Origin of the sequence: Paenibacillus sp. PK1-4R (assembly GCF_030369595.1) — a bacterium.
Taxonomy (GTDB): domain Bacteria; phylum Bacillota; class Bacilli; order Paenibacillales; family Paenibacillaceae; genus Paenibacillus.
Genome location: NZ_CP126535.1, coordinates 3,459,309 through 3,516,979, shown reverse-complemented (window position 1 = coordinate 3,516,979; position 57,671 = coordinate 3,459,309). Strand labels below are relative to the sequence as shown.

Here is a 57,671-nt window from a genome sequence, read left to right as displayed (position 1 = left end):
CATCAGCCTTTTGGAGATGTACATGGCTCTTGGCGTGCAATGGAGGAGTTGTATCGTGAAGGAAAAGTACGTGCAATCGGAGTGAGTAACTTCCAGCCGGATCGTCTGATCGATTTGATTCTGCAAAACGAAGTAACCCCTGCTGTAAACCAGGTCGAAACTCATCCCTTCAACCAGCAGATCTTAACTGGACAATTCATGAAAGAAAATAATGTTCAGATCGAGTCTTGGGCACCATTTGCTGAAGGAAAAAATGACTTGTTCCAAAATGAGTTACTGGTATCTATAGGTGAAAAGTACAACAAATCGGTTGCTCAAGTGGTTTTGCGTTGGTTGACACAACGTGAAGTCGTTGTTATTCCAAAATCGGTGCGTAAAGAAAGAATTATTGAGAACTTCAATATTTTTGATTTTGAATTAAGCCAAGCAGATATTGAGTCGATTACTGCGCTAGATACCAAACAGAGCCTATTCTTCTCCCATAACGACCCTGAAATGGTGAAATGGATTAGTAATCGTAAGCTGGATATCTAATCCTATCTATCCAATTTAACTATCTATTCCTTCTCTTCACGGAGAGGTCAAAAAATCCGATTCCGGCATCACGGAATCGGATTCTTCATTATTTAGAAGCTAGAGATATAGAGACTAGAAGCTAATTGACAGGACCCAGATTAATCAAGCTGACCTCGGATAATGAGACGGTTGTGTTGCCATCTTGCACACCATCAATGTTACCCAGATCAAATGAAATTCGAGTATTCGCATAACTGGCTTCTGTTGCATCAAATGTAAAACTGAACTCCTGTTCTTCTGGAGTCAAATCAACTCGTGCCCCAAAGAAACCATGCCATTCATAGTTGGCAGCTGCGTCGACCCATCCAATTCCCAATCCCACTTTTCTGGACTTCTCCGCTTTGGCTTTAAACGTCAATTTGTATTCAAAACCTTGCTGTATGCCAAATCCTTCATTGATGACTTGACGATCCCATGCATTCTGTCCTGCATGACCAATCTTGGCATGAAGCTGTTGATTGCTAACTTGCATCTCAAGGTCCGCTGCATTACCGTCCGCATGGGTAAACCAGCCTTCCTTACCTTTGGAGAAGTCTCCATTGGAAATAAGATTAACATGAGCTGGTTGCCCTCCTTGATCTGCATTCGGATTAACTTCATATAACTGAATGTTATGGATGTTAATCGCGTGTTCACCTGTAGATAGTGGATATCCTAATCCAAATGCAAGCATAGCTGCCGAATCTAAGGTATCTCCCATGGTGAAGGTATAACTATACGACTTTTGATCTGCGGTTAATTCCACTTCTTCTTCAAAATACTTCACAAAATCCCCTGCATTCTGAGAAAGAACCGCTTGCATGGATTTAGGACTTGAAGCAGATGCCTCGAAGGTAAGTCGGTATGATTTATTTGCATCCAGTTTGATCTGATCTTGTTGCAACAAAGCATCCCACCAATGTTCACTTGTACCTGGCAAGTTGATCGTTAATCCTTCGCCCTCGTCATGTGAAGCTGTCAGATGATCAGGAATCAGCTCCCAATGATTCAGATCCGTTGCAAGCTGGCTGTTCTGAACTTTGTTTCGTGAAATATCCACCCAGCGTGTATTATAATCTGCTCCTTCAAAATTCACATAATAGGATTTGCCTGCTGCCAAGTTGACCCCTGGGAAATACACGGTTTTGTATGTTTGCCATCCCCCCGTGTCTCCCAGACTCAGTTCGGATTGAGCAACGATTGTCCCTTGTTCATCCTGAATACTGAACCGTACCTCGGAATCACTTTTCCCACTAGCCATTCGGGCAGACAGAACATATTCTCCCTCTTGGGCTACATCGATTTTATATTGCAGCAGATCTCCCTGATCCATGTAACTGACATGTTTTCCACCTTCTGCGGAGTCCTCCAGTTGTAAGCCCTGCATCTCCCAGGCTTCGGTTGCAGGAACATGTGCGTAGCCATTCACAGAAAGAGGTTTTCCGCGTTTTGTCAGTCGAACATTGTCTACATATACCTTACCTTCTGAACTGCCGAATAACAGTTGTAGCTCGGACTGGGCTATGGAGGTCCCATCTCCAATAACAATCTCTCCAGTATATGTCTTCATTTCTTGGCCCAAGGAAAGGTTTTTCCCCTGATGAATCTGCACGGAATGTCCATTGCTGCTGACCAGATCAATATCCATACTTCGCGGAGTATCTGCCTTGGCTTCTAAGGAGAAGCCGTACGTTGTATTCGCTTCCAGCTTCAACTCCGGCTGGTTCACAGACACCTGCTGTGGCTCACCATTCGTTTGAGTAACATCAACAACGAGTTGGCGTTCCATAATTGGGAATTTCAAAAAGTTGTTTACGCTGATCTGAGCCTTTGCACCTTCTTGAATGCTGCTTGACCAGAATCCCAGACGTTCTTTACCTTGATCAAACGTTCCATTGTAAATGAAGTTCCCATCAGGTAACGCGTTGCGTTCAACCGTTAGCGGATCAGCCTCACCCACCTCGATCAGCCTGACATTGGCAAACCAAACGCTTGTATCATCCAGCCCCAGATTGAATTCAAATCTGGCATTGTTATCCGATCCATCCCGCATATTGAAGGTATAGTCATAGGATTGCCAATCTGGCGTGAGTGCAAAGGTGTTATCACCCGAATAATTGGTCCAACTTTTTTCAAATTGGTTCAGTTTGGACATGATTGTACGGTTAGCAGATGCTTTCGCATCAAATTGTATCTTGTACTTTTTGTTTTTCTTGATGTACATCGGCATCTGAGTCAGTTGAACCGAGTAGTTTTCAGTACCCGATGCATCAATGGTAACTTCTGCTGCTTTCCCTTTCTGCTCATCCGTTACAACTTTGACACTGCCAGCTCCATCAGCATTTGTAATGAATTTCCACTGAAGAGGCACTCCATTGTCTGCAGACCCTTCCGAAAAACGATCATTGTAGATTTGATTGCCATCGGCTTGTGGTTCCCGCTGTTGCGCAGGCTCGATGGGATTTGTTGTTACATCAGGCCATGTGTCTAGATTTTTGTAAGAATATACACGCACAAAATCAACATTCATCTTTTCGGAAGTGAAGTTGCTTTCAGGTGAGCCCGGCCAGTCTCCTCCAACCGCCAGATTCAGAATCAGATAGAATGGACGATCAAATGGTGCAGGGAACGTATAATACTCGGGTTGGCCCGCGGCCTTCGTTTGCCAGTTGGTCACTTCATGATGCAGTTTACCGTCTACATAGAAACGAATCATACCCGGCAACCATTCCACCTGGAAATCATGATAATCGTCAGCAAACGTTTCTCCCTCCGGAAGAGTAAGGCTTCCCTGATCATGTCCATGGGAACCATCAGGCTTCACACTATCATAATGCAATGTGCTATATACCTTGTCATTGCTCTCATTGCCACCAATGAGCTCCATAATATCGATCTCTCCAGATGCCGGCCATCCTCCATAATGCGCTTCATCGGTTGGCATCATCCAGATAGCAGGCCACATGCCCTTTTCAATAGGAAGCTTCGCACGTACAACGACTTTACCGTAAGTCCAGTCACCTTTTCCCATGGAGATCAGTTTGCCTGAGCTGTAATCTTTACCGTTTTTCTCTCCTTTTTTCGCTTCAATCTGCAGTACACTTCGATTCTGATCTTTCGTAATCCGAGTGTTGTCCGGGCTGTAATATTGCAACTCATTATTATAAACCAGACCCGTATCCTGCACGGTCCATTTGGAAGCATCAATTGCAGGCCCATTGAACTCATCATTCCAGACCAGTTCCCATTGATCATGCGGAATCGTTGTAGCAGGAACCGGTTTTTCACCCGCAGGATTGCTTGGTGTCGATGGGTTCGATGGTGTCTGCCCGTCTGGAGAAGATGGTGTGGGTGTGCTTGTCACATTTGTTGAACCATCAGGCTGTGACGATGCAGGTTGCTGAACTTCCCCTGTCATGGATGTACGCAGACCTTGTTTTGCTTTCTCTCCATTAATAACAACATCATTCGCATCAACACTTAATTGTTGGATCGTACCTTTGCTATCCACTCGGGTCTGGTTCGCACCTGCGAGAATATTCATGGTATCAATCAGACTATTGGAGGAGATCTCCAGAATGGATTTCTGCTTTACATGCATCTCCTGAATGTTACTTTCTTCTGTGATGGCAACTCTGACGGGTTCCCCACGTTTGTCAACGACTACTCGATTCAGCTTGGAGTTGCTAATGTTGATGGAATGGCTTCCTCCGCCTTTAATGATGACACTTCCTGTAACAGTTACGCCCTGAAGAACAACAGTCCCCTCGCCAATGCCTTCTGCCAGCAGCAGATTTCCGTTGATAACGGTATTTTTCAGCGTGACATCTGTCGAGTTAACAATGAAGTTGCCATCCACCCGGGACTCGTATACACCAGGAGCGTTTTTCACATCTGCAATCATCGCTGACAGTAACTCTGCCGTCTCTGCTCGTGTAATCGGGGCTTTGGGATTTAATTTACCTTGGAAGCCTTTGATGATGTTCTCGTTCACTAGATAGGTAAGCGCTTTCTTAGAATAACTGGAAATATCATCAGCATCCTGAAAGTTCAATGGTTCACTATCTTCGTTCGCAGTCGTAGAAAGTTGAAAAGCTCGATCCACCATAACCGCTGCATCTTGCCGGCTAATCGGTTGTTTCGGTGACAGATGTTCACGGTCTGTGCCTTCAATAATGCCCGAACCATGGGCCCGAACCATCACATCCTGGTACCAATCGTCTGAAGACAGATCAGCAAAAGAAGCCGTTTCCGTATTACCGGTGAAACCAAACGCCCGATCCAGAATCATAACGAATTCAGCTCGGCTAATGACCTGATTGGGCTTAAATGTGCCGTCCGTATAACCTTTCAATAGATTCAAGTCCTGCATATGTGTAACTGCGGATTGTGACCAATGCCCGGTAAGGTCATTATAGGGAAAAGAGGAGTGCAGGCTTTTCGCCTGCACATTTCCTACCTCCGCTTGACCCTGTACACTTTCTGCTCCAGCAGTTGCTGGATAAACGAGAGAAGCCATTAAACTCCATGCCACCATACATGCCAGTCCTTTTCTCATCCTTCTTCCTCCCTCAGCTCAGTTATCCTTGCATTGCATAGCCTATTCCTTGACTGCTCCAATAACGATCCCCTTAACGAAGAAACGTTGTAAAAAAGGGTATACCATCAGGATCGGAAGCGCGCCGATAAAGATCTGTGCTGCGCGTACGGTTCGCTGCGAGATATTCTCCAACATGGAAGGATCGACGTTGATTTTGCTGAGATCTTGCTGAACGATAATGGTCTGTAACAGAGAAGCAAGTGGATAATTTTTAATATCAGACATATAGATCATGCCGTCGAACCAGGAGTTCCACTGATACACCATCGTAAATAAGGACAAGGTTGCGATCGCTGGAAGCGACAGTGGTACGTAGACCAGAATCAACGTTTTGATATGACCTGCTCCATCCAAATAGGCGGCTTCTTCAAGCTCTTTGGGCAGACCACGGAAGAAGTTCATCATGAGAATAACGTTCCACACGGACAGTGCTCCAGGCAGAATAAGTGCCCAGATAGTATTCATCAAGCCTAGCTTCTGGATCAGAATGTAACTTGGAATCAAACCGCCACTGAACAATATGGTGAAAACAAAGAACCATGTATACAACGAACGACCTTTAAAACTGATATCTTCTTTCGATAACGGAAATGCGGTTATGAGCATGATGACCATACCAATGATCGTTGCAATTACAGTCCGTTTAAGTGATACGATCAAGGAGTTGATGAAGTTTGAATTCCCGAATGTTTTCACATATGCGTCCGTTGTGAACCCGATAGGCCAGAAGGTAACCAGGTTTGATGATGCTGGCGCCATACTGCTGAATGAAACAGCCAATATATGAATAATTGGTAAAATGCAGAGTATCGATAATATCCCAAGAAAAGTATAGTTAGCGATGCTGAATATGCGGTATCCTTTTGTTTTATAATACAAGCCCTTTTCTCCTCTCTAGAAAACTCGATAATTGGCCAGTTTGTAAGCCATTCTGTACGATATAACAATCAAAATGGTAGCTACCACTGATTTGAATAACCCCACTGCTGTGGCGAAGCTCATCTTCCCGTTCAGAATCCCGAGTCGATATACAAAGGTGTCAATGATGTCGCCTTTGTCATACACAAGTGGATTGTACAAGTTGAATACCTGATCAAAACCGGCGTTCAGGATATTGCCGATAGAGAGTGTCATCAGTACGATTGTAATCGGCATTAATGCCGGAATCGTAATGTGCAGCGTCTGTTTAAACCGGTTGGCCCCATCCACCTCGGCAGCCTCGTAAAGTGCAGGATTAATTCCTGAGAGAGAAGCCAGAAATACGATCGTACCAAAACCAAATTCTTTCCACACATCACTGAGGATCAGCGTTATTCGGAACCATGTACCGTCTCCCAGGAAGAAGATCGGTTCTCCTCCAAAGGCTACGACAAGCTGGTTGACCATGCCGCCCTGAGGAGACAGGATATCGAGCAGAATCCCCCCGAGAATAACCCATGATAGGAAATGCGGTAAATACACAAGCGTTTGACTCACTCTCTTGAATGCCGTCAAGCGCACTTCATTGAGCAAAATGGCAAACAGGAATGGAGCGAACAGACCTGCGATGATTTTGAAAAATGCAATGACCAGCGTATTCCAGATCACCTGACCTACGTCCGGATATAAAAATAAATATCGAAAATTATCCCAACCAACCCATTTGGATTCAGAAAATCCCAAGTATGGCTTAAAATCCTGAAAAGCAATTACAATGCCGCCCATCGGTATGTACTGAAACACCAGTGCCAGCAATACGGCTGGAACGAGCATCATATGCAAGGTCCAGTTCCGTTGCATATTCCAGCGCTGTTTAACCCTGGTGGAGCGCCGTTTATGCGGCGTTTCTAACGTATGTTCCTTCACTCCTGCATCCCCCATGTTCTAAATTTTGTATTTTACAAGTCATCGTGAACTTGTATATTAAAATTATAGCAATGGAAATTTGTGATCTATATCCTAATATTGCAACAACGATATCAATATTTTAATAAGATTAAGGAGGTTGGACTTTGTTCACACGCTTGAATGTCTTTACCAAAATTACTCTGTTGTTTGTGATGCTGCTTATTCTGGTGCTGTTTCTCTATACATACTCGAACCGGGAAAGCGTGCGTGTTATCGAACACGAGATTCAGAACAATACGATGAATCACCTCTCAACATTTGCTGATTCAGTAGAATCCAACATTTACCAATTGTCGTTGTATGGGATGTCTATTGGGCAAGATTCGAGTATTCAGGAGTATCAACGCCCCGACTACAAGGACATTCCCTATGAACGTGTGAAAGTTGGAAGTGCTATTCTGGAAAAGATGAATCTGTACAACGCAGCAAGCAAATGGCATTCGACCATCACACTATACTTCCCAAGGATGCAAAAAGTGATATCAACGGATTATTATGCTTACATTCCGTACAGGGATGATGAGTTTAAGGAGCCTCTCTCCCAATCCTGGACCTATGCCGACAATCAATTTATCTGGTACACTACCGATCCAACGACAGCGATGGCGAGACCTGGAAAAGCCAGATTGATTACCAAAATCAGTTTTCCAGTTCATCACTTAACTGCACTTCTTAATCAAAACAAATTAAATAATAAAGGTGACCCGTTCATGTTCCATCCCGATTATGGATTAATCAGCAATAGTTCTGGAAAGGAAACCTTGAACGCGATCCTGCCTTCCCTGAAAGAAGCAAAACTGCAGGCCAGCGGTGGATTCAGTACAACGTTGAACAAAACGGAATATTATGTCTCCTATATTCAATCCAAGAGCCTCGGCTGGTATTATGTTGACTATGTGCCTATGCAGCAAATTTTGAAACCGATTACGAGCAGCCGGAATCTCTTTTACGCTTCAATTGCCGTTCTGATCGTGATGAGCGTTGTTGTATTATATACACTCTACCGAAGTGTGCAGCTTCCACTCTTACAGTTAGTGAAAGGGACGAATCGCTTGTCCACCGGGGACTTTTCCGTTCGGCTTCATCATTCTGCACGCAATGAGTTCAGCCTGTTATTTGCACGTTTCAACATCATGGCTCAACGAATTCAAGAACTAATTGAGAATGTATATGAGGAGAAATTACGAAGTCGGGAAGCCACACTCAAACAGTTACAATCGCAGATTAATCCGCATTTTCTATATAACTGTCTGTTCTATATCAAGAACATGGCCCGAATGAAAAATGAAAAGGCCGTGGTAGCCATGGCACTGAATCTGGGAGAGTATTACCGATACATAACCAGGTCCGAAAAGGATCAAGCCACGCTTCGTGAAGAACTGACGATGGTCAAAAATTATTTGGAAATCCAGTCACTTCGTCTGGAACGAATGCATTTTACAATCGACGTGCCCCATGATATTTTAGATAAAACAGTTCCCAGACTAACCCTTCAGCCTATTATTGAGAACGCTATTATTCATGGTCTGGAGCCCAAATCGGTGGATGGTGAGATTAAAATCTATGCGGACTGCGAGGATGATGTGTACACGATTATCGTGGAGGACAGCGGGCTTGGCATGTCTGAGAAACAGCTTGATCATCTGAGGGATAATCTTCTTAAACCGCTGGATGAGAATATGGGATGTGGTACATGGAATGTCCATCAGCGTTTGTCTTTTCTGTACGGTGAAGGATCTGGACTATCCTATGAACAGTCTTCAATGGGTGGAATTAAAGTTAACATCACATGGCACGACAATACAGACAAGTAGGTGAACGACCCATGCTGCAAATATTACTAGTTGACGATGAACGTTCCGTCGTGGAAACGCTGGCAGAGACCATTCCGTGGGAAAGCTGCGGGATCGGTACAGTTCATGAAGCCTTATCCGGTGCAGTAGCGCTGGAAATTATGGACAACCACGATATTGACATTGTAATTACGGATATACGTATGCCCGAAATGTCAGGCATTGCACTAATTACAGCGATTCATGAAAAGTGGCCGCATGTGCAGACAATTCTTTTATCAGGTCATGCCGACTTTGAATATGCGAAACAGGCCATTGCACAGGAAAGCTTTGATTACTTGCTGAAACCTGTTAGTGATGAAGATCTCATCGAATCCGTGCAACGTCTTGTTCATCGAATTAAAGAAAAGTGGGAAACAGCAGCATCTCATCAAAGAGCCTTACACGCCTTTCAGGATCATCTGCCATTGCTTCAATCCACGATGCTGCATGAGTTGCTGACTGGAAAAGTCTATGATCAGAAGACGCTGGCAGACAAGCTTGATCTGCTGGAGCTTCCCTACTCCGTAGGAGAAGATCTCGGCATGCTGATTATTCGTATGGAGAAACATCTATCCGATATGGCACACGGCGACCTTGCTTTAATGGAATATGCGATATGTAATATCATAAGTGAAGTGATGCATAATCATTTTCATATCTGGCACACACGAGACGTGCATGATTACATTGTTGTTCTGGTAAGCATGAAACATTCCACAACGATGAGTTACAGCAGGAGTGAGACGCCTCAGACATTGCTTGAGCAGTATGCTGCCCAGATTCAAACCAATGTTCAGTTATACCTGAAAGGTGCAATCTCCATTTCCGTCTCCAGTTGGGGCAAGTTCCCCCACGAAATTGGAGAACTCTATGAGCGAACGGTCATGTCCATGCGTAAACGGATGGGTCAGGTGCAAGGTTTGTTTGTCACCGCTTCCGATGAAACAGATGCCAATCCTCTACATACGATCAGGTCGCTGTATCAGCCACCAACGTTGATTAGCCTGCTCGAAGCTGGTCGCTTTGAGGATGTCGAACAGAAAATCAAGCACATTTTTGAGGAACTGCTGCATTCCAATGAACATCATGATATTGCGGAGTCAACCTTCGAGGTGTATTTTGCTATTGCGGGTGCGTTTGCGTACATCATTCATAAAAATGGCAAACAAATCTCTTCTTTGATTCCAGCAGAGTCTTATCGTTACTTTCAAGCTCCCAGCTATTCCACTGCTCAGCAGCTACAGGACTGGTCCATGCGTACACTTCATTACATACGAGATGATGCTGAACAAGAGCTTAGAGACAATCACAGCACCATTGTGCGCAGCGTCAAAAGTTTCGTCGACCTTCATCTGGCTGGTGATGTATCACTGCCTGCAATTGCTGACCATGTGCATCTGCATCCAGTGTATTTGTCCAAGGTATACAAGGCGGAGACGGGTGAAGCACTTACTGCCTATGTGTACCGATTAAGAATGGAGAAAGCAGCCTATCATTTGCGAACATCAACCGCCAAAGTGTTTGAGATTGCAGAACTTGTCGGTTACAACAATACCGCATATTTCATTCGAGTCTTCAAGAAATTTTATGATCTTACTCCGCAAGAATATCGGGAAAATCTGCCGGTTTAAGAGAGTACTCAGGCCAGTCTTGACGTTCTGGTAATCTTCTCCGGTTTCCTCTTCTCCATATCAAATACAAAAAGGCATTGCCGGAGATCTTCTCCTGCAATGCCTTTTTGGTGCTTATGTGGCCGCGATGAATCAATTCAGCCAGCCCTGCGTCATCCTATTTTCCGATTTTCACGGAATCATACCACTCGTTAACTTCTTTTGTAATCTGATCTCCACCTGAAGACTTCCACTTTTCAACAAATGAGTCGAATGCATCAACAGAGGTTTTGCCATATACAATTTGAGAGAAGGTATCCTTCTCCATCTTTGTTAAAATGTCATTGTTCATCTGCATCGTCATTGAAGGTGCACCAGTAAACATTTGATTGAACACGATATCCTTTTGATCCAATACAATCTTGGCTGCATCAAGCATAGGTGTCGGTACACCTGATTTGATTTTTTTCTCAAATGGCGTTGTTGGTTCTTCACCACTTGCCAGCTTCGCGAGTGTTGTCATACTCAGATTCGGAATTCGCGCTCCATCAAAAGTCAAAGTGTACTTCTCGGGAGCATAACCGCCCGTAAGACTTGCATCGGTTGATGGTTTCCCATCTACCATAACCCAATCGTATCCTTCCGCAAATCCATGCTCAAACTCATCGCCCTCTTTAGGATTCGCATAGTGATCAAAGAGATAGTTCTGATAGGTGAAAAAGGCTTCCGGATTTTTCATGTCTTTGTTAATCAGAACTACGCCGTTTCCGTTCGACGTACCATGTCTTCCTGCTTGACCGTTTGGACCGGAAGGAATGGGATACGCCTTGTATTCAGCCTCAGGATTGTTTTTCTTCACATCCTCCAGCGGCCAGGATGGCATCCAGTGAGGACCTACCACAATACCTGCTTTTCCGGCAGTAAATTCTTCAGCTGCTTTTGTCTCGTCATACACACCAGCTTCTTCCGGGATATAACCTTTGCTCATCCAGCTCTGTAATTTGGCCAAAGCCTGTTTTGCACCAGGTGTAACGGAACCGTATTCAAGTTTTCCGTCTGCCGTCAGATTCCATTGGTTTGGCATTGTACCATAAGCGCCAAATACCCATCCAGCTTCCGACATCCATGTGTTCAGCCAGTTCTTAAAGCCAATGGTGAGTCCGTAGGTATCTTGTTTCCCATTGCCATCCGGATCTTGATTCGTAAACGTTTCCATAATGACTTCAAGATCATCTATAGTTTTAGGTGCTTCCAGATTGAATTTCTTCATCCAGTCTTCACGGATCCACATGACAGGATCACCATTATAGGAATAGTCCAGAATCGGAATACCGATCTTTTTGCCATCTTGCATGTATGGATACCATACGGAAGGATCTTCGTTTACGGCTGCTTTCCATGTGTCGCTGGCATATTTGTCAAACAACTCACCCGCATCGACAAATTTTCCAGACTCAATCAATTCACGCACCAGATTGAATTCGCCGCGATACGAAATAATGTCCGGCATGTCCGCATTGGAAGCAAGTGACAGGCGCAGTTTCGTCTCAAACGCATTATTGGTAGAAGGAGATATCCACTGGTTTTTCAACTCAATCCCGAGTTTCTCCTTGGCCCATTTTGTATGGACGTTGTTATCCTGATCCTCGCCTGGCTTAAATTTCACGTCTGGACCCCATGGTCGTAAATACGTAATGGATACTGGTGGATCATACTTTCCATCTTTGAGCTCCAACGTTGTCGCTGGTGTACTCGATTCTGTTTTCTTGTCGCTCCCGTTACTACACCCACTCAAGGCTGCAGATAGGGCCAATACACCGATCATGACCAAACTGCCTACTCGTCTCTTTTTACTTGTGTCCAACTTCGTTCCCCCAGTCTATGTAATGTTGCTTACAGGTTAATCATAATGAATGTTTGATATTTATGCCCATACTAATATTGCAACATTTATTGCATTAATTTAGGATATTGGATATTGAATACATATATTGAATAAATACAATACCAGAATATAGAAAAAAGCAGCCGCTAACGGCTGCTTCAGTCTGCTTAATTACTCGTATATTTGACCCAATCGTACTCTGCATAGAGCGGATTGGCCCCGTTATAAGGACCGAGCCAGCTATCTACTCCTGTTCCATTCCAGAGGTTCATCATGATTTTTCCGGGTGTTTTAGGAATATTGCTGGTTGCCGTGTGTTTCAGTACACCATCAACATACCATTTGATATGTCCGGGCTGCCAATCAAATGCATACGTATGGAAACCTTGGGATGCATCAAAACCTAGATTGATAATCTTCTCATGATTACCAACTCCATTGGTGTAATAATTAAACTGCACTTTGGTTGTGTCTTTTCCTAAAAATTCGATATCAATCTCATCCCATTGGGTGCCATGTGCAGGGCCTGTGTATGTGAAAAATGAGGAAACTACACCTGTGTTCTTGGCAGGTTTCATACTGACTTCATACAAGCCGTACCCATACGTATTTGTGGTACGATACTCTCCGCAATCAAACTTGTTCTGTGCAGAGCTGGTCAAACCAAGCTTAAGCTTACCGTCACTTGTGAAATTAACATTGTTAGCCCTCCACGTACAGTTAAACATGCTCCCATTGGAATAACCATCCGCTTTTTGCCACGTACTTGCGTTAAAATAGGTTAGAGGTTCCCAGAACACATAACCCGCGAAAGCGCTTACTGAAAAAAACAAAGAGACGACACCAGTCACCACCAACGTATACCAAGACTTTCTCTTCATCATACACCTCCATGAATAATTCCAACATGTACAAGCAGTATAATAATAGATAGCGCTTACATGGTTGGTATTTCCATTTTATCTGGAAGCAGAGTGGTACACTATAGCAAACTTTAAAGCAGAGATATTCATTTTTTAAGATTCTCGTTTCCGTATCTCATTATGACACGTAAAAACTATGCTACTTTCATACAGGTAAGATTGATTGAATGAAGCGCCTGCCCTTCAGCATAGAAGGAATCAGGCGCTCCATGAAAACCATTTTTACATCTATCTCAACATGTTGTTAATTTATTCACCCTAAAAGTGTTTTATTTCGCACCAGCTCGTACCAGAATTTCTTCAATTTCTTCAAAGCCTTTATTCTTCGCATGACTGAGCGGTGATACGCCATCACGATCCGGTATGTTCACGTCTGCTCCGTGATCAATGAGTAATTGTATCGTCTCCTGCTGCTTAGTATTGCCATCGTTAAGAATGATGGCTTCGAGTAGTGCTGTCCATCCCAATTGATTCACATGGTCCACATCCACCGAAGTTTGAGTCAGTAATTCTTGCACTACATCCACATATCCATGCTCCGAAGCTGGAATAAGTGCCGTCCCTCCATATCGATTCGTTATCGCTGGGTCCGCTCCCGCCTCAATTGTCAGCTTCAAAATATCCAAGTATCCTTCAGCGCCAGCATACAGAAACGGGGTATTTTGCATATCGTCCTGTATATTCACATCTGCCCCCGCTTCAATTAACACTTTAGCCGATGTTAGATCATTATTGTAAGTTGCAATCATTGTAGCGGTTCGTCCACTCTGATCTTGAGCATTGATATTGGCACCTGCTTGAATCATTTGTTCGATGCGTTCAGTATCGCTGTCCTCTACTGCCTTGAACAGCTGTTCATCTGCTGAAGTCATGGCCATTTCCTCCACGTTAGAGTCATTTCTCATTTCAGGCACGCAGCCTTGGACGATCAACATACTGCTTATCAGGACAACGATGATCAGCGATTTACTCATACTGCCTCCCTTACTCCAGTGTCACGGTGACCGAAGAAGCGACACTCCAATCGCCAACTGGGTTTATTGTATACGTAGTACCCGGAGTTAACTTCCCATCATTTGTTAGGTCGAATACACCCGTCGCACCTTTTCGACTTGAATATTTATAAGTGGCCGTCAGAACATCCCCGCTAGGTGAAGTTAACGTTACACTTCGACCAGAGAACAGTTCATCCCCAGGGTCCTGGTCAAGCGTAACTTCAATGGAGGTTTCGCTCACTGCTTGAGCACTTGCAACCACCAACGAATCAAACGATTTCGCTGTAAATGAAGCATTTTCTAGGTTCGCCCAATCCGAAGTAACCGTATATGTGACACCTGATTTCAACGTTTGACCCTCAGGCAAACGGAACTTCGGTTCTTGTTTACCATCTGTGGATTGTGTGAACGGAACATATCTGGCAACGATAGGCTCGCCACCTTCTGGCGTAATTACAACTTGTCTTGCTTGCATGGAAGAGATGATTTGATACGTTTTGCCTCCTGCTTGCTCTTGATCATTCAGCACAAATGCATTAGCTCCTCGACCTCCGCTGTAAGCCGAAATGATATAACCATAATCCACTACACCGTTCACTTGCAGTGCTTCAATCTCGAATGTATCATTCGTTACTTGACTAGCCGTTGTCATGTTTATTTTCGTGCCACTGCCTTCAAAGGAATCAGCGTCTTGCCCTTTGTAAGTCAGGTTGTACACTTCACCAGCATCTTGTACGGACGTTGGAACGATGTAAGTCGCAATCGACCCTGTTTTCAAACGGGGCATATTGGTTAACGTCAATCCGCCACTAAACGCAAAGTCCGTTTGTGCCTTGGCAAAAGCTTCATTCGCTGCTGTCAGCGGTTTGTCAAAAGTTACAATTAACGTAATGGCATTCAGTGATCTAACGCTCTTGATTTGAGCTTGCTCCGAAGGAATAGCTTGGTGTGCGGTTTGTAACAACACTGCTGTTTCGCCACGCGTTGCTGAACCGTTCTCGGAGTAGAACACGCTCATCCAATGGTGAACGGACTTTACATCACGTTGCATTGCTTTAGATACGACTTGTTCGAGTTCAGCATCCGACACTTGAGTCTGCGGATTGAATTGTCCATCGTTAGCTTGCATGATGCCGAGTTCAACAAGCTTTGACGCATATGGCGCATACCATGCATTGGGATTTACATCCGTTAATTCTACGGTTTCTCCCGTCTTGCTCTCCAAATTAAATGTTTTGAAAACCAATGAAGCTAACTCCGCACGGGTAATTGCTCGATGTTCACCCATAGATTGATCTGCATATCCGTTCATGATCCCCAAGCTATTCAGATCCTTGATAGCAGCTTCAATCTGTTGTTGGGTAAGCTGTGTGGTTGTTGCCGCAATGTTAGTAACGTATGTAGCTGCATGTACTTGATTCGCAGTTAGCGGGAACACTGCTGTACCTAATGCAGTTATGGTTAAAAAAGTAGCGATTTTGCGGGTTGTAGAATTCATAGTTGAATTCCTCCTCTATAGGTTGTAGTTGCCTGTATCTATAGAATAGAGGACAAAAAGAAACTCCCAAGGACAAAGTTATTAACAAAATATAAACTGGCTCTAAATTTTCACGAAACTTATGCAGTAAACCGGTAGCCTGCGCCCCAGACGGTCTCAATATACTCCGGATTTTTGGGGTCTGTCTCCAGCTTCCCACGCAGTTTGCGAATATGGACGGTTACCGTTGCAATGTCTCCGGTGGAATCCATGCCCCAGATCCGCTCGAACAGATCAGATTTGCTGAATACACGATTGGGATGACTCGCAAGAAATACAAGTAACTCGAATTCCTTGGTTGTAATCGCCACCTCTTCTCCATTAACAAAAACGCGGCGTGATCCTTTATCAATGTGAAGCCCGCGAATGTGGATTTCATCCTGCTCAGCTGGTTTGTTTTTGCCAAGTAGTCTCTCGTATCGGGTCAAATGAGCCTTTGCTCGTGCAACTAATTCACTTGGGCTGAACGGTTTTGTAATAAAGTCATCAACTCCCAGATTAAATGTCCTGATCTTATCGATTTCTTCCTTTTTCGCGGAAACGACAAGGATGGGCACCTCCTTCACCTCGCGAATGCGCCTGCAACATTCGAAGCCGTCGAGTCCCGGTAGCATCAGATCAACAATGATCAGATTATAGTCCCCCTCCAGTGCCTGTTTCAGGCCTTCATCTCCAGTATGGCAGAGATCCACAGAAAATCCGTTGAGCTCAAAATAATCCCGTTCCAGTTCCGCGATCGTTGTTTCATCTTCAATGATCAAAATGTTTGCCATTACTCATTAGTCCCTCTCTTCATTCAGCCGTTTCAGCTTGATATATATGCTCGTGCCATCATTGGGCTGGCTTTCTGCCCAGATGAAGCCCTCATGTCCATCAATGATTTGGCGGGCTATTGCCAGTCCAAGTCCACTTCCGCCCGTTGAGGAATTGCGGGATTGTTCTGCACGATAAAAGCGTTCAAATATATAAGGCAGTGCCTCTTCGGGTATTCCCCTGCCATTATCTTTAAAGCCCATTGTAATCCATTTCTCATCAGCTTGAAGTGTAATCTCGAACCGTTTGTGTTCATTCTCCATGTATTTGAGTGCATTATCCACCACATTAACAACGGTACGTTTTAACTTCTCCGGATCCACAGCAGCCATGGCGGGACCAGATACCTGGTTAATCCAATCCAGGGCAACACCTTTATCCTCCAGATCATATCTCAGCTCTTCGATGCTATCTTCAAGGAAATCGGCGAGATCAACTGTCTTGAACAGGAAAGGTTCTTGGTTCAAGTCGAGCTTGGAATACAAAAACAGTTCATCCACCAGCTTATCCATGCTAACTGCTTTGGAGTGAATGATATTAACGTAACTCTCCATTTTCTCCGGAGTATTAGCCACTCCGTCACGAATACCCTCAATATACCCTTTGATATTGGTAATCGGCGTACGGAGATCATGCGAAATGTTGGAGATGAGCTCTTTGCGATTCACTTCGTCCTGCTCTCGTAATGCATAGGAGAGCTGTAATTGATTCCGCATGCTCTCAAACGCTTCGCTGAGTTGACCAACCTCGTCATTGGAGTTTAGCTGAAGCTTAAAGGATAGATTGCCATCTTTAATATGTTCGGCTGAACTTCGTAGTTGATTCAATGGCTTAATGAAGCTGCGCGTGATCCAGCGGAACAAGAGTAGATTTGCAATGATGAGGACGCCAATAAGCAGGAATGACATCACAGGTAGCAGTTTGCGAGTAAGCTCCGCAAAGGGGCTTCTCTCGCGAATGACAAAGATACTCCCTCGTTCCCCGTCTGAATACTGAAAATCAAATTTTGCATACGCGTAAAATCGCTCACCAATATTGAAGGTGCTCCGAATCTGGTAATTGTTAAGATCATAGGCAGGAAGTGCTTGCTTCAGCTCTGGCTGGTTGAAGGTCAGCGATTCGAAGATCTGGCTATTCTCCCGTCTGACGTAGAGCCCTGACTTCTCAGCTCGAAGCTTCATATCATATTCACGCAGCAAAACCTTGTTCTGCAGGTCGTCCGGGTCATTTTTGGCCAGGAACTTCATCTCTTGAAAGATCGATTCTCCCTGTTCAGTCAGGGGGTTGATCTGATAATGTACCTTGTATATATCACGGAAACTCTGTAGATCCCCTGTGGCCGCAATCGTATACAGACTTGCCGTAAGCAGGATGAACAGTAGACTTATAACGAGCATGCCCGTGAAAGACAGCAGCATTTTTATTCGAATTGACATGGGTTCCCCTTCTCAAGCAAGCAATTGGATTAGTTAGTGCACATGTTAACACAAGATGGATTCTATTGCCCATATGTAAAAAAGAGCTTTCTTTATCATTATATATGTTGACAGTGATAATCGTTATCAATAATGTTGGAGTAAGGTGCACAACGATTTATCTTAGAATGACCGGCAAACACTTTTGAAATGAGGTACGTAATGTGAAAGTAGACGTTAATCAGTTAGCAGCGCATTTTGCACACATTCCTTTTCAAGTAGAAGGCGTATATCGATATGCTAGAAATCCAGGGGTTCCCCCGGCTGACTATACCGATTCTTTTCCTGGATTTGTATTTCCTCTTACAGGAAAAATACAATTTCAATTTGATGGTACGCCCTATATCTTTTCACCAGGAAAAGTTGTACATGGGGGCGCGAAAATGAAACTGGATCAAACCGTGTTTCATAGAACGGACTGGGAATACATCCTCGTTTTATACCGGATATGTAGTTCGGACCTCGAAGAGACAAGCTTTTCCCATCAGCATTTTGAATTATCAACGGGTCAGTCCCCACGTCTGATCGAATTAATCACGCGTCTTTGGCATGTGTATAATCAGCGTGGAGGTATTTCAAAGTTTCAGACCGAGATGCTGTTTCGCGATGTACTGAATGAGACTTTAATATGTGTTGATCATAGGCAAAATAGTGGTGAATCAGATGTTTTATTCGAACGGGTCTCTACCTATATCCAAGAATACTATGATCAAAGTCTGACTGTCGCATCGCTTGCAGAACAAAATAACGTTAATCGAAATCGACTTTCCTACGTGTTTAGAAGACATGCGGGTATGGGTCCGGCAGAATATGTATTGAAATATCGTATAAACATGGCACAGCAAATGTTATTGGCAAGTGATGCGTCTGTACAACAGATTGCTGAGACCGTTGGCATTACTGACCCCTTTTATTTTAGCAGAGTGTTTAAGAAACAATGTGGTATTTCTCCTACGGAGTATCGTCTGAAGTTCATCAATAATCCATCCTGATTTCAATAGGCATCCATGTTATACAAAATCTTAGATCAGTATACTGAACATATAGGATTAATACACAGGAGGAATGACGATGCACTATCAAGCTATTCAATTGAATGAGGAATTTGCGAAATTAAACGATCTTTGGTCTCCCAAACTTAAAATGAATGACTATCATTTTAAGATCGTTAAGATTGCTGGAGATTTTGAGTGGCATGTTCATGAGGAGACCGATAAGTTATTTTTTGTGCTCGAAGGGGAAATGATAATTGATTTTCGTGATGGGCAAGTGAAGATTTCCAAGGGTGAGATGTATATTGTCCCTAAAGGAGTCGAGATCAAGCCTTCCGCCGAAAAGGAATGTCATATCATGTTGATGGAACCTGGAAGCGAAGTAAACCCTGACGGGACTAAGGCCGAATAAGCGTCAGTTATTGGAACCAGGATGTCAATTTGCAATATCAGAGTCAGAGAGCCGATAACCGCGTAATAGGGTTATCGGCTCTGCGTCTGTACGGCTAGTTCTTTGACATGCATTAATTTACATATATTAATCAGTAGTCTCTCGGTTATGTCACTTGTTGCTGGTCTTCCTGATCAATTCCACACCATCGTATGCCAGGCTTTCCACACTTGCTGCCTTCTGCAGTATGTAATGATCAAAAAAGTTCTTCGCATAGTCTGTAACAATATTTCGCATCTCCATAGCATCCCGTTCACCTCTGAGTTCCTCATTAACACTTGTAAACACGATGTCACAGTAATCCAAATGTGCAACACGATCAACTGAGAAATAACAGGTCTCCATGCTATTGTTAGCGCCAATAATCGCATTCATATTATAGTTAGGTTCACAAAACAGTAGCAAGAAGGGTTTCTTAAGATCGCTGTCAAGAAGTCCAAACGCACCGCTATCCAAGCCAATCCCGCAGGCGAACCGGTCGTCATCCCGGCAAACCATCGCCGTCGTAGGCCCTCCATAAGAATGTCCGACTATACCCATGCCGATGTCAAGCAGCAATCTGCCCTTAAAGATGGAATTCAGCTCTCCAGAGTCCAGTTTGTAAAGATAATCGGCTACATACCTTACATCTTCTGCCTGTGATTCACTATACTCTGTTATCTTGGAAAGTATCGGTAGTGCAAGCACGTTACGGCACATCTCAATGGCAGTTTCATCGTCAGGCCGCATCTCCATCTTACCAGCCAACGCCAGCATCTCCGGATCTTCACCAAACGCTGTAATGACATCCGAAAAATCCTTGGATACATTAAACAGGCGCCCATCTTTACGTTTATACATCGTGCTATTCTGATGGCCGATGCTTACCACAACATACCCCATGCTTGCCAAGTCTGTACAGAGCACTGTACCCCATTCTGGAGAACCGCCTCCACCGCAAACATAGAATAACACTGGATAGCGCTTTTCCTTCCCGGAGAGAGCAAGGTCGTCGTAACACTGGGTCTTGATATCTATAGAGAAAACATCCTTCAACGCAGTGACAAGTGGCTGCTCATTAAACATCTCGTAGACTTCAGGAAACATGTACGTTGATGTAGTTTTACCTTCGCTACTGTCAGACGGATAATACACAAAAGCGGTCAGTTCTCTTTTGGAGTAATCTGATGCCGTGTACTCAAAATCCATCTGGGTTCGACCGACAGTATAGCCGCCAATTGGTTCTGGAAATACGTCATAGGTTTTCATTTTCTTTCCCCCTTGAGATCGTTAACCATTTCAGAATATTTATGATCTTCAAGCAGTCCATGGCCCATAAATTCAGCAAAGTATTTGCTGATCTTATGTTGCAGCTTAGAGTCCTTAATATCGAATTCTCTAAAAAACAAGATTAAATTAAGCTGCATTGACTCAAACATAAAAGAAATCAGGTCGTCGTCAACATCCGGTCGGAGATATCCATCAACCCTCATTCGGCGTAAAATGTCCTTGATCATGGGGAATGACTCGCCCTTTAACACATTCACATATACTTTAAGCAAAATGTCCTCAGGAATATATGAAAATGTTTTAGTCAATTTGATTTCCAACTCATTCAGCGGCTCGGTCACCATGCCATTAACGTTACCAAATAAGCCAGTGAGGAAATAGCTGTAAAGGGAATCTTCATTACTGTTACTAAAATATGCAGCTCTTTTCTGGGTCACATTACGTATTAATTGACAATAAAGGTCATCTTTGTCTTCAAAATATCGATAAAATGTTCCGGGGTGCATGGACAAACTATCCAAAACCATCTTCATAGTTATATCCTCGTAAAGGTTATTAACAAAAAGATGCATAGCGCTATTCGATATTTCCTCGCGCCTTGCTTCATCTAAACGAAAGAAAGAATTTTTTGGCATAGATTACTCCTTAATGTGAAGTGTGAAGTGTGAACTGATTCACACTATACTGATAATAAATTCACAAGTCAAGTCGTATTAATATAGAGTGTTCAGAAACTCATAAAATGATTTATGTGAAATACCCGCCGTTATATTAAGTGTTGCATGTATTCATAGACTCCATTTTCACTATCATTCAGCGGACTGACCGGGAACAGCTTGGAACAAGAAGTGGGTCCCTGATAACAAAAAAAGCCGCTAAAATAGCGACTTTTAATGGTACTCATTTATAACCCGAGATCATCAGCGAGTCCTTCAACTCCTGTGAAGATGGAATCCCCGTAACCCCAGAAGTTGTTGAAATCGATAATGTAGATTTTTTTGTTTTTAACTGCGTTAATGTTTTGTACCTGTTTGTTGGCAAGCAGCTTTTCAATCGTCTGCTCAGGATCAATGCCACCTGCATACCTCGAAATAATCATTGCATCCGGATTAATCTCGATTAACTTCTCCAGACTGAGTGTGCCAGTTTCATTAATAAGCATATTATGCATATTGATTAATGACATTGCACTTTCAATAAACGTATCACCATTTCCGTTGTAGATTCCAATAGTTCCATCACCATTATCCGAAAATGATGCATAGTTAATCGTTTCAGAGCTAGCTCGGGCCGACAAGGCATTCTCGCGTGCTTTAAGCGTCTCAATATATGCCGCTGCATTGGCTTGTACGTTGAATATCTCACCTAATTCAGTAATATCCTGATACAGACTATCTAACGATGCATCAGGAACACTGGTGCTTTGTACGTACGTTTTAATCCCCATATCATTCAAGCTGCTTACTGTACCAACACCCCAGTCCGCATCCTCAAACAATCCACCACGCCCTACAACCAGGTCAGGCGTAGCCCCTATCGTCACTTCCTTACCTACATAGCCTTCAGCAAGCACAGGAATTTGTTTAAACTCGTCAGCAATATCTTCAGGTACACTACCAAACAACGCAGCTACACCTACAAGTTTGTCTGTCAAACCAAGGCGAATCATCAGCTCGGCTGCACCTTGGGTATTGGCAACTACTCGTTCAGGTGCCTTGTCAAACGTTTGATCCTTCTTCACCCATGTGCCGTTCTCTGTTGTATAATTTGAAACGGTTACCGGGTAAGTTGTTTCAGCAGGTGCAGAAGCGTCTGCATCGGTTTGTTCCCCATTTGTTGCTGCATTCGTGGCGCTGCTCTCCGCAGCTTGTTGTGAGTTGCCATTTGCATCTTCGCTGCCACCATTGTTACTTGAACACGCTGCGAGCACCAGGATCATTGCAGTAATTAAACAAAGAAACATCCCTTTTTTAACGGATACCAACATGTAAATAATCTCTCCCTTTTGAATTCTATCTTGTCGTTTAGACCAATATGTAAAATAACTATTGTCAGTATACAGTAAATGTCGAAGCATGTAAATGAGAACAATAATCAATATCATTCGTCTGATGAATTAAAAGAGACCCTCATATGGTGCCTCTTATTTTGGGCTCACAGAAAAACCAAGTTCATCTCCCCTGTACGGGATTGAACTTGGTTCCTCTTTTACTTAACTATTCATTACGTGCCTGGTTAACCTTGGCGATAAGTTCATTAATAATTTCATCAGGTGAACGCTCATTCATCCATTGTTGGCCGAACATTTGGAACACTTTGATCATCGGGAAATCTGCCCAGAATCCCACAAACTCCTCGTTAAGATATACCTTGTCCGTAACGTGCTCGTTCATTTCATTCAGGCAATGCTCCAATTCCTTTTTTGCCACAGGATCACTCATCCACTCACTGAGCAGACTGAATTTGTGGAACGTGATTTCTTCCTTACCAAAGTCACAATGTAGACGTTCCGTAATTCGGAGATCTTTGGACGAGCTGCCAAGTGAAATTTGGAAAAACCCGGTCTCTGCCACCCAACGGTTATACTTGGTGTTGTAATATGAGAAATCTCTCTCTTCCAGTTCAAAAGTAATCTTGCGTTTTTCACCCGGCTCTAGTTCAACTTTGGCAAAAGCTTTCAATTCTTTCTCTGGACGGGTCCATGTGCACTCTTCATCGTGAACATACAATTGAACAACTTCTTTTCCCTTGCGCTTTCCGGTATTTTTCAATTGGAAGGACACAGTAACACCGTTATGGGTCTGAGCCACTTCCAGATCCGTATAGGAGAACGATGTGTAAGACAATCCGTGTCCAAACGGGAATTGAGGTGCCAGTTCTTTCCGGTCATAATATCGATAACCCACGAACAGTCCTTCGCGATAATACAGCTTGCCGTTCTCCCCGCGAATTCGCATGTGTGAAGGGTTGTCCGACAGTTTGACAGGGAATGTCTCAGACAGTTTGCCCGAAGGATTTGTCTGTCCGAATAATACATCTGCAATCACTTTACCCATGCCTTGACCCGACAACCAAGAATGAATCACACCAGGTACATGCTGTACCCATGGGCGCATCGCCAGTGCGGAACCGCTGCTCGTTACGACAATACACTTGGGTTGAACCGCGGCTACCGCAAGAATCAATTTCACTTGATGCTCGGGAAGATCAATGCCTTGCAAATCATGCATCTCCGATTCCGCATATTCTGGTTGGCCAACAAATAATACAGCAACATCGGAATTCATGGCTAATGACACGCTTTCCTTGATTAGCTCATCATTGATGGAGTCATCCTCCGGGTACCCTTCTGCATAATTCATGGTCATGGCATCGCCAGCCAGATTCTTTATCTCGTCCCAAGGAATATCGACTTTTGTAGGCGTTACCTTCGCACTGCCCGCTCCCTGAATTCTCGGTTTTTTAGCAAACCGTCCGATCACGGCAACTGACGAAATGGACTCCTGCCCTAGCGGGAGAATCGCGTTCTCATTTTTCAGAAGCACAATACTCTCGGCCGCCGCTTTACGCGCGAGTGCATGATAGTCCGAATCTGGAGAAGAATCCAAGTCTTTCTTACCCGTTACTCGCTCAACCAGTTTCAAAATCCGGCCCACGCTGCGATCCAACTGTTCTTGAGAAAGGCTTCCGTTCTGAACCGCTTCAATGATCGCTTTGGCATTGTAATGGGCGGGACCCGGCATCTCCAGATCAAGCCCGGCCTTCAGTCCGCGTATACGATCATTGACAGCTGTCCAGTCGGATAGAACAACACCTTCATAACCCCACTCTTCTCTCAAAATGTCATTCAGCAAATGTTCGTTCTCACTTGTATACGTTCCATTCAATAAATTATAAGAACACATAACCGTCCAAGGATCGGATTTCTTAATAATACGTTCAAAGGCGCTCAGGTAAATCTCGCGGAGCGTTCGCTCATCGATTTCCGAACTGGTTACCATCTTCTCGAACTCCTGGTTGTTACCCGCAAAGTGTTTGACAGAAGCGCCCACGCCTTCGCTTTGGATCCCGTTTATAAACGCCGCTCCAAGTTCCCCCGTCAAGTATGGGTCTTCCGAGTAGTATTCGAAGTTTCTTCCGCCAAGCGGCGTTCTTTTCATATTGACACCAGGTCCAAGCAGCAGCTCAACGTCCATGGTTTTGGATTCACGTCCCAGTGCCACACCGACTTCATACAATAAATCCGTATTCCACGAAGAACCGATGGCTGAACCCGTAGGGTAACAGGTTGCGGGTACATTTTCCGTTGTAATCCCCATTTCTTCATCGCTGTTTGTTTTACGGATGCCGTTTGTCCCATCGTACATATGAACTGGCGGAATGTTTAACCGCTCGATTCCTTTTGTCATCCACATATTCAATCCTGCGCAGAGTGAAGCTTTCTCGGCCAGCGTTAATGCCGTCAACAATTCATTGATTGATTTATCCATAGTACTCACCCTTCTAATATCAATTTTGTTCCTGTTCTTTCTTCAGTTCCTGTGCATCATACAGTTTGAAAAACGGAAACCAGACAATAAATACAATCACCAGGACGACCGCCAGCAAGATAAGCCCATTGAGTCCGGACATAATGTAGGTGGACAGGCCGATTGGCGTGTACCATAGCTGGAAGATCTGGCTCGGGATCCGTACCCAACCCCAGTCGAGAGCCAAGTACACAATCACCGGCGTGATAAGTGAGTTAATCCACATCGGCACCATGAGTAACGGATTAAAGGCAATCGGTGCTCCGTACACGACAGGTTCATTAATGTTGAACAAGGACGGGATAATCGTCGCCTTGCCGACAGATTTCAGTTTTTTCGAACGTGCCATCAGGAACCAAACAACTAACGGCAAAGTCGCACCCATACCGCCAATACCCAGCCAGCCGGAGAAAAAGGTTTCAAATGTGTTAATATTGACCGGATCTTGTCCCGCTGCGACAAGAGCTGCATTTTCTTCGATTGCAGGTATCCAGATTGCGTACCAGATCGGTGTCATGACCCACGGGCTTACGCCGAAAGAATACAGTACAACGCCAATGAAATTGAACAATAAAAATCCGGTTAAGCTTTGTCCAACGGCATTGATCGGCTCAAATACGTTCACGATCAGTCCAAAAATATCAAAATGAAGCTGATATACAAGCAACCATCCTGTTGTTAATACCAGGGCGATCGGGACGAGAAAATCGAACCAGTCCATAATGAATTCGGGAAGTGAAGACCCTTTTTTGAAGAACGAAAATTTGTTGCACATGATCATTACAAGAGCGACAAATACACCTACCAACAGTGCTGTAATCATCCCCGAGGGTCCAAATCGTTCAAGGATGAACTGAATGGTACCGTCTTCGTTTACTGTCGGGTTAAGCAGCATAACGAACAGAGATATTCCCGCCATTCCCGCCAGCAACTTGATTTTGTGTCGTTCTCTTTTTTCCATCACGACATAAGGCGTCAAAAAAGCAATAAACAACCCCAGCAAACCGAAACTGAATGTCGTGATGGGTGTCAGGTCCGGCATTCCCGGAATGAAATCCTGCAAAATCGAAATCAATGTAATAATCGAACCGATGAAAATCATCGGAATGGCGACCATGATGGCTTCTTGAATCGAAGAAACCCAAATATTGTTCGTAAACGCCTCCAATCTTGGCGCAAACGAATCTGTCATCCATTTCATGAAACGCTTCATCCAAAACTCCCCCTGTCTTCCTCTAAGCTGCCACAACCATAGTATATCGATTTGTGTTAACGCTTTCTTGTTGGAACTTGCCGCATCATGGTTCGTTTTTTGCCCAATCCATCACTATAGTTCTAGCTTGCCAGCCTGAACAAGAAATAAACAACAAAAAACATCCCTTCACTACTGAAAGGATGTCTTAAGAGCCTTTTTTTAATATTGCCTATCCAAAATGAGCAGCATTACCCCATGCGGTGGAAGAAAAATCTCTCTGCGCCAACTTTCATCTCTTATCATCTCTGTCCCCATCACGGGTCCACTCCTGCCGTTTAGATAGGCGATTTCTTCTTCCGTCAAGGAATATGGCGATCCCATGCGGGTCCACTCATCAAATACCGATCCATGCTCCCGATCCAGTTGATAACTGGTGCATTTATAAGGCCCCTCGAGATTGCTCAGGGTAAGTGCATAAGCTTTGCTGCCTTTTTCCTCAAATACGTCATAGCGGGTTGAGCTGGATAATTCCGACCAATCTCCACTTGCAAACAGCTGGTCTACGTGAACATAGTGATAGAACAAAAATTGCATGCTTCCATCCCTTTTTCGGGTTCCGACATAACCGTCTCCCTTGACCATCAGCTCATCCCCAAGCTTTTGCATAAGCTCAAATGCATAATAGCTGGGTTTCTTCAGCCCATCGCGGTTAATTAGGCCAAAACCTCCGTAGAAAGGAGAAGCTGGAACGATACTTTCTTCGAATACATCGGTAAAGGACCAAAAAGCCATCGCTTTCACCTCACCGAGCGTGTTCATGGTGTGGTAAATGACAAACGGAGCCATAAACATGGTATCGTGCAGCAAGTTACGGTCATACAGCGAAAAGTTCCATTCGGTGACATGAAGTTCAACATGACCGTACGTTGACGCATTCATTTTTTGCCGCATAAGTGCAATACTCTCTTTATAAAAAGCAGGCGGCATGATTTGCGTTAAACGATCGTCTTCAACTTTTAGCTTGGGATACTCCGAATAGATGTGGAACGAATAAAAGTCGAGAGCCACTTCCCGCTTGCGGCAATAGGACAAAAATTCCTCAGCCCAGGTATCGTTCCAGAGAGATCCGTAACCCATAGCTGGCCCCCCCACCTTCAGTTCCGGCAAAATCGATTTGATGGCATGAACGGTCGATTCGTAAAACGTAAAGTATTCTTCCTTGCTTCCTGCCCAACAAACACCCGCCAGGTCAGGCTCGTTCCATACTTCGAAATACCACTGCCTCACTTCTTCCGCCCCATAACGATTCAAACAATGGCGAACGAATTCACCAACAAGCGCCTGCCACTTGGCAGGGTCGGATGGCGGGCTAATATTCCCTCTCCACCAAAACAGCGTTTCTTTGGATCTCGCCAACTGGCTCGGCATAAAACTTAATTCCACAAATGGCCGAACACCCTGATCCAGCAGGAAATCATACAACTTGTCCACATAAGACCAATTATAGAGGGGAGTGCCCTGCTCGTTCTCGCTGTACACCATCATCTCGTCATTGAAGATGCCGTGAAATCGAATATATTGAAAAGGTACTTTTCCTTTCAGCGCGGAGAGCTGCTTCCGCCAATCTTCACGTAAACCTTCAATGGCTCTCCCTGCCGTCATGGTCATATTCCAGTGCTTTTCGTAGACAGACGACGTCTGATCCGCACGAATTTCAATATAAGTTTGGTCTGACAGATGTACAGACGGTATAGGAAGCGTGTCTTGATCAGCGTCAACCTTAACATCCAGATATCGATACAGTAAGCTAATCGCATTCAACGTTTCCATCTCGTAATAATCTCCGCTTGAAGACTCCTCATATGTTTTGGGTTTGCGGTTCACATTCAACTGATGGAGTTCCGGTGTACGAGAAGCTTCCCGATAGGAACCGGGCGTACAGCCGTACTTTTCCTTGAAGTATTTGTTAAACAGCTTCACATTGGCAAATCCGCAATCCAGCGCAATCTCCGAGATATTTTTATCGTTTGCTGCCAGCTGAGCCTGAGCCTTCTCCAAGCGAATGAGCGTCAAATACTTTTGGAAAGGTATCCCGATTTTGTCGGTGAAGAAGTGGGAGAAATAATGCAAACTTAAATGTTCGGAATGCGCCATATCCTGCAGTGTAATCTTCTCATTGTAGTGTAAATCAATATATGTGAGGACCCTGTTCAGTCTTTTATAGTCATAATCCCTGCTACCGTCTTCCAATGCGGAATTCGTTCCACTGGAAAAATACCTCTGCAGGCATCCGCATAACATCTGTAATCTGCCCATTGTGAAATTTTGATAACCCGGCGTTTTTTTGTTGATCTCCCATACCATTTGCGCAAGATATTGTTTAATACTTTGCAGGCGAGGAGCGTTTTGTTCCACGTTCATAGCAGAGTTACAGGAGATAAACGCATTATTGTTCATCAACTCGGGACCGAACTGCAATGTTAATAACACATTGTCCTGATTGGTTCGTTCGATCTTGTGGACGGACATACTGTTAACCACAATCACATCATCTTCATGCAGTGTATATTGCTGCTGGTCCAGATACATGATGATTGAACCGTGGAGAACATATACAACTTCCACTTCCTTGTGCCAATGGAAATCAATATGTTTTACCGAGTTCACGAAGAGTTTCATAGGCAGATCGTCCTGATGTTGAATAAACTCATATAGATAGCGAATTGTCTGCACCTTCCTTCATACCGATTATTATAGCCACAGCATTTTGAAGATATCAACAAGCTAAACAGTAAGAACAAAAAAGCCGATCAATTAAGGTTCAATTGATCGGCTCTTCTATATAAATGTTCAAACTACCTATTCAACTAGATGCACTGCTATCTTACCAACCGCGGTTGGACATGCGCTCTTCTGGAGCCAATTTAGAAATTTCGATCCCTTTCATCGGGGCGCCCAAGTTTTTGGATACTTCCGCAATCAGTTTGTAATCTGTGTAATGTGTTGTAGCTTCAACGATTGCACGAGCGAATTTCTCAGGGCTATCGGATTTGAAAATACCTGATCCTACAAACACACCGTCTGCTCCCAGGTGCATCATTAATGCTGCGTCTGCCGGAGTAGCTACACCGCCTGCTGCAAAGTTAACGACAGGAAGTTTGCCGTTTTCATGAACTTCGCGCAGTAACTCATAAGCTACACCCAGATTTTTTGCTTCAGCGTACAGCTCATCCTTGGACATGTTTTGCACTTTGCGGAGCTGGCTGTTAATTAGACGCATATGACGAACTGCCTCAACAATGTTGCCCGTTCCAGGCTCACCTTTTGTACGAATCATCGATGCACCCTCACCAATACGGCGAAGAGCTTCTCCCAAATCTTTGGCTCCACATACAAATGGTACAGTAAACTCATGTTTATCGATATGGAACACTTCGTCTGCAGGAGTAAGAACTTCACTTTCATCGAGATAGTCCACACCTAGGGATTCAAGCACTTTGGCTTCTATGTAATGACCGATACGTGCTTTGGCCATAACTGGGATAGATACAACCTTCATAACCTCTTCAACGATGGTTGGATCTGCCATGCGAGCTACACCGCCTGCTGCACGAATATCAGATGGTACCCGCTCAAGAGCCATAACAGCTGTTGCCCCTGCCGCCTCAGCAATTTTAGCTTGCTCTGCATTCATAACGTCCATGATGACGCCACCTTTTTGCATCTCAGCCATTCCTCTTTTTACACGATCTGTACCTGTTTGCATGATTGTAGTCCTCCTAATTAACTTTTGGGTGGTTTTCAATAAAGGCATCGCTCTAATCTATGATTTAGTATAGAATGAGAATGGTCATATAAAAAGATCCAATATTTTTGGTTTTTATTGTACCACTTCAATGATAACTCTGGAGGTCCTATGCAATTTCATGTAGCTTACAGTTCATATTTGAACCGAAAATATACAAAGATGAAAGCTCTATATCATGCCATTCGTGATGCAATTCATGAAGGTAATCTTATACATGGTGAGAAGTTACCCTCTACTAGAGAGTTAGCTGCGACGTATCACATTTCCAGAGGAACTGTGAATCAGGTATATGATACGTTGACTGCTCAAGGTTACATTCATTCAGAGCATGGAAGAGGAACCTTTGTTGCTTACCAGTTGGATTTGAACAATAATGCGTCCACCGTGAAAGCTTGTACGCATCACTTATCCGCCTGGGGAAATCGTATTCAGCAGTTTGAACAGCATTCGATTCAAAGAAATGCACCAGCCAATGCTCATACACATGATTTCAGAATGAATAGCGACGAAGTGATCGACTTTAGCAAATATCAACCTGATTTCTCCAAGTTCCCTTACGATGAATGGAATAATCGATTGTATGCAGAGATAAGGCAGCGTGAGCATCACCTGATAACAACTTCTGCCATGGTTAGTTCAACCGGGGATCCAAAATTGAGAGAAGCCATTGCTGCCTATCTTCGAAGGATGCGGGGCATTCAAGTCGATCCGGATCATATTGCAGTAACTGCAGGCTCCATGCAAGCTATAGCTCTACTCACTCAATTACTTGCAGATCCTGGGGATTATGTAGTGACAGAAAGTCCTTGTTATGTCGGAATTTCTAAAGCCATATTGGCTGCGGGTGCAAAGTTGATTGAAGCTAATCTCGATGGTCAGGGCGTTGTGCCCCAAGACTGGGAAGCACGTATGTTGTTTGTCACGCCGTCACGACAATTTCCTACTGGTGAAATGCTCAGTCTGGAACGCAGACAAACCTTGCTGGACTGGGCACAGCGAAATGATGCCATGATTGTTGAGGATGATTATGATAGTGAATTCCGATATCGAGGAATGCATGTTGAACCACTGAAAACACTCGATAAAGCAGGACGTGTAATCTACCTGGGTAGCTTTACAAAAACCTTGCCTTTAGAAGTACGACTTGGTTATGTGGTTCTTCCCCCTACCTTGGCTGACACCTTTAGAAAGGCACAGGCATTATATGAGCCAAGACCCGTCAACCTGATCGAACAACGGGCATTAGCTGCATTCATGACAAGCGGTCAATATGAGCGTCATCTGCGCAGAATGAATCGATTATACAGTCGCAAATTCCATCTGTTACTCAAACTTTTGAACAAACACCTCTCTACATGGTTTGATTGGGTGGAGAATGAAGCGGGTCTACACGTGTTTGGTTGGTGGCGAGGTAATGTGACCACTTATGAAGCCTTTCGGGAATCAGCTAGGTCACAAGGTGTGGTATACTCAGAAGTCAGCAGTTCAACGGCTGTTGGTACGAAGTATGGTATCTATTTGTCTTTTGCACATTTGTCAGATGAACAATTACAGGAAGGCGTATCCAGATTAAAAAATGCCGTTACAACTGCATTGTGAGGTAAATCGTCTCCAAAGTGAGTACAAGAAGATCATCATTCGGAAGAGGGGCGATCATTATGAATTGGTTAAATGAACTTTACAAAATTAATAAGCAGGAACCGGACAAGGAAATCGAACGTTCTTTGGTTAATGCCATCTTCCGAATATATGACCGGTTCCCCCGAATCGGCCTTAGAGAGCGGATCGGACAGCAAGAAATGTCTCTTGATATCGCCGATGCTTATATCCATGGACATAATGCCATGATTGAAGCTGGTGTCGGAATTGGTAAGTCTTTTGCGTACCTGATCCCAAGCCTGCTCACGAATCAAATGTCTCAGAAACCAGTCATTATAGCTACCTCCTCCATTCAGCTCTCGGAACAGATACATAAAGATTTAAGGATCATTGGTAGTCGGTTGGGATTCTCAACGGTTCGCTCCGTCGTGGGAAAAGGCATGGGTCAGTATGCCTGCCGAAGTAGAGCAGCGGAATGGATCAGTCTTGATGATGCTAACTCCTCCGTGTCTACCCTTGCGCAGCGCATATTAGATTATGAAATTGATGAAAGAGCCGATATTAAAGCTGGAATTAGTGATGCTGAATGGTCCCACGTTTCCGTGAATGATTGCAAATTTGAACGTTGTCATCATAAAACTGCATGTTTGTTTTACGATATGAGAGCGAAATTAAATGCAAAAGCTCACGAGATTGATTTTATTATCGTGAACCAGGACTTGCTCATACGGGATTTGATGAAGAAAAAAGAAGGAACCAAAAGCATCATCTCGGAACAGCCTGCTCTGATCGTCATTGATGAAGCGCATAATCTGGAAACAAAAGTTCGGGATGCCAGAACACTTGAGTTCACTTATCGAGGAATTTGCCGCATTCTGGATACCACGGTGCAGCTTCTAACGAAACAGTCCGGGGATAAAAGTCTCTTCTCACAATCCAAGTTCATCAAAAACTGCGCTGAGCGCATCTTCAAACAGGTAAACGCGGATCTTCTCGACCATGCCAAGCAGGATAACGACCGAATCAAAGTGTCAGAGATCAAAGGAATACCGTTGAACCAGGTCTCGAACGAATTAAAAGATCTCAGTCTACGTCTTTCCATTTTGACCTCACGCCACGAGCGGGAGATCGATGACGCTTTTGAAGCCATAAATGGGCTCATTACGCTCATCCATGTCTTGGCTGAAATAGAGGACAACTATCTCAGATGGGCAAGCAGTCCCCTGGGAGTAACCACAATCAGCATCTGTCCCAAAGATATAAGCCAATTTCTGAAATACGCTTTATTTAATGGCAAGGTACCTGTAATCCTAACATCAGCAACGCTGTGCCAAGGCGGGGATACGCTGGAGGAACAATATTCTTATATGACGCACTCCCTCGGTTATAAGGGAGATTTCCTAGAGCGCCAACCCTCCCCTTTTGACTACACCAACCATGCCATGATGTATATTTCGAACAAAGTTCCCTATTATCACCACGATCAGCGCGAAAACTATCTTGAAGCAGCGTACAAGGAAGTGGTTCAACTCTGTAATCTAACTCAGGGAAGAACAATCATCCTTTTTTCAGCAAAAGAGGACATGAAGTACATTCACAAAAAGTTGATCTCAAGGGCTAATGAATATACATGGGCAGTCCATGTTCAAAAAGAGGGATCATCACAGGACAGTGTCATCGCCGAATTCAGGAAAAGCAAAGGTGTACTCCTGGGTACAGGTGTATTCTGGGAAGGTGTGAATATCGAGGGGTCTGACCTGTCACAGGTCATTATTTTCCGTCTGCCCTTCCCTGTTCCATCGGATCCTGTTTATGAATATAAGGCATCTGTAACAGAGAATCCGTTCATGGAGGTGTTTGTACCGGACATGCTTCTTCGGTTACGGCAAGGAACGGGACGCTTGATCCGTAGTGAAACGGACCTTGGCATACTCAGCATACTTGACTCCCGTCTTAGCGCAGCGGCTAAAAAGAATTACCGGGAACAGGTGCTGAACACGTTGCCGTTCAAAAAAGTGACGGAGGATTTTGCGGTTTTGGAGAAATTTGTTCAAAATAAGGGGATACGACGAACGGATTAGAAAGTGTTACAACCAAACGATATAAACTGTTCAAATCACATGAAACGGCCCTTCCGCTCATAAAGTGGAGGGGCTAATTTCATGCTGTAGGATATATGCTACAATATATTCCAGAGTTTTGAATCCCAAAGGAGGCATTACCATGGTTGAAAGACCAACTACAGATGAATATGCAGCTTATTATGAAGGGTACATCCAGCTTGTTCCTGAAGGAAACATCATCGAACGCTTAGAGCTGCAAGCCAACATCCTACCAACTTTGCTCTCTTCATTGACAGAGGAGCAAGTAAATTATCGGTACGCCGAAGACAAATGGAGCGTAAAAGAGGTCATCGGCCACCTTTTGGATAACGAACGCATCATGAGCAGCCGATTGCTTCGCATCGCCCGAGGTGACCAAGCGAATCATCCTGGCTACGATCAGGACGTGCTTATGCATACCCACCCTTTCAATGCGTATACCCTGGCCGATTTGAGCGAAGAATATACCGTCACACGTCGCTCAACCATTCTTATGCTCCGTCGCCTCACCCCGGAAGCATGGCTCTGTAAAGGGATCGTCAGTGATAACACTGCTTCAGCTCGATCGATTGCATTTGTTATGGCTGGACATGAGCTCCATCATTTATCAGTACTTCGCGATCGCTATTCGTTAGATTTGAAATTATAAAATTCATTCAAAAAGACTTTGAACCTACATTCTCAGTAGGATCAAAGTCTTTTCTCATCAGTCGTTTTATCGTTCAAATTATCGTTCAAAATGAATCAGATGTGTATCCTCTCCCAAAGATAATGTGGAATAATGATTCAGAATAGGAATGTCTCCATTGAATTCAATGGGCAGGACCACATAGCTGGATTGGAAGTAATCCGATCCGTTCCAGCGATCTGCAAAGTATAGATACTCCTCTTCTGATCGCTTCAGCACAAATGCTGGTTGCGTTTGGTACGTCGTTTCATCGCCAAAATCGCTTAGCATCCCCCATGGTCCATCCATCGTATCCGCCATCGCGTATTTCCCTTGATTGGGGGCCCAGCCTGTGCAAAATGAGGTCAGCATATAATATTTACCGTTCCGCTTGAAGACGGCTGGCGCCTCTCGATATTCCCCCTGCCACAGCTTTCCGACAAGACTTTCAACATTAAGGTAATCTTCCTGCAGGCGATAGATGTGCAGGTCCGCATTGTCTCTGGCAGCCGAAATAAAATATGCTGTCCCGTCATCGTCCTGAAAGAGCGTGCAGTCACGCGACATATACCCGTACGGATTAAAGCTGCCATGATACACGAAATGGCTATCCGGATAATCTGATGTGGCTATGGCACATGCAGCATCATTGTAATTGTCACCATTCTCATAGTGAACCCAGAGGACAAACTTTTTTGTCACCGCGTTGAACAGCACTTTAGGCCGTTCGAGATTTACTTTTCCACCTTTATCGTTCACTAATCTCAGATTCGTCCGAACTCGAATGGGTGCAGCTGGCGTAGAGGTCGTCAAGATATGGTTCCGAAACTCCCAGTTGAATAGATCTTTGGAACGGTAACAACTCACATATATATCTTCTCTACGATCTTCACCATACCAGTAATAATAATCGTCATGAAACAACATATGTCCACCATGGGAATGGATCGGCTGACCACTTAAATCATTCCAGATGCCACCATTGGTTAGTTGATTATTCACACCGTTACCTCTCTTCTTTTAAGAACATCGTTAATTGGTGTCCGATCCAAATACCTTCACTTCCCAAAGTCTTGGCGTGTACCAATTGTTGGGATTGTTATGAAGTGCCGCATTTTGCATATTAATTCGTACATACCTGGCAGCAGTGCTCGATAGCGTATCTGATGTGAAACCGTAAGATGTATTATTGGTTCGATCCAATGCCACGGTCCAGTTTACATTATCCGTACTAGTCTCGATTTTATATTTGTAATAACCTTCGGAGCCTTTTTGCATCCACCAGGAGATTTGCACATTATTCAATTGCTGAACGGAACCAAGGTCGACCTTCCACCAATGTGGCCAGGAGCTGCCTGTGCCGATCCATTCGGTTTGATAGTTACCATCATTAGCATAACTTGCCGGGTTTGTGCCAGTAGCCGTTTGGGCTGTTGCCGGTTTACCTTGTGACAGCAGTTTCCCATTCTGAACGGGAACGACGACATCATCACTTGTGTTGTACAGGACTTGATCAAAATAATCATAAAATGCGTAACCATCGGAGAACCAAACGGGAAGCAAACGTTCCTCCGTTGTTCCATTTTGCGTGCCTGCCCAGCCGAACATCCAGCGATACGCAACCATAACCACGTTGTTACCCGTATCTGGCTTCACCCGCATGACGGAACCCGACTGCGCAGAGAAGGTTGACGTGTTGCCAATTGTCCGTAATTCAGACCAATCTCCGTCAATGCTTGTTGCTGATGAATACAAGGGTATACTCGGGTACCAACCTGCCGCTTGGGAAGAGAACAAATAATAAATGCCATCTTTTTTGATCATCTTGGGCAGTTCCCTGTGTTGATTTTGATAAATAACAGAAACTTGGTGATCCACATCCAGCCAATCGGAGGTTAACTTATATAAGATGGTGTCCGAATTATTATTGGCCGTAGAGATCAGATACGCCGAATCATCGTCATCTTTGAAAATGGAGATATCCCGGGATTGGTTCCCTTCCGGCCGAAAGCTTTTGTGGAATGTAAAGTCTTCTCCAGGTGTAGCTGAAGCCACAGATACTCTGGCAAGCGTGTAATCTGTACTATTTTCATAGTGAGCCCAAAAAACGAATTTGTTTGTGGGCGCATGGTAAAGAATATTAATCCCCTCAAATTTGGAGTTCGCCAGATCGGGATGATCCGTGTAGGACAGGACCACTTTGTCGTTACCGTAGGTGATATCATCTGTTGATGTCTGTTGAATCATTTCTCCAAATCCACCTGATGGCTTTTGAACAAAATTAAACCTGTAGTAGGTATCCCCAACTTTAAGTTCATTCGGGAGCATAAGCGTTGATTGCGTTGTGTTATCAAAAGTTGTGAGGTCTTCTGGAAGGCTGTAAGGGGTATATTCTGGCGAGACAGCGGAGGTTAACAAGGAAGTTCCGCCATATGCCTTCACTTGATACTTGTATGTGTTACCTATATTGAGTTCATAATCATCCGTCGTTGTACCGGTTAAGGTCTGTAATAACGTATAAGGTGCATTGTTCTCGGATCTGTATAACTCGTATGCAGTCGCTCCCTGGACAGGTGCCCAATGAATTTTGGCATTGGATACTTTGGATTCATTCTTCAGGACAAACAGTGTTGCAGCGATCTTGGTCTCTTCACCAGCAGTAGCGTGAACGGTTTGAGTTGAGGACGTTAAATGCACTGTTAACAACATCAATGCAATGACGATAGCCATCCACGATTTACCTTTGATCATGTCTCATCATCTCCTTTTTTTAGAAGACCAACCTCCCTGTTGCCGGAAGGCTGGTTCAGGTGAAACTAGACTTTATTTCAAATTCATCAGTGTCATTACATCCGTCTCGCTGGCTTGGTTGTACCATTCATTAACTTCTTCGATAACGGTGTCTCCGCCTTTTTCATGCCACTGTTTCACAAAGGTATCAAATGCTTCAAGCGGCTCATTGCCATATATGATTTTGGTGAACGTCTCTTGTTCCATGGTAGTCAACTGTTCCCACACATTTTGCATCGTTGGTGTTGGTGGACCGTTAAACTCATTTGGCAGTAAAACATCTCTGTTTTCATACGAAATCCGATATCCATCCTGTGTCGTTTGATCTTTTGAAGCGCTTTGAATGAGGACGCCCGTGTCGGCTTTAACTCCATTCGCCAGATCGTAGTACGATTGGCCAGGACCATCAACACTCGGTGTATTTTTGGTAAATGCCATTTTCCCAACGCCCTGCACAGCCTCTAATGGCGTATTAAATTTCGTTGGATCAAAAGTGACTTCGTCGTTGACGATATCGTAATCGTATCCCTGCGCGTAGCCGTATTTAAAATCTCCCGTACTGAACGCCGCGTCGTACATTTTATCGTAGTACAAGAAGAAGGCTTCCATGTTCTGAAAATCCTTGTTAAACATGAACACACCATCGTTCAACTGGGCGGATTGATAGGTCTTATCACCGTTCACACCTTGAATGGTCGGATAAGCACTGATTTTTGCACCCTCTACATTTTTCTCTACGTCCTTCACACTGTCGTAAAGCCAAGGACGACCAATGATGATACCAGCTTTCCCCTCCGTAAAATCGGACAGTGCATCCCATGCACCTTGGGTGGCTAATTCTTTGTTCAAGTACCCTTTTGCATACCAATCGCGTAACTTGGCAAGTGCCTCTTTGTTGCCAGGAGTCACAGATCCATACGTGAGTTTGCCATTGTCGTTATGCCATTGCCTTGGAAGATGTTTGCCCGTGTATGCGCTGAATATCATGACCGGATCGCTGACCCAGCCCGTATTGTAGGAATCTTTACCTGAAAAAGTAAAGCCGTATGTGTCTTTCTTGCCGTTCCCATCGGGGTCCTCATTAGTGAACGCCGCGATGACTTGTTCAAACTCCTCAATCGTTGTTGGCGCTCTCAAGTTTAAACTGTCCAACCAGTCCTGGCGGATCAACATGACTTCACCTTCCGTCAAATTCGGCGCAATGGCCATCCCGTAGACCTTGGCCTCCCTAACCACTGGATTGAAGGTGGTCGGGTATTGTTTGTATATTTCTTTTATCCGGTCAGGCATGTAGGTTGAGATGTCTTCTGTAATCTCCTTGACTTGCCCCGACTCAATCAGATCATTGACCAGCATGGTGTCATAGACGGGCAGAACGTCTGGCAGCTTCTCGGAACCCGTCAACGCCAGCCGCAGCTTGGTATTGTATTGTGAAGCATCACCTCCCAGCAGGGTGGTTTGGATTTTGATACCCAGGTTTTGTTCGCCCCAGCGGGTCAATACATTGTCATTTAACGTCTCACCGTTGATGTACTTTCCAGCATTTTCATCCTGTTGTTTGGCGATGGTGATCGTAAACGGTGGATCATATTTTCCGTCCTTAAGCACCGATGCCGGTGCGGTCTCGGAAGCACTCTCCCCTTTGCTACAGCCAGCCATAAGAATAGCCGACAGCATAACCATACTTACCATTTTCCATAAATCAGTTCTTTTCTTCATGGAAACATGCCCCCTTCACTCACTCAATTTGTTTTCTATATAAGCTCAACTAATTTCATATTTACACTGACACTCCGATGACAGAACAACCTTCCGATCGCTGTTATCGTGTAAATTTTAGTTGAACATATATAGATCGAATTTTTCGTCACAAACAACAACTATTCTTTGACGGCTCCAAGTACAATCCCCTTCACGAAATATCGTTGTAAAAAAGGATAGACCAAAATGATCGGTAGTGTGCTGACGAAAATTTGAGCTGCCTTGATACTTTGTTCCGACATTGCAGCGACTTCAGACTGGCTCATCGCCATATTCTGCATATTGCTCTGCACAACGACCGTCTGTAAGAACGAAGCCAACGGATACTTACTTGCATCCGACATGTACAATATCCCGTCAAACCAGGAGTTCCAGTGCCCTACCATAATGAACAAGGATACGGTCGCGATGCCAGGTAGAGATAATGGTAAATATATTTTGCTGAGAATTACGAAAAAGGACGCTCCGTCTATGAAAGCTGCTTCTTCCAAGGCTTTTGGAATCGTTTTGAAAAAATTGACGAGAAGAATCAGATTATAAGCACCGAAAGCGCCCGGTAGCACAAGAGCCCATATGGTATCCTTTAATCCAAGGGCGGTGATCAATATGTAAGAAGGTATCAATCCCCCCGAGAAGAGCATGGTAAAGATAAAAAACCACATGAGCACGTTGCGTCCCCGGAATTCCTTAGACAGGGCATATCCTGCACAGGTAAGAATAAACATGCTGATGGTTGTACCCAATACGGTTCGAGTGATGGATGTTAGCATGGCACCGTTGAAATTAGAATTGTTGAACGTTTTTACATAGGCGTCCACATTGAACCCGATCGGCCAAAATGAAACCATATTACCGCTAATGGCCGCTTTGCTACTGAGCGATTGTGCCAACAGATGAAGCAGTGGTAGAAAACACGCCAGCCCCGCCAGTATCATGAACGCGTAATTAAAATAGGAGAATACTCTATAGCCTGTCGTTTTATGGTACATGATCCATCTCCCTCCTTGTTAGAATATTTTGTAATTGGCATACTTATAGGCCAGCCTGTAAGAGACAACGATCAAGATCAAGCTAATCCCCGATTTGAACAGTCCTACAGCGGTTCCGAAGCCGTATTGCCCGTTTAACAAGGATGAACGGTAGACATAGGTGTCAATGATATCTCCCGTACTGTAGACAAGCGGATTGTACAGATTGAAGACTTGATCAAAGCCCGCATCCAGAATATTGCCCAGACTCAGCGTCGAAATGACGATAATCATGGGCAACATGCTAGGCAAGGTAACGTATCGAATTTGCTGCCTGCGTGTGGCCCCATCGATCTCGGCCGCTTCGTAATAAGATGGATTAATCCCTGCAATGGTCGCCAGATAAACAATCATGCCAAAGCCGAAGCTCTTCCACACATCGCTGATCACAACCGTGAATCGAAACAGATCAGGATCACCCAAGAAGTAAATGGGATCGTTCCCGAAAATCCGGGTCAAGATGTGATTGATTCCTCCGTCTAATCCGAGAATGTCGATCATCAACCCCGCGACCGTTACCCAGGACAAGAAATGCGGCAGATACACTAGTGTCTGTACACTTTTCTTAATGCCCATATTTCGGATCTCACTCAGCAGGATAGCCATGACGATTGGAACGATAATACCAACGATAATTTTAGAAACGGCGATAATTAACGTATTAACGATCGCTTGTGTGGCTTCTTTGTACTGGAAAATTCGTTCGAAATTATCTAACCCGATCCACCGTGAACCTGTGATGCCAAGCCATGGTTTGTAGTCCTGAAATGCCATGAGCAAACCTACCATCGGGCCATAAGAAAAGATGCAGACAAACACAAATGCCGGAATACACAGTACGTACAAAGGCCAGCTTTTCTTGATTTCCTTTTTGAATGAACTTCGCTGGGAAATCTTTGTTTTTGTTTTTTTCGCGGATCTGGCGGGCACAATTTCGTTAATGTTGCATACCTCCTCTATGATGGCTCTTCGAAAGCGATCCTTGAAGATAAGCTTAACAAAAGCGCTTTCATTCCAAAACGCCAAAATTTCAAGATCATAACCCCGCCCTGAAGCATTTTAAAACCGCTTTCATTTATCACCAATGCTACCCTTCCGCTTTTCGAAGGTTTGGCTTATATTAAAGTTAATCCGATCTGGAGTTTGAACTTCTACGTTTGGCGATATGAAAGGAAACACATATGATCAGAAAAATGTATATGAAGCGATTCATCTATTTCTTTGTTTTTTTTCTGCTGCTGACGTTAAGTTTGTTTTTCGTGATGAACCGATTGAGCTCCAAGACACTTGAAGAAAATCTGATTGGCGCTTCCAAAAACCAGCTTGATTATGTGAAAGGCATTCTTGACGGGATTATATACGAAGCTAACATGTACGGGGTTCAGTATGCGGCAGACAGTGATGTCCGGTTTTACCAGAGGCATGTTAACGAGCTGAGCAATTACGATTCCCAAATGAAGAAAAACGAAATCGTTGATCGCTTGCGGCAAACGCTCCTATCCAGTCGATCGATTGAATCGATCGGCATTTACTGGAAGTCTGAAGAAACGTTTCTGTCCACGAACAATACACCGGAAGCGAGACTTCCGTTCAAGGATGTTCATCAACGGGGATGGCAAATTGTCGGCAATAGCTTGTATTACTTTGCCCTCTACCCTTACATCCAAAAATCCGGACAAAATGAACCGACTCAGTACGTCGTTGGTGTAAAGCTGAATACCGATTATTTGAGAAATCTGCTGAAAAAGGCTGTGAACAACGACAGCTCAAACGCTTTTTTTTGGTTTAATTCCCATCAGTTATGGAGTGAGAAAGAAGTCGACAACGATCTATTGAAAGCGGTTACTGAAATGCTTTCTCCACAGCCGGAGATCACTTTGAAATATGATTATCACACCAATTCGGACGATTACTATGTTCTTTCCCGATATATTGAATCAATCGACGCCTACCTGATTACATATACACAGACAAATGATTTTCTGCAACCGATTGACCGTAACCGTAAAGTATTTTTTGCCAGCATTTTAGCCGTTTTCACGCTTGGTTTGGTTGTAATCTTTACGTTTTACCGGAACTATTACCGTAATATTCGTTTGTTGGAAAGGAAGTTTTCACAGGTCGAACAAGGCAATCACAATACACGTATTACCGAAAATACGGATAGAGAGTTTTACAGCTTGTTTAGAAGTTTTAATCATATGGTTACCGAGATCCAGGATCTGTTTGTATCCTTGAAGACTGAAACGGAACTAAGACGAAGTGCGGAACTTCAACAACTTCAAGCCCAGATTAATCCTCATTTTTTATACAACAGTTTGTTTTTCATCATGTCGGTGGCTCAGTTTTCACCTGATTCTGTCATGCGCATGAGCAAACATCTGGCTGAATATTATCGTTATTTAACCAAGTTGGACCGGCATGAAGTTACGCTGGAAAGCGAGCTTCAGTTTGCGGAACATTTCCTGATCATTATGGCTCTCAGCAAAAAAATGGAGTACAGCATTGATCTGCCACCAGAACTGGCCTCCCTTCCCCTCATGCCGTTGATCATCCAGCCAGTGGTGGAAAATGCGATTCAACATGGAATTGAAGGACAACAAGGTGCGCATCGGGTAACAATTGATGTCAAACAGACAGAGGCTGCAATAACGATCAAGGTCTCCGATGACGGAAAAGGTCTTTCGCTGGATGATATCCGCAGCCTGGAGGCTCGGCTTGAGAGCGATTCTCCGCCTGAAGGAATTAAAGGCGTAGGGCTCTGGAATGTAAATCGACGTCTGAAAAATACGTACGGCGAACTCAGCGGGCTACATTTTGCTACCAATGATTGGGGCGGCTTGTCCGTCCTGCTGCTCATCAGCATTCCCGAGGTGAAAGGAGATAGCTAATGCGATTATTAATTGTGGATGACGGACATTATGTCGTTGAGTATATGAAGCACTTGCTCGATTGGAACACCTTTGGCATTGATCAGATCGAGACGATGACCAATTCGATTGAAGCCCGGGACATGTTGACTCAAAACCATATCGATATTCTGATCACTGACATCCGAATGCCCGAGGTTTCAGGAATCGATCTGCTTCAACATATCCACCAACATAACTTGCCAACCAAAGTCATCATCCTTTCGGGCTACTCCGAGTTCGAATATGCGCAACAAGGAATCCGTTTAGGTGCGCTCGACTACCTGCTCAAACCTGTCGACAAAGCTGACGTTGAGAAAGCCATGTCTAAAGCCATCAACAATATTACAAAGACACGTCCCGCTCAATCGATCGCATGGGAGAACTTTGATGGATTGGCGTTTCTGCTATCGTTGCTTGGTCATAACGAGACATTAAGTAAGGAATATGAGGCTTATACCAAATTTTTAGAGAAACGCCGTTTTTGCTGCTTTTTGCTGGAGGGTTTTACACAGGAACATGAGGATGTTATAAAACATGCTGTCGGAGACAAATTGGATCGTCTCGTTTGGAATGCGGGAACGCGACTGTTAGGTCTTGTTCCGGAAGAAGTTGCTGGGGAACTGACCATCAAACTGGAGCACTCGGTCGTGTCCCCTCCCTTTTCATTGACTGATCGAAACGTGACCCGTCAGATGTTCTACAGGTTCTTCCTTAATGAGGATGTACACTCAGAAGACTTCATAGGCATATTCAACCATTCTCCATCATACGGTGATTGGGAGTCAGCCGGAAATATCATTAAAAAATATAATCAAATCCGTCTCCAAAAGCAAAAGGTAATCTTTCTGATGGAGACCATTCGATATGTATATCTGACGGATAAGGATCGCGACACCTATGAGACCGTGAATTGGATGTTCAACCAGTTACGGCATCCTGATGAACTATCGTCAACTCTCATGGATCGGGTCAGTCGGATCAGAAACAACAAACAGATGTCCATTCAAACCATCGTTGACAAAGTGCAAACCTATATCGAAGAGCATCTGTCACATGGCCTTAGCCTGGATGAACTGGGGAAAGTTGCACATCTCCATCCCGTCTACTTTTCCAAACTGTTTAAACAGGAGACGGGCGAAAATGTGTCAAACTACATATCCAGGAAAAGGTTGGAGAAGGCTTCTCAATTGCTTCAAGATTCGGAACTCCGTGTAGCGGATATAGCGCAGATGGTTGGTTACCGAAAAAATCAATATTTTATCCAGTTGTTCAAAGTGGAATATGGAGTTACGCCCTATCAGTACCGCAGAAATATGATCCATCAATGAAACTCTATAGATGCTAATATGATTTTGCTATACTGTCTGCTCTGTTCTTCAAGAGCAGATGTGGTCATTCACCAGGGTGAAACAAGTTCTTGTCTTCAACAGAGGACAAGAATTAGTACTCCTTGATCGATTCTAACGATCCTTTAATCTTGCCAGTCAGCCAAAGCACAGCAGGAAACATAATTCCGAAAATCATGGCATAATAAGGCCATACTTGATTTAACTCGATTATGAATGAAATGTTTGGCCATATGAAATTGGTCATGGCTAATATGATCAGGATCAGGGGAATCAACAGAGAGTTAGCGTTACGAAGACGAAAAGCATCCGCGAGCCCTTGTGCGGAAATATACAGAAGTAGCGCAAGGCGGAAAAAAATAGTAACGAACCAGACGATTGCCAGGATGATTTCGAATCGCTGAAGAAACTCGCCAATATTAATGGTTCGGTCAATAAAAAATGTAGGGAATGTCAAATCCGCTATTACACCAGCGCTGATGACTGTGATGATTTGCAGCATCATGAAAAAGTACATACTGCCGCTAATCAGAGCACTCACAATGACCGACTTTCTCCATTGTTTTGTATCCGAGAAGTGATGAGCAAAAAAAAGATAGAGGATCGCTTCTGCATAAGGAAAAGCAAATAAATTAATGGATGCAAGAACGACATGTTTCAAACCGTTTTCCAAAATTGGAAGAAGATTGTTTAGCTCGGCCTCAGGAAGAAGAGTGATTCTGACCAATAGATACAGGACTAGAAAGAAAAAGAACAAAACTTCTGCACACCGGCCAATAACGATTGGACCCGAGCGGACAGCGAGATATACGGCTATGAGCATAATGAAATATATGGCGTCATAAGGTGTTTCGGGCATTATAGATGTCGTCACAAAGTCGCCTAGATTTCGAAGTGTCATGATACACTCAAGAAAGGGAAAGGAAAAAATGAAAACTATGGCAATAGTACCGCCCAGAGGGCCGAAGAGGCAACGTAGATACTCCACAAAAGTTCTCCCTTTCATGTGCCTGGCGATAGAGGTATACAACGGTATCAACATCAGATGAAAGGCCAAGGAAATGGGAATGGAAAGCCAAGCATCCTGTTTAGCAACAGAGGTAATAGCCGCTGGCAGCACTAAGTATGCACTTCCTATTTGATACAGAGCAAACCATGTAATGGCCTGGCGAACAGTCAGCTTGGTATTCACTCCGAAGTCCCCTTCTATGATAATATTGTTGTAATGAACTCGCTTAATGGTTGGAATAGAATCCGAATTCCTACCAGTGGACTCGGCAGTTCAATATGCGCTATCCTCAGAACGTTTAATATAACTCCAACAGCAAAGAGTACCATGCCACATACGATTTCACGTATGTAGTGCTTCTCCTTCAATGCTCGAAATTCAATAACCATTGCGACAAAAGATCCTACAAGTATTACATATAACATATACATCCACTCCTAATTGTTCTGATAGGAATCGACGGAATTGGTAATTTTCCCGACACGGTTCAAACGATAACGAAGATTAACATCGACCTGGAGATGTTGAAATTTTCTGGTCCAGTCCTCTTTCCATTTATGCCACTCAGATGGGTACTTTCGATGAAAAGCCTCCCCGAACCCGAATATATCGGAACCGATATGCTGTGCATTTTGAATGCCTTCCTTTAAGATTTTTTCCTGTTCTTCTCTGCCTGCCACTTGAAACTCATTAAACGTCTTTTCATCCTTCAGGTCAGCATTACACGTAACCTCTCCGATGTTGGCTTCTGTATCCACTACAAGAGTAATGTGTGGCTCATTGTTTTTTATTTTTGGAATGATTTTTACGTTGTTATGAATGACTTCAAAAGCAAACTTCCCTTTGGAATTCGGACAGCCAACGGAAGCAACTGTACTGGAAACTCGATTGGATATGTAGGTAAAAGCCTTACTCTTGGATTCTTCTATCCAGCCAGTCAAACGGTCACCCTGAAAAACGCCAATTCCGGTAAATAAATAATTCACATGTTGAGGTGATTTTTTCACGTTATCGATGGTAAGACCTTTATTCAGATTGTTCAATCGAATGCCTGTAAGAACAGGCTCGATGCCCTCTTTCGTTAAACGCTGAAGAAGATCTTTGACATCGACCGCGGAGGTGGGTGCCCATGTTTTCTCAGATACTTTCAAAGCCTTATACATATCCATTGCAGGTAAAACCTCGGTTGGAGCTACAAAAGAAACGGCATCCTTCGCTGAACTTCCCCTGACAATGGCCAAATGGAAATCAGGCCGAACTTCATGATCCCGGAACAGAAAATCCAATGGCTTCTTAATGCCTTTTCTTGCTGTGTTCTCGTCAAAGATTACAAACTTCAAGTGTGACATGTACATTTTCCGAGATGATTCGGTTGTGAGTTTGCGAAGGGCTTCAAATAGCGTGTCAGCACGGCTGGAAAAAACGATTGTTGGCGACCGTTCCATAGCCCGATTACGAGACATTTGAGAAGGGTCAACAACTTGCAGACTGATCTCATATTGATCATCCACTGTATCAATACCCAAAGCTATCACGACGGAAATTTCGTTCAGCTCCTTACTGTTCCAACAACCCGTAACAACGACCATCAGCAATATGTAAATAAGAGGTTTTAAAATTCTGGATCGGTACGAGATCATGGGGCCTACTCCTTTTGTTTTTTGTGTTGCTTTGTTTTATTCCTGAATGGAAAACGTAATACGGCATCACTTTGCTTTAACGAATTGTAATTCGCCGAAGGACTCATATACGGCACACCTAATGAATGAAGGCTATTCAGATGTACAAAGAGTATGAGCATGCCCACAGTCAAACCATATACTCCATAGATCGCGGCTAACCCGATAAACACAAATCGCAATATCCGGATTGGAATGGCCATGGTGTAAGAGGGTATGACAAAGCTTGAAATAGCTGTAATGGCAACGACAATGACCATAACAGGTGAAACAATGTTTGCTTCTACGGCAGCTTGGCCAATAACGATGGAACCGACAATGGAAACTGCCTGCCCGACTGTTCTTGGCATTCGCAGGCCTGCCTCTCTCAGAATTTCAAAAATCACTTCCATGATTATTGCCTCTACAAATGCCGGAAAAGGTACTCCTTCACGCTGCGCGGATAAACTTAATAACAGTACCGTTGGAATCATATCCTGATGGAACGTTGTCAACGCAACATATATGGCTGGAGCCAACATACATATTCCCAGGGAGATGTATCTTAATATTCGAATAATACTGCTGTAAATATAAGATTGATAATAATCCTCTGCAGATTGAATGAAATCAACAAACACCGCAGGGGCAAGGATAACGAAGGGAGTTCCATCTACAAATATCGCAATTTTGCCATCCATGACTCCTGCTGCAATAGAATCTGGACGATCCGAATTATAGAAAATCGGAAATATAGTAAACTGTTTCTTCTCTGTGAGGGATTCTTCGAGATATTCACCTTCAAGCACACGATCTACGCTCATGCTTTTTAATCTGGATATCAAGTTCAGAACCATGTCCTGATCAGCGATCCCGTCCATATACATGACCGATATGTCCGTCTTGGTTTTTTCACCAACTTTGACGTTGGTTAGTCGCACTCTTGTATCTTTAACCCTGCGGCGAACCATTGTTGTATTTGTGCGTAACGTTTCCGTAAACGATTCTTGCGGACCTCTGATAACAGGCTGTGCCTTCGATTCTGTAATGCTGCGTTCTTCCCATCCTGGCAAAGAAATAACTAATCCTTCATCGATCCCGTCCAGTAACAATAGAACTCCGCCTGAAAGGATTTGATCCAACGCATCTTCAAAGCTCTGAACCAAACTTGCTTCGCCGACATCCAGAATGCTATTTTTCAAAAATGGTAAAGACATCTCATCGCTATCAGAATAGGCGAATTCATGCAATGGACGAATCACATTGTCTTGTACCTTCTGCATGTCAACCATGCCATCCAAATAAAACAGAGCGGCGTGATTCCTTCCAATAGTAATCTCACGAACAACAAAATCAGAACTGTTTCCCATGAAGTCACAGATAAGATCGATATTGCGAACGATTTGTTTGGAAAAATTGGGTTGCAACTTCATTTCACAATCCCCCTTGATTATGTAGTATTGGTACTAATTCGAAATATAATCATTGAGTTGTAAGTGCAATGTCCTTCTCTGACTGAATTAAAACCGAAAAAGAAGTCGCAAATTTTACGACTTCTCTTACTAAACATTATTTGATTGCCACAGATGGCAAAAGCAAATAAGCGACTATAAAATTGGTTCTTCTTAATGGATTAACGGTGGACTTGCTGTTTATGGCTTACTAAAACAGTTGGCTCAGAAAGTCCCAGATGCTCTCGCAGCGTCATCCCCTCATACTCTTCACGGAACAAGCCGCGACGCTGAAGCTCAGGAACGACGTGCTCAACAAAGTCATCGAGATCACCTGGCAGAACCGGCGGCATGATATTGAAGCCATCGCAGCCGTATCCATTGAACCACTCTTCCATGAGGTCGGCAAGCTGCTCCGGCGTTCCTACGAATTGCATATGACCACGGGCACCGAGAAGCCTCCGTCCGAGTTCGGCAATGGATAACTGCTCTTCACGTGCAAGGTCCATAATGAGTTGGACGCGACTTTTCATTCCGTTGCTTGCTTCGACCAGATCTGAAATGTCCGGTAGTGAACCGTCGGCAGGATATCCGCTGAGGTCTGTTTGAAGTATGCCAGACAGCATCATTACCGCTTCTTGGGGATCGATGAGATCTAGCAACTCCCGTTCCTTGCGTCGGGCCTCCTCTACAGTTGAACCGAGGATCGGCGACAACCCCGGCATGATGAGCAAGCTGCCACGCTCACGTCCAACAGCCAGAAGCTTCTCGTTCACCGTGCGATAGAAATCTTGCGCAGCTGTGAGTGACGTCTGTGCCGTGAAGATCACCTCTCCAACTTTTGCAGCGAAATCCTGACCTGGATCCGAGGAACCGGCCTGAATAAGGACGGGGTAACCTTGCGGTGGACTTGGCACGTTCAAAAGCCCTTGCGTCGAGTACCATTTCCCTTGATAATCTGCGATACGCAGCTTGGATTCATCGACGAACGTACCTGATGCCCGATTCATAACGATTGAATCCTGTGGCCAGCTGTCCCATAATGCCGTAACGACGTCAACAAATTCCTGCGCCATCTCGTAACGTGTTCCGTGTTCAGGATGCTTATCTCGTCCGAAGTTCCGAGCTTCGGTGTCAACTTGGGACGTGACGATATTCCAGCCAGTCCTTCCCCTGCTTATGTGGTCGAGCGTAGATAAACGGCGCGCGGCATTGAACGGCTCGTTATAGGTCGTCGACAGGGTTGCTGTCAACCCGATTTTATCGGTTACCATGGAAAGTGCGGAGAGTAGAGACACCGGGTCCAGCATGCCTGCAGCAGCCCGGCTTGGGTAGATCAAGTGCAGCAAGTCCGCAAAAAAAATCATATCAAACTTGCCTTTCTCAGCTGTCTGGGCAATCCGCTTATACCATTCGATATCGAACATCTTCTCTACCCCTGATTCCGGATGACGCCATCCGGCATGATGATGCCCAGTAAAATATATAAATGCACCAAGATGAAGCTGGCCCTGTCGTTTTTTCGCCATATCCGTTCCTCCGCTTTCATTCTAGATATCTATAATCAGCCTTTATATGTGTTATTCCATCGAAGGAATCTTCTTTCTACTAGTCTGACTGCCGAATCCGAGAGTTTACCAACCAAGGCGAACAGAATTATACCCACGAAGACAACATCCGTCTGTGCATATACACGTGCGTCTTGTATCATATAGCCGACTCCTGCGCTTGCACCCATCATCTCTGCCACGGCAAGCAATAACCAGGAGGCACCAACAGATAACCGAATGCCAAGCAGAATGTTTGGCAACGCCGAGGGAATAATTAGCCTGCTTAATAGCCTGAACTTAGAATATTGCAAGATGCGGGTAACCTCATAAAGCTTTCGGTCCGCACTGCGGACCCCCAAATGTGTATGGAAATAGAGCGGAAAAAACGATCCGATTGCAATGAGCAGTACTTTGGATAATTCCCCTACGCCAAACCAAAGAATGAAGAGCGGAATAACAGCTAACAACGGAACTGTCCGAAGCATCTGTATCGTCGGGTCAAGCGTCTGTTCAGCCCATTTGCCTAGACCAGTGAACACACCAAGTATTAATCCTGTAGCGGCTCCAAGTAAGAATCCTCCGCTTGCCCGAATAGTGCTGGTTGTGAGATGCTGTGTCATATCGCCGGTTACGCACAGTTGCCAAAATGTCCGCGCAATGCGGGATGGAGCTGGTAGTGCCGAGTCAGACAACAGTCCAAGAGCAGATCCCACCTCCCATAAAGCTAATATAATAACCGGTAACACCCAACCATACAGCCAATTCGGCATTCTCCAGTGGCGTTCCCTTCCCATCCCCATTTCTTTCTCATTAGCCTTCGATTGTAATGTCACATCGTTCAAACTCATAACTGTTATCCATCTCCCTCTATGGAATCCTGCCAACGCAACGATTTTTTCTCTGCCAACCTGACCAGTGAATCGGTCACTTTGCCAACAATCGCAAAAACAATAATGCCGACAAAGATGACAGACGTTAGCGAGAAGGAGCGTGCGTCATTGATGATGTAGCCGATCCCGGAGCTTGAACCCATCATTTCTGCGACAACCAGCCCGAGCCAGCTAACTGCAATCGAAAGACGTACGCCTAAAAACAGTGAAGGAAGTGAGGCAGGAATAATCAGCTTGGTAATGGTTTGAAATTTCGTGAATTCCAACACACGTGCTACTTCGAACAATTGACGATCCACCGAGCGAACACCCAAAAAGGCATTCACATATAAAGGAAAGAATGCTCCCTTGGCAATGAGTACGATCTTTGAAGTCTCGCCAAATCCGAACCACAGAATGAACAATGGCGCAACAGCCAAGTGAGGCAGTGTCCGAAGCAGCTGAAGCGACGGATCTAGCAATCGTTCCGCCTTTAACGAAAACCCGACCCATAATCCTGCGGCTAATCCCAGGCCACCGCCAAACAAGAACCCTAGTGCCGCTCTACCCGTCGAGCTGCGCAGATTGGTCAGCAGTTCCCCCGACGAGATCATGCGTCCGAACTCAGCTACGATGTCCTTCGGAGGCGGAATTAACACCGTATTTACCCACCCACTCGAGGATGCAATCTGCCAAATGATTAATATCGCTGCCGGTACCGACATCCCGATCAGGAGATGAATAGTCCGAAAAATAAGCTTGTTTCCCGATATTTGCATAACCGCACCCCTACTTTATTTAAGAGCTTCTTCAATGTATTGGTTGTCGAACACGTCAGCCACGTTGATTTCCTTGCGGATTGTACCTAATTCAAATTGAAAGTTTGCAGTGTTCTGCTGATCCGCGATTGTTTCGTCACTTACCGGGATATTGATCATTGCCGCCCGTGATTGCATGCCCTTCACCAGCTCAATCGGAATGTTTCGTTCGTCGGCATAGCGCTGAAACGCTTCCTCTTGATGATTAGCTTCCCACTGGCGGGCCTTCTCGAATGTTTTTAAATAAAGCGTAACAAGCTCCGGATGCTCATTCGCAAAATCCGAACGAACCAATTGGAAAGATGGAGATAGTACACCTTCGCTCTCCCCATCAGCCAGCACTTTTCCTTTGCCGCTTAGTGCATTCAGGGTAATGTATGGGTCCCAGACGGCCCAGGCATCCACTTTTCCACTTTCGAAGGAAGGCTGGGTTTCATCAGGTTGTAATTGAATTTCTTGAATATCGGAGTTTCCTAAACCAGCCTTTTCGAGTACTAGATAAAGGAAGTTGTAGGCGTTGCTGCCCTTCGTGACGGCGACCTTCTTGCCCTTGAGATCCGCAATGCTTTTGATCGGACTATCCTTCGGCACAATGATCGCTACATTGTTCTTGCCATCAAGTAGCTGTGAGATGATTTTGAAGTCAATACCAGCTGCTTGTGCAGAGATTGGGGGCATATTGCCCATGCCAGCAAAGTCCAGATGATTAGAGGCCATCGCTTCAATCATTGGAGGACCGCTCTGGAACTCCAACCACTCCACTTTTACCCCCAGCTCTCCAAATGCATCCTCAAACCACTTCTGTTCTTGTGCTTTACCGAACAAGCCACCCTTGCCCTGTACACCAATCTTCACCGTGACATCATCATCGGATGCATTCGGATTCGAATTATCTTCTACTGGCTTGGCATTCTTGCCATTGCTGGCGTTGTTATTTTCATTGCCGCATCCCGATACAACCAGTATCAGAACAAGTATGGCTGCAAACCAACCCAATTTTTTAATCATCTATTCGCATCCCCTTTTATGAAAGTAGATTCGTTAATACGTATCCAATTAAATGCCAGCGCCCTTGTCTATCAAGGGAGAATGTTCCACTTTTTCGAACTCGCCTAGAACGCGGGAGCGAAGTTCCTGGAATGAACTCCCACTGCGTTTACGCGGATAGGGAAGGTCTACATGAATTACATTGCGGATATGACCTGGGCGAGGGTTCATAATGACGACTTTCTCTCCAAGAAATACCGCTTCGTCCAAGTCATGCGTAACGAACAACATTGTCGTCCGGCTGTTCTGCCAGATATCCAGCAGCGCTTCTTGCATGTGTGTGCGAGTGAAGGCATCGAGTGCTCCAAAAGGCTCGTCGAGCAGCAGAATCTCCGGTTTGCGCAACAAAGCCCTTGCAATAGCCACCCGTTGAGCCATTCCTCCGGACAACTCCTTCGGATATGCTTTCTCGAATCCCTTTAGACGAACCAATTCAATTAGCTCTTGAACTCGATGGCGAACCTGAGCATTGCGAAGCGAGAGATTGGCCGCGATATTCTTCTCGACCGTCATCCAAGGGAACAAACGTGGCTCCTGAAAAATAAACCCTTTATCAACGCTTGGTCCCGTAATGGCCATTCCGTTCAGTTCCACTTTTCCCTCATATGTCGTATCCAACCCGGCCACAATCTTGAGCAATGTACTTTTGCCGCAGCCACTGGGTCCGATAAAAGTAATAAATTGTCCCCGCTCAACCTGCAACCCTATATTGCTAAGTGCTAGAATCGGCCCGGTAGGAGCAGCGAACGTTTTGTTCAACCGCTCAATATTCAGCATCAGATGAAACCTCCAATTTAAAATAATTTTTCAGATCTATTTACTTGGTTTTATGGTTATAAAAAAAGGCCTTCTGCTTGTATATCTTTCCCCACGAACGATCTCTGGTTATCCAGTCGAACTCTCGTTCACAAACCGAGCAATCATTCGGTTTGTTGGGGAAATTGTAGCAGTGGCCTGTATCTGTTGTCAATCATTTCTTTTGGAGACTTTTGGAATTATGTAGAGATCACGCATATTTTCATATTCGAAACCTTGTTCGCTTGTGATCCCGAACCCTTTACCCCTCATGTCTTGCAGTAAATAAAGAGACGATGGAACGCGCTTGCGCACGAATCGGAACTTCAGCGCCGGGCATTTTTTGCAGCGTCAGTCCTTGAATTAAACTTACAAAATAATAGGCAAGCTCCAAGGGGACACCACTGACGATAAGCCCTTCCTTTTGCCCCTGTTCCATTATGTTCGCGACAGGACCAAGGTTATTCGTGAAACGTTCTGTAACTTCTCTTCGAATCTCTTCGGAGGAAGATTCCGAAAGCCGCGCTGTGTGGATAAGAATCGTGTAAGCCCAATTGTTTTCCAGCGCGAGCCATGACTCAGACAATAGTAAAAGTTTATTTAGAGCATCACCTGATTGCTCAGCGAGTTGGGAGACATGTTCGCCGTAACGCGTCTGACCTCTTCTGAGAATTTCGCTGATAATCTCGTCTTTGGACTTAAAGTAGTGATACATGTTCCCAATGCTCATGTCTGCTGCCGCTGCGATGTGGTTGATGCTTACTGAACCGATTCCTTTGAATGCAATGATTTCCAAAGCGGAATCAAGGATGTGATTGATTCTTTTTTCCCGTTGTTGTTGGTCTTTCTCTATGTTTCTAGGTGACATTAACGTTGCAACCCCTTTCTGAATTTCATTATAGCATAGCCGTTTTACAGGCTGGATTCATCCGGGAAGCTTTCAGAGCATCTTCGGTCATGTTGTGAAAGATATGTCCGATCACTCAGGACCGCAGAAATGTGATCCGTCAATGAAAAAACCCAACTTCCACTCTTAGTTCACAGAGTGTGTTGGGTCTTTTTAGCGCAATTAATGGGTTAAGTCAATCACTTTATCAAAGCAATATGAATCTCTGTCATAGCCGTTATGCTCATAAAAAGCATGAGCGTTGGTTCGCTTCATTCCGCTACATAAAATAATACTTGATATTCCCCGTTCTTTAGCATAATTTTCAGTCTGTCTTAGTAGTTTTGTGCCTATCCCTCTATTTTGCAGCTCTCTTTTAACAGCAAGAGCTTGAATATGTAGATAACCTATTGGAACTCCTACAGATAATGACTGTACAATAGTTACAAAACCCACGACATCATTATCTATTAGTGCAACAAATGTTTTGTAATTCCCGGCCTTATTCATCTCTTCCATAGTCACTCGGAAGTCTGCATCATTAACATTACGAATTTCAAGTACATCATTCCATAAAAAAACAACTTCAGCATAATCATCTGATATAATTTCTCGTATTTTAATATTCATACTAAACCCCCTCAAGATAAAATAAATCGGACAATCTCCCCTATACCCTATTGGTGATAAGGTTCTCCGCGCTGTCTGTAACGGCAAGTTTTAGGGCCATCCTTTGTGGGGATGACCTTATATTATAATCTTATTTTTTCAGTTGTCTTCTTCGTTAACAGCCTGCATTCCACTCGTATGGAAGCATTATTTTTTCTTCACGGGTATCCAGATTTCTCCTGAAACATTCCCATGCCGTGCCATTCCATAATACATTTCGAAAGTAGGGCCCTCAACCTGTTCGTATTCAGATGTCGGAAACCACTCAGAATAGATTCGTACCCATAGTTTTTGCATATCACACTGCGGCTCCGGGAAAATCGCCCACGTTAATGCTGGGACAGCAAGTTTTGTGAATCTCTCCGGAATCTCAAGTCCCTTAGGTACATGATAACAGATCATGTATTTGAAAGATTCTTTAGTGTGATCATAAAGGGCGGCATGTAACATGGTATCACCAAAACGTCCCAATAAGTCGTTCATATGATCAACGCTGCCATCATCATCACATTTTATACGAAATTGAGGTACTTCAGCGAACGCTGTTTTCTGGTCTGCATTTATAATTCCATATACTCCAAACATCTCAAAAGAATCTCTTTGCTCAATACGGTAATTCATTTCGACAGCCCCTTTTATTGAAATATGAAAGGACATTCGAGGATAGGCTTTCAGAGAAACGCCTGTATCGCGTGCAGATGTAGGCATAATGCCATGAAGATTTTTAAAGGCCCGTGCAAACGCCTCCGGCGAATCATATCCATATTTCATTGCTACATCAATAACCTTTGAATCTGTTGTCTGCAGTTCGAATGCCGCCAACGTCAACCGTCGATGTCGAATATACTCCGATAACGATACGCCAGTAATAAATGGAAACATCCTTTGAAAATGATAGGTAGAGCAACAGGCTCTCTGTGCGATTTTATCAAATGAAATAGTGTCCGCTAGATTTGTTTCGATATATTCCATGGCACTATTCATCCGGACCAACCAATCCATCGTATTCCCTCCCTTCAAGGTAATTTTATGGGAAATAAATAATGAATACCTTGCAATTTCTGCACGAAAAAGTCAGTAAAACTGCTCTTATTGATGATACGGTTCACCGGGTCATCACTGGAGTAATCAAAAAAAGAGTAGATATGAGCGAATCATCTGGAAGTACGACGATGGGACTTGTTTTCCCAGCGTATCTTAACCGGAGGCTAGCGCAATCCATGTTGCGAAGTATATCAAAAAAGAACTTTCCATTTAGTGATATCATAAATTCTTCCCCACACATCTCTAACAATGGAATTTCATTCTGAATATCTCCAACATCAGCTGTTTTGGACAATAGTTTCAATGTGGCTGCATTTGCTACTAGTCTAATCACTTGTGCACTAGCCATTACAGTCACACATTCAACTGCTCTCAACAGACATGCTTTATCAACTGAGATTTCACACATATAAGATTGAGGAATTACATTCTTTATGGATGGAAACATTCCCTCAATAAGAACAGACTCCACCTTCAGTCCATTTGTCATGAATTTAACTCGGTTATTACTCACTTCGATTTCGGTCGTTTCATCTGCTTTGTTTAACATTTTTGATATTTCATAGAGATTTTTCGCTGGAAGACAGCGTGTGAAATGTCCGCTAGAACTGCATAATCCTGACAAAGGGCTGTACCCTGTCATGCTCATGACTCACAGGAAAGCCCCAATAAAACAATTACGTATAGACACCTTTTTTATATATTCAACTGGATTTCGGGAATCGAAGTTTCGCTTTATGCTCGGGAAGAAAGAAGCTTTTAGGGAACGACCACCAAATTTGAGTACTCGGTTGTTGTCCAAAGTTGAATACGGAGTTACGCCCTACCAGTACCGTAGAAATATGATCCATCAATGAGAGCGAATAAATAGTTTCATCAAATTGATATAAATCGGGTTGACCATGTAGCCATTCGGACTTACGGAATATCTCTTACCCGTGTCCAATCGTCGTATTTGTTCCATTTCCTTCTCATTCAACTCAAAGTCGAATATTTCATTGTTCTCTTTTATCCTTTGAGGATTCGATGATTTGGGGATGACAATAATTCCACGTTGCAGATGCCAGCGCAAAATGACTTGCGCAACCGATTTCTGATGACAAAGGGCAATTGCCGCCAGCTCCGGATGCTCCAGCAGCGCTTTGCTTCCCTGCCCCAACGGTCCCCAAGCCTCATGCAGAATCCGATGTCGAACCATATAATCATGCAATTCGTGTTGTGGAAATTCCGGATGGGTCTCGATCTGATTTACCATCGGCGAAATCCGGGAATGTTTCTTCAGATGCTCCAGATGCCGGATCTCGAAATTGG

At 44.1% G+C, this 57,671-nt stretch carries 44 protein-coding genes (2 of these 44 cut by a window edge); 10 read left to right on the top strand and 34 right to left on the bottom strand.

The window, feature by feature from the left end:
- A protein-coding gene (locus QNO02_RS15290) for an aldo/keto reductase (protein WP_289389160.1) crosses the window boundary here: on the top strand, window positions 1–534 show its 3' portion. It extends 318 nt beyond the left edge of the window; 534 of the gene's 852 nt are visible here — the last part of the coding sequence; its start codon lies off the left edge, out of view; it ends in the stop codon at window positions 532–534.
- Window positions 535–655: 121 nt separating this feature from the next.
- On the opposite strand, the gene QNO02_RS15285 is transcribed toward QNO02_RS15290, so the two are convergent.
- The 3 genes from QNO02_RS15285 to QNO02_RS15275 are packed head-to-tail and all read right to left on the bottom strand — an operon-like array spanning window position 656 to window position 7,000.
- Entirely contained in the window at window positions 656–5,113 is a 4,458-nt protein-coding gene (locus tag QNO02_RS15285; RefSeq protein WP_289389158.1) for a carbohydrate binding domain-containing protein, read from the bottom strand.
- A gap of 42 nt (window positions 5,114–5,155) precedes the next feature.
- Window positions 5,156–6,034: a carbohydrate ABC transporter permease gene (locus QNO02_RS15280; RefSeq protein ID WP_076210648.1), complete on the bottom strand. Its 879-nt coding sequence runs from the start codon at window positions 6,032–6,034 to the stop codon at window positions 5,156–5,158.
- A gap of 15 nt (window positions 6,035–6,049) precedes the next feature.
- Window positions 6,050–7,000, bottom strand: coding sequence for an ABC transporter permease (locus QNO02_RS15275; RefSeq protein WP_091018939.1), 951 nt, complete (start codon window positions 6,998–7,000; stop codon window positions 6,050–6,052).
- A gap of 146 nt (window positions 7,001–7,146) precedes the next feature.
- Between QNO02_RS15275 and QNO02_RS15270 the strand changes: the two genes are divergently transcribed.
- Together QNO02_RS15270 and QNO02_RS15265 are read left to right on the top strand one after the other, a co-directional pair.
- Entirely contained in the window at window positions 7,147–8,856 is a 1,710-nt protein-coding gene (locus QNO02_RS15270; RefSeq protein ID WP_289389156.1) for a sensor histidine kinase, read from the top strand.
- 11 nt (window positions 8,857–8,867) lie between these two features.
- Complete coding sequence (locus tag QNO02_RS15265) at window positions 8,868–10,508, top strand: response regulator (RefSeq protein ID WP_289389154.1); 1,641 nt, start codon at window positions 8,868–8,870, stop codon at window positions 10,506–10,508.
- A 157-nt stretch (window positions 10,509–10,665) separates the two neighbouring features.
- Here the strand turns inward: QNO02_RS15265 and QNO02_RS15260 are convergent, their stop codons facing one another.
- The 6 genes from QNO02_RS15260 to QNO02_RS15235 form a co-directional block, all read right to left on the bottom strand.
- Entirely contained in the window at window positions 10,666–12,312 is a 1,647-nt protein-coding gene (locus QNO02_RS15260) for an extracellular solute-binding protein (protein WP_502921884.1), read from the bottom strand.
- Window positions 12,313–12,539: 227 nt separating this feature from the next.
- On the bottom strand, window positions 12,540–13,253 hold the full coding sequence (gene bglS / locus QNO02_RS15255) for a beta-glucanase (protein WP_289392791.1): 714 nt from the start codon (window positions 13,251–13,253) through the stop codon (window positions 12,540–12,542).
- Between the two features lie 311 nt (window positions 13,254–13,564).
- Window positions 13,565–14,269 carry an ankyrin repeat domain-containing protein gene (locus QNO02_RS15250; protein WP_289389152.1) on the bottom strand — a complete coding sequence of 235 codons (705 nt, stop codon included), beginning with the start codon at window positions 14,267–14,269 and terminating at the stop codon, window positions 13,565–13,567.
- A gap of 10 nt (window positions 14,270–14,279) precedes the next feature.
- Window positions 14,280–15,788 carry an S-layer homology domain-containing protein gene (locus QNO02_RS15245; RefSeq protein ID WP_289389151.1) on the bottom strand — a complete coding sequence of 503 codons (1,509 nt, stop codon included), beginning with the start codon at window positions 15,786–15,788 and terminating at the stop codon, window positions 14,280–14,282.
- A 119-nt stretch (window positions 15,789–15,907) separates the two neighbouring features.
- A complete protein-coding gene (locus tag QNO02_RS15240; protein WP_047843050.1) occupies window positions 15,908–16,600 on the bottom strand; it encodes a response regulator transcription factor in 693 nt (230 codons plus the stop codon).
- 6 nt (window positions 16,601–16,606) lie between these two features.
- Window positions 16,607–18,076, bottom strand: a complete 1,470-nt coding sequence (locus tag QNO02_RS15235; protein ID WP_289389150.1) for a sensor histidine kinase — start codon at window positions 18,074–18,076, stop codon at window positions 16,607–16,609.
- 203 nt (window positions 18,077–18,279) lie between these two features.
- Between QNO02_RS15235 and QNO02_RS15230 the strand changes: the two genes are divergently transcribed.
- Window positions 18,280–19,107: a helix-turn-helix domain-containing protein gene (locus tag QNO02_RS15230; protein WP_289389149.1), complete on the top strand. Its 828-nt coding sequence runs from the start codon at window positions 18,280–18,282 to the stop codon at window positions 19,105–19,107.
- A gap of 79 nt (window positions 19,108–19,186) precedes the next feature.
- Window positions 19,187–19,519: a cupin domain-containing protein gene (locus QNO02_RS15225; RefSeq protein WP_289389148.1), complete on the top strand. Its 333-nt coding sequence runs from the start codon at window positions 19,187–19,189 to the stop codon at window positions 19,517–19,519.
- Between the two features lie 150 nt (window positions 19,520–19,669).
- Here the strand turns inward: QNO02_RS15225 and QNO02_RS15220 are convergent, their stop codons facing one another.
- From QNO02_RS15220 to pdxS, 7 genes are all read right to left on the bottom strand, one after another.
- On the bottom strand, window positions 19,670–20,806 hold the full coding sequence (locus QNO02_RS15220; protein ID WP_289389147.1) for an alpha/beta hydrolase: 1,137 nt from the start codon (window positions 20,804–20,806) through the stop codon (window positions 19,670–19,672).
- Window positions 20,803–21,462, bottom strand: a complete 660-nt coding sequence (locus tag QNO02_RS15215; protein WP_289389146.1) for a TetR/AcrR family transcriptional regulator — start codon at window positions 21,460–21,462, stop codon at window positions 20,803–20,805. The genes QNO02_RS15220 and QNO02_RS15215 overlap by 4 nt, the downstream gene beginning before the upstream one ends.
- Before the next feature lie 269 nt (window positions 21,463–21,731).
- Window positions 21,732–22,814: an ABC transporter substrate-binding protein gene (locus QNO02_RS15210; protein ID WP_289389145.1), complete on the bottom strand. Its 1,083-nt coding sequence runs from the start codon at window positions 22,812–22,814 to the stop codon at window positions 21,732–21,734.
- Between the two features lie 229 nt (window positions 22,815–23,043).
- A complete protein-coding gene (locus QNO02_RS15205) occupies window positions 23,044–25,317 on the bottom strand; it encodes a beta-glucosidase (RefSeq protein ID WP_091030252.1) in 2,274 nt (757 codons plus the stop codon).
- Window positions 25,318–25,336: 19 nt separating this feature from the next.
- Window positions 25,337–26,569 (bottom strand): PTS sugar transporter subunit IIC, encoded by a 1,233-nt coding sequence (locus QNO02_RS15200; protein ID WP_289389144.1) that lies wholly within the window; start codon window positions 26,567–26,569, stop codon window positions 25,337–25,339.
- 201 nt (window positions 26,570–26,770) lie between these two features.
- Window positions 26,771–29,230, bottom strand: a complete 2,460-nt coding sequence (locus QNO02_RS15195) for a GH39 family glycosyl hydrolase (RefSeq protein WP_289389143.1) — start codon at window positions 29,228–29,230, stop codon at window positions 26,771–26,773.
- A gap of 205 nt (window positions 29,231–29,435) precedes the next feature.
- Window positions 29,436–30,317 (bottom strand): pyridoxal 5'-phosphate synthase lyase subunit PdxS, encoded by an 882-nt coding sequence (gene pdxS, locus QNO02_RS15190; RefSeq protein ID WP_036671277.1) that lies wholly within the window; start codon window positions 30,315–30,317, stop codon window positions 29,436–29,438.
- A gap of 150 nt (window positions 30,318–30,467) precedes the next feature.
- Here pdxS and pdxR point away from each other — a divergent pair, with 150 nt between their 5' ends.
- From pdxR to QNO02_RS15175, 3 genes are all read left to right on the top strand, one after another.
- Window positions 30,468–31,958 (top strand): MocR-like pyridoxine biosynthesis transcription factor PdxR, encoded by a 1,491-nt coding sequence (pdxR, locus tag QNO02_RS15185; RefSeq protein WP_289389142.1) that lies wholly within the window; start codon window positions 30,468–30,470, stop codon window positions 31,956–31,958.
- Between the two features lie 59 nt (window positions 31,959–32,017).
- Window positions 32,018–34,039: an ATP-dependent DNA helicase gene (locus QNO02_RS15180; protein ID WP_289389141.1), complete on the top strand. Its 2,022-nt coding sequence runs from the start codon at window positions 32,018–32,020 to the stop codon at window positions 34,037–34,039.
- A 142-nt stretch (window positions 34,040–34,181) separates the two neighbouring features.
- Window positions 34,182–34,709, top strand: coding sequence for a DinB family protein (locus tag QNO02_RS15175; RefSeq protein ID WP_289389140.1), 528 nt, complete (start codon window positions 34,182–34,184; stop codon window positions 34,707–34,709).
- A gap of 78 nt (window positions 34,710–34,787) precedes the next feature.
- Here QNO02_RS15175 and QNO02_RS15170 read toward each other — a convergent pair whose 3' ends face one another.
- From QNO02_RS15170 to QNO02_RS15150, 5 genes are all read right to left on the bottom strand, one after another.
- Window positions 34,788–35,729, bottom strand: a complete 942-nt coding sequence (locus QNO02_RS15170) for a family 43 glycosylhydrolase (protein ID WP_289389139.1) — start codon at window positions 35,727–35,729, stop codon at window positions 34,788–34,790.
- A 30-nt stretch (window positions 35,730–35,759) separates the two neighbouring features.
- Window positions 35,760–37,478, bottom strand: a complete 1,719-nt coding sequence (locus QNO02_RS15165) for a discoidin domain-containing protein (RefSeq protein WP_289392646.1) — start codon at window positions 37,476–37,478, stop codon at window positions 35,760–35,762.
- A 72-nt stretch (window positions 37,479–37,550) separates the two neighbouring features.
- Complete coding sequence (locus tag QNO02_RS15160) at window positions 37,551–39,236, bottom strand: type 2 periplasmic-binding domain-containing protein (protein WP_289392644.1); 1,686 nt, start codon at window positions 39,234–39,236, stop codon at window positions 37,551–37,553.
- 161 nt (window positions 39,237–39,397) lie between these two features.
- Entirely contained in the window at window positions 39,398–40,267 is an 870-nt protein-coding gene (locus tag QNO02_RS15155; protein ID WP_289392643.1) for a carbohydrate ABC transporter permease, read from the bottom strand.
- An 18-nt stretch (window positions 40,268–40,285) separates the two neighbouring features.
- Window positions 40,286–41,170, bottom strand: coding sequence for an ABC transporter permease (locus QNO02_RS15150; RefSeq protein ID WP_036616097.1), 885 nt, complete (start codon window positions 41,168–41,170; stop codon window positions 40,286–40,288).
- 317 nt (window positions 41,171–41,487) lie between these two features.
- Between QNO02_RS15150 and QNO02_RS15145 the strand changes: the two genes are divergently transcribed.
- Window positions 41,488–43,197 carry a sensor histidine kinase gene (locus QNO02_RS15145; RefSeq protein ID WP_289392641.1) on the top strand — a complete coding sequence of 570 codons (1,710 nt, stop codon included), beginning with the start codon at window positions 41,488–41,490 and terminating at the stop codon, window positions 43,195–43,197.
- Complete coding sequence (locus tag QNO02_RS15140) at window positions 43,197–44,546, top strand: response regulator transcription factor (RefSeq protein WP_289392640.1); 1,350 nt, start codon at window positions 43,197–43,199, stop codon at window positions 44,544–44,546. The genes QNO02_RS15145 and QNO02_RS15140 overlap by 1 nt, the downstream gene beginning before the upstream one ends.
- 112 nt (window positions 44,547–44,658) lie before the next feature.
- On the opposite strand, the gene QNO02_RS15135 is transcribed toward QNO02_RS15140, so the two are convergent.
- The 13 genes from QNO02_RS15135 to QNO02_RS15075 form a co-directional block, all read right to left on the bottom strand.
- Window positions 44,659–45,756: a GerAB/ArcD/ProY family transporter gene (locus QNO02_RS15135; protein WP_289392638.1), complete on the bottom strand. Its 1,098-nt coding sequence runs from the start codon at window positions 45,754–45,756 to the stop codon at window positions 44,659–44,661.
- Window positions 45,757–46,010: 254 nt separating this feature from the next.
- Window positions 46,011–47,213, bottom strand: a complete 1,203-nt coding sequence (locus tag QNO02_RS15130) for a Ger(x)C family spore germination protein (protein WP_091030279.1) — start codon at window positions 47,211–47,213, stop codon at window positions 46,011–46,013.
- A 5-nt stretch (window positions 47,214–47,218) separates the two neighbouring features.
- A complete protein-coding gene (locus tag QNO02_RS15125) occupies window positions 47,219–48,664 on the bottom strand; it encodes a spore germination protein (protein ID WP_091030282.1) in 1,446 nt (481 codons plus the stop codon).
- A 200-nt stretch (window positions 48,665–48,864) separates the two neighbouring features.
- Window positions 48,865–50,211: an LLM class flavin-dependent oxidoreductase gene (locus QNO02_RS15120; protein WP_289392637.1), complete on the bottom strand. Its 1,347-nt coding sequence runs from the start codon at window positions 50,209–50,211 to the stop codon at window positions 48,865–48,867.
- 35 nt (window positions 50,212–50,246) lie between these two features.
- Window positions 50,247–51,080, bottom strand: a complete 834-nt coding sequence (locus QNO02_RS15115) for an ABC transporter permease (RefSeq protein ID WP_091030286.1) — start codon at window positions 51,078–51,080, stop codon at window positions 50,247–50,249.
- A gap of 5 nt (window positions 51,081–51,085) precedes the next feature.
- On the bottom strand, window positions 51,086–51,880 hold the full coding sequence (locus tag QNO02_RS15110) for an ABC transporter permease (protein WP_289392635.1): 795 nt from the start codon (window positions 51,878–51,880) through the stop codon (window positions 51,086–51,088).
- Window positions 51,881–51,895: 15 nt separating this feature from the next.
- A complete protein-coding gene (locus QNO02_RS15105) occupies window positions 51,896–52,927 on the bottom strand; it encodes an aliphatic sulfonate ABC transporter substrate-binding protein (RefSeq protein WP_133384834.1) in 1,032 nt (343 codons plus the stop codon).
- Between the two features lie 48 nt (window positions 52,928–52,975).
- Window positions 52,976–53,743 carry an ABC transporter ATP-binding protein gene (locus QNO02_RS15100; RefSeq protein WP_091030291.1) on the bottom strand — a complete coding sequence of 256 codons (768 nt, stop codon included), beginning with the start codon at window positions 53,741–53,743 and terminating at the stop codon, window positions 52,976–52,978.
- 280 nt (window positions 53,744–54,023) lie between these two features.
- Window positions 54,024–54,629 (bottom strand): TetR/AcrR family transcriptional regulator, encoded by a 606-nt coding sequence (locus QNO02_RS15095; RefSeq protein WP_091030293.1) that lies wholly within the window; start codon window positions 54,627–54,629, stop codon window positions 54,024–54,026.
- A 201-nt stretch (window positions 54,630–54,830) separates the two neighbouring features.
- Window positions 54,831–55,277, bottom strand: a complete 447-nt coding sequence (locus QNO02_RS15090) for a GNAT family N-acetyltransferase (RefSeq protein ID WP_091030296.1) — start codon at window positions 55,275–55,277, stop codon at window positions 54,831–54,833.
- 186 nt (window positions 55,278–55,463) lie between these two features.
- On the bottom strand, window positions 55,464–56,318 hold the full coding sequence (locus tag QNO02_RS15085; RefSeq protein ID WP_133384833.1) for an AraC family transcriptional regulator: 855 nt from the start codon (window positions 56,316–56,318) through the stop codon (window positions 55,464–55,466).
- Between the two features lie 103 nt (window positions 56,319–56,421).
- Window positions 56,422–57,003, bottom strand: coding sequence for a DNA polymerase III subunit beta (locus tag QNO02_RS15080; RefSeq protein WP_165980175.1), 582 nt, complete (start codon window positions 57,001–57,003; stop codon window positions 56,422–56,424).
- Window positions 57,004–57,210: 207 nt separating this feature from the next.
- On the bottom strand, window positions 57,211–57,671 hold the 3' portion of the coding sequence (locus tag QNO02_RS15075; protein ID WP_133384831.1) for an aldo/keto reductase. Its footprint extends 406 nt past the window's final position; the window shows 461 of its 867 coding nt (coding positions 407–867); the start codon falls outside the window, past its right edge; it ends in the stop codon at window positions 57,211–57,213.

Bases quoted from the DNA above. Each gene is read 5' to 3' on its own strand.
- QNO02_RS15260 (WP_502921884.1), bottom strand. From the start codon at position 12,312: ATGATCGGTGTATTGGCCCTATCTGCAGCCTTGAGTGGGTGTAGTAAC.
- pdxR (WP_289389142.1), top strand. From the start codon at position 30,468: ATGCAATTTCATGTAGCTTACAGTTCATATTTGAACCGAAAATATACA.
- QNO02_RS15215 (WP_289389146.1), bottom strand. From the start codon at position 21,462: ATGCCAAAAAATTCTTTCTTTCGTTTAGATGAAGCAAGGCGCGAGGAA.
- QNO02_RS15090 (WP_091030296.1), bottom strand. From the start codon at position 55,277: ATGAATATTAAAATACGAGAAATTATATCAGATGATTATGCTGAAGTT.
- QNO02_RS15245 (WP_289389151.1), bottom strand. From the start codon at position 15,788: ATGAATTCTACAACCCGCAAAATCGCTACTTTTTTAACCATAACTGCA.
- QNO02_RS15130 (WP_091030279.1), bottom strand. From the start codon at position 47,213: ATGATCTCGTACCGATCCAGAATTTTAAAACCTCTTATTTACATATTG.
- QNO02_RS15110 (WP_289392635.1), bottom strand. From the start codon at position 51,880: ATGCAAATATCGGGAAACAAGCTTATTTTTCGGACTATTCATCTCCTG.
- QNO02_RS15265 (WP_289389154.1), top strand. From the start codon at position 8,868: ATGCTGCAAATATTACTAGTTGACGATGAACGTTCCGTCGTGGAAACG.
- QNO02_RS15140 (WP_289392640.1), top strand. From the start codon at position 43,197: ATGCGATTATTAATTGTGGATGACGGACATTATGTCGTTGAGTATATG.
- QNO02_RS15200 (WP_289389144.1), bottom strand. From the start codon at position 26,569: ATGAAGCGTTTCATGAAATGGATGACAGATTCGTTTGCGCCAAGATTG.
- QNO02_RS15195 (WP_289389143.1), bottom strand. From the start codon at position 29,230: ATGAAACTCTTCGTGAACTCGGTAAAACATATTGATTTCCATTGGCAC.
- QNO02_RS15220 (WP_289389147.1), bottom strand. From the start codon at position 20,806: ATGAAAACCTATGACGTATTTCCAGAACCAATTGGCGGCTATACTGTC.
- QNO02_RS15160 (WP_289392644.1), bottom strand. From the start codon at position 39,236: ATGAAGAAAAGAACTGATTTATGGAAAATGGTAAGTATGGTTATGCTG.
- QNO02_RS15225 (WP_289389148.1), top strand. From the start codon at position 19,187: ATGCACTATCAAGCTATTCAATTGAATGAGGAATTTGCGAAATTAAAC.
- QNO02_RS15120 (WP_289392637.1), bottom strand. From the start codon at position 50,211: ATGGCGAAAAAACGACAGGGCCAGCTTCATCTTGGTGCATTTATATAT.
- QNO02_RS15285 (WP_289389158.1), bottom strand. From the start codon at position 5,113: ATGAGAAAAGGACTGGCATGTATGGTGGCATGGAGTTTAATGGCTTCT.
- QNO02_RS15080 (WP_165980175.1), bottom strand. From the start codon at position 57,003: ATGACAGGGTACAGCCCTTTGTCAGGATTATGCAGTTCTAGCGGACAT.
- QNO02_RS15240 (WP_047843050.1), bottom strand. From the start codon at position 16,600: ATGGCAAACATTTTGATCATTGAAGATGAAACAACGATCGCGGAACTG.
- QNO02_RS15105 (WP_133384834.1), bottom strand. From the start codon at position 52,927: ATGATTAAAAAATTGGGTTGGTTTGCAGCCATACTTGTTCTGATACTG.
- QNO02_RS15145 (WP_289392641.1), top strand. From the start codon at position 41,488: ATGATCAGAAAAATGTATATGAAGCGATTCATCTATTTCTTTGTTTTT.
- QNO02_RS15115 (WP_091030286.1), bottom strand. From the start codon at position 51,080: ATGAGTTTGAACGATGTGACATTACAATCGAAGGCTAATGAGAAAGAA.
- QNO02_RS15175 (WP_289389140.1), top strand. From the start codon at position 34,182: ATGGTTGAAAGACCAACTACAGATGAATATGCAGCTTATTATGAAGGG.
- QNO02_RS15180 (WP_289389141.1), top strand. From the start codon at position 32,018: ATGAATTGGTTAAATGAACTTTACAAAATTAATAAGCAGGAACCGGAC.
- QNO02_RS15100 (WP_091030291.1), bottom strand. From the start codon at position 53,743: ATGCTGAATATTGAGCGGTTGAACAAAACGTTCGCTGCTCCTACCGGG.
- QNO02_RS15250 (WP_289389152.1), bottom strand. From the start codon at position 14,269: ATGAGTAAATCGCTGATCATCGTTGTCCTGATAAGCAGTATGTTGATC.
- pdxS (WP_036671277.1), bottom strand. From the start codon at position 30,317: ATGCAAACAGGTACAGATCGTGTAAAAAGAGGAATGGCTGAGATGCAA.
- QNO02_RS15155 (WP_289392643.1), bottom strand. From the start codon at position 40,267: ATGTACCATAAAACGACAGGCTATAGAGTATTCTCCTATTTTAATTAC.
- QNO02_RS15085 (WP_133384833.1), bottom strand. From the start codon at position 56,318: ATGGATTGGTTGGTCCGGATGAATAGTGCCATGGAATATATCGAAACA.
- QNO02_RS15095 (WP_091030293.1), bottom strand. From the start codon at position 54,629: ATGTCACCTAGAAACATAGAGAAAGACCAACAACAACGGGAAAAAAGA.
- QNO02_RS15125 (WP_091030282.1), bottom strand. From the start codon at position 48,664: ATGAAGTTGCAACCCAATTTTTCCAAACAAATCGTTCGCAATATCGAT.
- QNO02_RS15210 (WP_289389145.1), bottom strand. From the start codon at position 22,814: ATGTTGGTATCCGTTAAAAAAGGGATGTTTCTTTGTTTAATTACTGCA.
- QNO02_RS15235 (WP_289389150.1), bottom strand. From the start codon at position 18,076: ATGTCAATTCGAATAAAAATGCTGCTGTCTTTCACGGGCATGCTCGTT.
- QNO02_RS15165 (WP_289392646.1), bottom strand. From the start codon at position 37,478: ATGATCAAAGGTAAATCGTGGATGGCTATCGTCATTGCATTGATGTTG.
- QNO02_RS15205 (WP_091030252.1), bottom strand. From the start codon at position 25,317: ATGGATAAATCAATCAATGAATTGTTGACGGCATTAACGCTGGCCGAG.
- bglS (WP_289392791.1), bottom strand. From the start codon at position 13,253: ATGAAGAGAAAGTCTTGGTATACGTTGGTGGTGACTGGTGTCGTCTCT.